The sequence below is a fragment of the Paraurantiacibacter namhicola genome, assembly GCF_001687545.1.
GTDB classification, from domain to species: domain Bacteria; phylum Pseudomonadota; class Alphaproteobacteria; order Sphingomonadales; family Sphingomonadaceae; genus Paraurantiacibacter; species Paraurantiacibacter namhicola.
In genome coordinates this window covers 2475245-2531566 of sequence record NZ_CP016545.1, presented here as the reverse complement: position 1 = coordinate 2531566, position 56322 = coordinate 2475245, and the positions used below count along the sequence as shown (strand labels likewise).

The 56322-nt window shown below is 64.7% G+C and carries 53 protein-coding genes and 2 tRNA genes (2 of these 55 only partly in view); 23 read left to right on the top strand and 32 right to left on the bottom strand.

Features of this window, described 5'->3' with window-relative positions; all coding sequences use genetic code 11:
- Positions 1-231 carry the end of a superoxide dismutase gene (locus A6F65_RS12325; RefSeq protein WP_067789408.1) on the top strand. The gene continues 378 nt to the left of window position 1, outside the view, so the window shows 231 of its 609 coding nt (coding positions 379-609); the start codon falls outside the window, past its left edge; the stop codon is at positions 229-231.
- A gap of 76 nt (positions 232-307) precedes the next feature.
- On the opposite strand, the gene A6F65_RS12320 is transcribed toward A6F65_RS12325, so the two are convergent.
- From A6F65_RS12320 to A6F65_RS13080, 3 genes are all read right to left on the bottom strand, one after another.
- A complete protein-coding gene (locus A6F65_RS12320; RefSeq protein WP_067790659.1) occupies positions 308-1534 on the bottom strand; it encodes an AI-2E family transporter in 1227 nt (408 codons plus the stop codon).
- Positions 1535-1654: 120 nt separating this feature from the next.
- Positions 1655-2287 (bottom strand): sigma-70 family RNA polymerase sigma factor, encoded by a 633-nt coding sequence (locus A6F65_RS12315; RefSeq protein WP_067789401.1) that lies wholly within the window; start codon positions 2285-2287, stop codon positions 1655-1657.
- Complete coding sequence (locus A6F65_RS13080; RefSeq protein ID WP_169817031.1) at positions 2284-2457, bottom strand: NepR family anti-sigma factor; 174 nt, start codon at positions 2455-2457, stop codon at positions 2284-2286. Before A6F65_RS13080 ends, A6F65_RS12315 begins: the two co-directional genes overlap by 4 nt.
- A gap of 206 nt (positions 2458-2663) precedes the next feature.
- Between A6F65_RS13080 and A6F65_RS12310 the strand changes: the two genes are divergently transcribed.
- Positions 2664-4325 carry a CHASE domain-containing protein gene (locus A6F65_RS12310; protein ID WP_237164827.1) on the top strand — a complete coding sequence of 554 codons (1662 nt, stop codon included), beginning with the start codon at positions 2664-2666 and terminating at the stop codon, positions 4323-4325.
- 72 nt (positions 4326-4397) lie between these two features.
- Here A6F65_RS12310 and A6F65_RS12305 read toward each other — a convergent pair whose 3' ends face one another.
- From A6F65_RS12305 to A6F65_RS12295, 3 genes are all read right to left on the bottom strand, one after another.
- Positions 4398-5195: a response regulator gene (locus tag A6F65_RS12305; RefSeq protein WP_067789394.1), complete on the bottom strand. Its 798-nt coding sequence runs from the start codon at positions 5193-5195 to the stop codon at positions 4398-4400.
- A gap of 373 nt (positions 5196-5568) precedes the next feature.
- Positions 5569-5976, bottom strand: coding sequence for a response regulator (locus A6F65_RS12300; RefSeq protein ID WP_067789391.1), 408 nt, complete (start codon positions 5974-5976; stop codon positions 5569-5571).
- A gap of 91 nt (positions 5977-6067) precedes the next feature.
- Positions 6068-7225, bottom strand: coding sequence for a GNAT family N-acetyltransferase (locus A6F65_RS12295; protein WP_067789388.1), 1158 nt, complete (start codon positions 7223-7225; stop codon positions 6068-6070).
- A 129-nt stretch (positions 7226-7354) separates the two neighbouring features.
- Here A6F65_RS12295 and A6F65_RS12290 point away from each other — a divergent pair, with 129 nt between their 5' ends.
- The gene (locus A6F65_RS12290; protein WP_067790655.1) at positions 7355-8449 is read left to right on the top strand and encodes a fatty acid desaturase family protein; all 1095 of its coding nucleotides are present in this window, start codon (positions 7355-7357) and stop codon (positions 8447-8449) included.
- An 89-nt stretch (positions 8450-8538) separates the two neighbouring features.
- On the opposite strand, the gene A6F65_RS12285 is transcribed toward A6F65_RS12290, so the two are convergent.
- From A6F65_RS12285 to A6F65_RS12260, 6 genes are all read right to left on the bottom strand, one after another.
- Entirely contained in the window at positions 8539-8832 is a 294-nt protein-coding gene (locus tag A6F65_RS12285) for a hypothetical protein (RefSeq protein ID WP_067789385.1), read from the bottom strand.
- A 117-nt stretch (positions 8833-8949) separates the two neighbouring features.
- A complete protein-coding gene (lptG, locus tag A6F65_RS12280; RefSeq protein WP_067789382.1) occupies positions 8950-10050 on the bottom strand; it encodes an LPS export ABC transporter permease LptG in 1101 nt (366 codons plus the stop codon).
- Complete coding sequence (locus A6F65_RS12275; protein WP_067789379.1) at positions 10040-11272, bottom strand: LptF/LptG family permease; 1233 nt, start codon at positions 11270-11272, stop codon at positions 10040-10042. Before A6F65_RS12275 ends, lptG begins: the two co-directional genes overlap by 11 nt.
- A gap of 62 nt (positions 11273-11334) precedes the next feature.
- On the bottom strand, positions 11335-11676 hold the full coding sequence (gene clpS / locus A6F65_RS12270; protein WP_157093184.1) for an ATP-dependent Clp protease adapter ClpS: 342 nt from the start codon (positions 11674-11676) through the stop codon (positions 11335-11337).
- Between the two features lie 250 nt (positions 11677-11926).
- The gene (locus A6F65_RS12265; RefSeq protein WP_067789377.1) at positions 11927-12721 is read right to left on the bottom strand and encodes a phasin family protein; all 795 of its coding nucleotides are present in this window, start codon (positions 12719-12721) and stop codon (positions 11927-11929) included.
- Positions 12722-12887: 166 nt separating this feature from the next.
- Positions 12888-14759: a PHA/PHB synthase family protein gene (locus A6F65_RS12260; protein WP_067789375.1), complete on the bottom strand. Its 1872-nt coding sequence runs from the start codon at positions 14757-14759 to the stop codon at positions 12888-12890.
- A gap of 128 nt (positions 14760-14887) precedes the next feature.
- Between A6F65_RS12260 and A6F65_RS12255 the strand changes: the two genes are divergently transcribed.
- The 4 genes from A6F65_RS12255 (at position 14888) to A6F65_RS12240 (ending at position 17275) form a co-directional block, all read left to right on the top strand.
- The gene (locus A6F65_RS12255) at positions 14888-16078 is read left to right on the top strand and encodes an LL-diaminopimelate aminotransferase (protein WP_067789373.1); all 1191 of its coding nucleotides are present in this window, start codon (positions 14888-14890) and stop codon (positions 16076-16078) included.
- 200 nt (positions 16079-16278) lie between these two features.
- Entirely contained in the window at positions 16279-16977 is a 699-nt protein-coding gene (locus A6F65_RS13190) for a winged helix-turn-helix domain-containing protein (protein ID WP_237164826.1), read from the top strand.
- A 90-nt stretch (positions 16978-17067) separates the two neighbouring features.
- A tRNA-Cys gene (locus tag A6F65_RS12245) sits at positions 17068-17141 on the top strand.
- A 58-nt stretch (positions 17142-17199) separates the two neighbouring features.
- Positions 17200-17275 (top strand) — tRNA-Thr (locus A6F65_RS12240).
- Positions 17276-17291: 16 nt separating this feature from the next.
- Here the strand turns inward: A6F65_RS12240 and A6F65_RS12235 are convergent.
- Positions 17292-18803 (bottom strand): tryptophan halogenase family protein, encoded by a 1512-nt coding sequence (locus tag A6F65_RS12235; protein WP_067789369.1) that lies wholly within the window; start codon positions 18801-18803, stop codon positions 17292-17294.
- Positions 18804-18977: 174 nt separating this feature from the next.
- Here A6F65_RS12235 and A6F65_RS12230 point away from each other — a divergent pair, with 174 nt between their 5' ends.
- Complete coding sequence (locus A6F65_RS12230; RefSeq protein ID WP_067789365.1) at positions 18978-22163, top strand: TonB-dependent receptor; 3186 nt, start codon at positions 18978-18980, stop codon at positions 22161-22163.
- Between the two features lie 91 nt (positions 22164-22254).
- Here A6F65_RS12230 and A6F65_RS12225 read toward each other — a convergent pair whose 3' ends face one another.
- From A6F65_RS12225 to A6F65_RS12195, 7 genes are read right to left on the bottom strand one after another with little or no spacing between them, the layout of a single operon-like run.
- Entirely contained in the window at positions 22255-23754 is a 1500-nt protein-coding gene (locus A6F65_RS12225) for a Ppx/GppA family phosphatase (RefSeq protein ID WP_067789362.1), read from the bottom strand.
- Positions 23751-25901, bottom strand: coding sequence for an RNA degradosome polyphosphate kinase (locus A6F65_RS12220; protein WP_067789358.1), 2151 nt, complete (start codon positions 25899-25901; stop codon positions 23751-23753). Before A6F65_RS12220 ends, A6F65_RS12225 begins: the two co-directional genes overlap by 4 nt.
- Before the next feature lie 44 nt (positions 25902-25945).
- Positions 25946-26569: an ATP-binding cassette domain-containing protein gene (locus A6F65_RS12215; protein WP_067789354.1), complete on the bottom strand. Its 624-nt coding sequence runs from the start codon at positions 26567-26569 to the stop codon at positions 25946-25948.
- Positions 26559-27251 (bottom strand): molybdate ABC transporter permease subunit, encoded by a 693-nt coding sequence (gene modB / locus A6F65_RS12210; protein ID WP_067790649.1) that lies wholly within the window; start codon positions 27249-27251, stop codon positions 26559-26561. Before modB ends, A6F65_RS12215 begins: the two co-directional genes overlap by 11 nt.
- On the bottom strand, positions 27251-28000 hold the full coding sequence (modA, locus tag A6F65_RS12205; protein ID WP_067789351.1) for a molybdate ABC transporter substrate-binding protein: 750 nt from the start codon (positions 27998-28000) through the stop codon (positions 27251-27253). The genes modB and modA overlap by 1 nt, the downstream gene beginning before the upstream one ends.
- Positions 28001-28049: 49 nt before the next feature.
- Entirely contained in the window at positions 28050-29510 is a 1461-nt protein-coding gene (locus A6F65_RS12200) for an NAD-dependent succinate-semialdehyde dehydrogenase (RefSeq protein WP_067789348.1), read from the bottom strand.
- Between the two features lie 25 nt (positions 29511-29535).
- Entirely contained in the window at positions 29536-31005 is a 1470-nt protein-coding gene (locus A6F65_RS12195; protein ID WP_335645327.1) for an MATE family efflux transporter, read from the bottom strand.
- Here A6F65_RS12195 and A6F65_RS12190 point away from each other — a divergent pair.
- Positions 30995-31561 (top strand): (2Fe-2S)-binding protein, encoded by a 567-nt coding sequence (locus tag A6F65_RS12190; RefSeq protein WP_067790646.1) that lies wholly within the window; start codon positions 30995-30997, stop codon positions 31559-31561. The two genes, A6F65_RS12195 and A6F65_RS12190, sit on opposite strands and share 11 nt — an antisense overlap.
- A gap of 13 nt (positions 31562-31574) precedes the next feature.
- On the opposite strand, the gene A6F65_RS12185 is transcribed toward A6F65_RS12190, so the two are convergent.
- A complete protein-coding gene (locus A6F65_RS12185; protein WP_067789341.1) occupies positions 31575-33662 on the bottom strand; it encodes a TonB-dependent receptor in 2088 nt (695 codons plus the stop codon).
- 166 nt (positions 33663-33828) lie between these two features.
- On the opposite strand from A6F65_RS12185, the gene arsC reads away from it, so the two are divergent.
- Together arsC and A6F65_RS12175 are read left to right on the top strand one after the other, a co-directional pair.
- The gene (gene arsC, locus A6F65_RS12180; protein WP_067789338.1) at positions 33829-34173 is read left to right on the top strand and encodes an arsenate reductase (glutaredoxin); all 345 of its coding nucleotides are present in this window, start codon (positions 33829-33831) and stop codon (positions 34171-34173) included.
- A 77-nt stretch (positions 34174-34250) separates the two neighbouring features.
- Positions 34251-34886: a class I SAM-dependent methyltransferase gene (locus tag A6F65_RS12175; protein WP_067789335.1), complete on the top strand. Its 636-nt coding sequence runs from the start codon at positions 34251-34253 to the stop codon at positions 34884-34886.
- Between the two features lie 78 nt (positions 34887-34964).
- Here the strand turns inward: A6F65_RS12175 and A6F65_RS12170 are convergent, their stop codons facing one another.
- Positions 34965-35783 carry a glycerophosphoryl diester phosphodiesterase membrane domain-containing protein gene (locus tag A6F65_RS12170; protein WP_067789332.1) on the bottom strand — a complete coding sequence of 273 codons (819 nt, stop codon included), beginning with the start codon at positions 35781-35783 and terminating at the stop codon, positions 34965-34967.
- Positions 35784-35849: 66 nt separating this feature from the next.
- On the opposite strand from A6F65_RS12170, the gene lipB reads away from it, so the two are divergent.
- Positions 35850-36512: a lipoyl(octanoyl) transferase LipB gene (gene lipB / locus A6F65_RS12165; RefSeq protein ID WP_067789329.1), complete on the top strand. Its 663-nt coding sequence runs from the start codon at positions 35850-35852 to the stop codon at positions 36510-36512.
- A gap of 4 nt (positions 36513-36516) precedes the next feature.
- Positions 36517-36768 carry a hypothetical protein gene (locus tag A6F65_RS12160; protein WP_067789327.1) on the top strand — a complete coding sequence of 84 codons (252 nt, stop codon included), beginning with the start codon at positions 36517-36519 and terminating at the stop codon, positions 36766-36768.
- Between the two features lie 3 nt (positions 36769-36771).
- Here the strand turns inward: A6F65_RS12160 and A6F65_RS12155 are convergent, their stop codons facing one another.
- Positions 36772-37656: an HpcH/HpaI aldolase/citrate lyase family protein gene (locus A6F65_RS12155; protein WP_067789323.1), complete on the bottom strand. Its 885-nt coding sequence runs from the start codon at positions 37654-37656 to the stop codon at positions 36772-36774.
- Between the two features lie 71 nt (positions 37657-37727).
- Between A6F65_RS12155 and A6F65_RS12150 the strand changes: the two genes are divergently transcribed.
- Together A6F65_RS12150 and A6F65_RS12145 are read left to right on the top strand one after the other, a co-directional pair.
- Positions 37728-38654 carry a DMT family transporter gene (locus A6F65_RS12150; RefSeq protein WP_067789320.1) on the top strand — a complete coding sequence of 309 codons (927 nt, stop codon included), beginning with the start codon at positions 37728-37730 and terminating at the stop codon, positions 38652-38654.
- Between the two features lie 27 nt (positions 38655-38681).
- Positions 38682-40472, top strand: a complete 1791-nt coding sequence (locus tag A6F65_RS12145; RefSeq protein ID WP_067789317.1) for a DUF885 domain-containing protein — start codon at positions 38682-38684, stop codon at positions 40470-40472.
- 19 nt (positions 40473-40491) lie between these two features.
- Here A6F65_RS12145 and A6F65_RS12140 read toward each other — a convergent pair whose 3' ends face one another.
- Together A6F65_RS12140 and A6F65_RS12135 are read right to left on the bottom strand one after the other, a co-directional pair.
- Positions 40492-41814: a DUF2254 domain-containing protein gene (locus A6F65_RS12140; RefSeq protein WP_067789308.1), complete on the bottom strand. Its 1323-nt coding sequence runs from the start codon at positions 41812-41814 to the stop codon at positions 40492-40494.
- Positions 41811-43127 carry a DUF2254 family protein gene (locus A6F65_RS12135; protein WP_067789306.1) on the bottom strand — a complete coding sequence of 439 codons (1317 nt, stop codon included), beginning with the start codon at positions 43125-43127 and terminating at the stop codon, positions 41811-41813. The genes A6F65_RS12140 and A6F65_RS12135 overlap by 4 nt, the downstream gene beginning before the upstream one ends.
- A 135-nt stretch (positions 43128-43262) precedes the next feature.
- On the opposite strand from A6F65_RS12135, the gene A6F65_RS12130 reads away from it, so the two are divergent.
- Positions 43263-44141: a bacteriorhodopsin gene (locus A6F65_RS12130; RefSeq protein ID WP_067790642.1), complete on the top strand. Its 879-nt coding sequence runs from the start codon at positions 43263-43265 to the stop codon at positions 44139-44141.
- Between the two features lie 3 nt (positions 44142-44144).
- Positions 44145-44960, top strand: coding sequence for a Brp/Blh family beta-carotene 15,15'-dioxygenase (locus A6F65_RS12125; protein WP_157093140.1), 816 nt, complete (start codon positions 44145-44147; stop codon positions 44958-44960).
- Positions 44961-44967: 7 nt separating this feature from the next.
- On the opposite strand, the gene A6F65_RS12120 is transcribed toward A6F65_RS12125, so the two are convergent.
- From A6F65_RS12120 to A6F65_RS12105, 4 genes are read right to left on the bottom strand one after another with little or no spacing between them, the layout of a single operon-like run.
- On the bottom strand, positions 44968-45270 hold the full coding sequence (locus A6F65_RS12120) for a hypothetical protein (RefSeq protein ID WP_083989534.1): 303 nt from the start codon (positions 45268-45270) through the stop codon (positions 44968-44970).
- Positions 45271-45291: 21 nt separating this feature from the next.
- Positions 45292-46278 carry a quinolinate synthase NadA gene (gene nadA, locus A6F65_RS12115; RefSeq protein ID WP_067789303.1) on the bottom strand — a complete coding sequence of 329 codons (987 nt, stop codon included), beginning with the start codon at positions 46276-46278 and terminating at the stop codon, positions 45292-45294.
- Positions 46275-46970 (bottom strand): DUF4230 domain-containing protein, encoded by a 696-nt coding sequence (locus tag A6F65_RS12110; protein WP_067789302.1) that lies wholly within the window; start codon positions 46968-46970, stop codon positions 46275-46277. Before A6F65_RS12110 ends, nadA begins: the two co-directional genes overlap by 4 nt.
- Entirely contained in the window at positions 46952-47836 is an 885-nt protein-coding gene (locus A6F65_RS12105; RefSeq protein WP_067789300.1) for an MBL fold metallo-hydrolase, read from the bottom strand. The genes A6F65_RS12110 and A6F65_RS12105 overlap by 19 nt, the downstream gene beginning before the upstream one ends.
- A 26-nt stretch (positions 47837-47862) precedes the next feature.
- Here A6F65_RS12105 and glpK point away from each other — a divergent pair, with 26 nt between their 5' ends.
- The gene (gene glpK / locus A6F65_RS12100) at positions 47863-49332 is read left to right on the top strand and encodes a glycerol kinase GlpK (protein ID WP_083989532.1); all 1470 of its coding nucleotides are present in this window, start codon (positions 47863-47865) and stop codon (positions 49330-49332) included.
- Between the two features lie 9 nt (positions 49333-49341).
- Here glpK and A6F65_RS12095 read toward each other — a convergent pair whose 3' ends face one another.
- Together A6F65_RS12095 and A6F65_RS12090 are read right to left on the bottom strand one after the other, a co-directional pair.
- Positions 49342-49821 carry a DUF1465 family protein gene (locus tag A6F65_RS12095; protein WP_067789298.1) on the bottom strand — a complete coding sequence of 160 codons (480 nt, stop codon included), beginning with the start codon at positions 49819-49821 and terminating at the stop codon, positions 49342-49344.
- Between the two features lie 129 nt (positions 49822-49950).
- On the bottom strand, positions 49951-50148 hold the full coding sequence (locus A6F65_RS12090; protein WP_067789295.1) for a YdcH family protein: 198 nt from the start codon (positions 50146-50148) through the stop codon (positions 49951-49953).
- A gap of 167 nt (positions 50149-50315) precedes the next feature.
- Here A6F65_RS12090 and A6F65_RS12770 point away from each other — a divergent pair, with 167 nt between their 5' ends.
- The 5 genes from A6F65_RS12770 to tilS all read left to right on the top strand — a co-directional run bounded on the left by A6F65_RS12770 (position 50316) and on the right by tilS (position 55861).
- On the top strand, positions 50316-50471 hold the full coding sequence (locus A6F65_RS12770) for a YdcH family protein (protein ID WP_083989530.1): 156 nt from the start codon (positions 50316-50318) through the stop codon (positions 50469-50471).
- A gap of 98 nt (positions 50472-50569) precedes the next feature.
- The gene (gene ptsP / locus A6F65_RS12085) at positions 50570-52861 is read left to right on the top strand and encodes a phosphoenolpyruvate--protein phosphotransferase (protein ID WP_067789292.1); all 2292 of its coding nucleotides are present in this window, start codon (positions 50570-50572) and stop codon (positions 52859-52861) included.
- A gap of 110 nt (positions 52862-52971) precedes the next feature.
- Positions 52972-53823: a helix-turn-helix domain-containing protein gene (locus A6F65_RS12080; protein WP_067789287.1), complete on the top strand. Its 852-nt coding sequence runs from the start codon at positions 52972-52974 to the stop codon at positions 53821-53823.
- Positions 53824-53970: 147 nt separating this feature from the next.
- Positions 53971-54912: a tetratricopeptide repeat protein gene (locus tag A6F65_RS12075; protein ID WP_237164825.1), complete on the top strand. Its 942-nt coding sequence runs from the start codon at positions 53971-53973 to the stop codon at positions 54910-54912.
- Positions 54905-55861, top strand: coding sequence for a tRNA lysidine(34) synthetase TilS (gene tilS / locus A6F65_RS12070; protein ID WP_083989528.1), 957 nt, complete (start codon positions 54905-54907; stop codon positions 55859-55861). The genes A6F65_RS12075 and tilS overlap by 8 nt, the downstream gene beginning before the upstream one ends.
- A gap of 7 nt (positions 55862-55868) precedes the next feature.
- Here tilS and A6F65_RS12065 read toward each other — a convergent pair whose 3' ends face one another.
- Positions 55869-56322: the 3' portion of a L,D-transpeptidase family protein gene (locus A6F65_RS12065; protein WP_067789283.1), read on the bottom strand. The gene runs 326 nt beyond the window's last position; 454 of the gene's 780 nt are visible here — the last part of the coding sequence; its start codon lies beyond the right edge, outside the window; the stop codon is at positions 55869-55871.

Below are 56322 nucleotides of genomic sequence, written 5' to 3'. Positions count from 1 at the left end.
TGGCTGGCAGAGAAGGACGGCAAGCTGTCGATCGAGGAAACGCATGACGGCGATACGCTGGCGGACAAGGGCTTCAACCCGCTGCTGACGATCGACCTGTGGGAACACGCCTATTACCTGGACCACCAGAACAAGCGTCCGGAATATCTGGAGCAGGTCGTCGAGAACCATTTGAACTGGGATTTCGCAGGCGAGAACCTCGCCCGCGGTTCCGCCTGGTCCTATAGCTGAGGCCAGCAAAGCGCCGGGACTACCGGTTGCAATTGTAATTGAGAAAGGCCCGCCACCGTGCGGGCCTTTTTCATGCCTAGGCTTGGGAAGCGGCGGCGCCTTCCGCTGCGCTTGCCTCTTCCGCCAGTGCCAGAAGGTTGGTCTGGAACAGCGGCTCGCCGAAGACGAAACCGATCAGGTTCGGCTTGCCGAGATGGTCGATCAGCGCGGTGATGGTCAGCAGGATGGGCACGGAAAGCAGCGCGCCTGTCACACCCCAGATCCAGCTGAAATAGCTCAGCGCCAGCAGGATGGCGACTGGGTTCATCGTGAAGCGCGCACCAAGCACGCTGGGCGTGATCACGTTGGATTCCACCGTGTGCAGGCCAAGATAAGCGGCTGCCGGGATCAGGCCGACCAGCCACTGCTCCGACGTGCCGAGCCCGAACAGCGTCAGCAGCGCGACCATCACCAGCGGGCCGATATAGGGCAGGAAGTTCAGCAGCGCGGCAAGGCCGCCCCACATCACGGGCGCTTCCATGCCCATGGCCCAGGCACCCAGGCCCACCACGATGCCCACGCCTGTGTTGATGAAACCGACCGTCAGAATGTAGGCCGCGACACGGTCCTGCACGTCGCGCATCACGCGGGCAGCCTTCAGGCTGGTGCCGAAATGCTGGCGGTCCAGCAGCAGCTTGCGGCGCAGGCGCACGCGCGCCTCGATCATGAAAAATGCCAGCAGGAAGGTCAGCAGCACGGCCAGCACGACGCTTGGCGTGGCGAGCGCCAGTTCTTCCACGATATTCGGCCCGGCCAGTACCACCTGCTGTTCCCCACCATCGCCAACGATGCGGGCGATCTGTTCGTTAAGCTGCGCGATCCATGCGAGCGAGCCCTTCAGCTGGCTGAAGTGCTGGCCGATACGGTCGATCATCTCTGGCGTGCGCTCGAACAGGAAGGTCGCCGGGCGCAGGACGGCGGTGAGCGCCGTGCTCAATATACCCAGAAAGACGATAAGCGATGCCAGGGAGGCGAGGATGTTGGGCACGCCCCACTGCGCCAGCCGGTCCGCCATGGGGGAGAGCAGGATCGTCAGGATGATGGCGGCCACCAGCGGCAAGAACACCACGGCGCCAATCGACAGGACGAAGGGCAAGGCCAGGAACAGGCCGAACGCCATCAACAGGACGACGGAGGATATCAGCCGCAATTCCTGCTTGGCGAAGCCAATGGAGCGTCGGCGCGGTGCGCCCGGCCCGACGGCACCAGCAGCCGCGCTTGCGGTGTCGGCCGCCGGTGGCGCGGTGCCTGCTGTGTCGCTCATTTCCTGTTGCCCGTCCAAGCCATGCGCCTTCATTACGCCGCCAGCCGCGCGGCGCAAGGCGATTGGCGCGCAGGTGCTGCAGGGATCGACGGACTGTAAACGCCCGCGGGCAAGCGGCGCCTATCGGATTGCGGCTGCCTGCCCGTTGCCCGCGGCGACTTCGTCCAGCTCTTCCAGGATGGCGCGGTGCGCGCTGGGATCCTCGATCTTGCGGTCCGGGATATCGCCGTCCTCGATCATGCCGGTCAGGGCAGCGCGCGCGCGGCCCACCCGGCTCTTGATCGTGCCCACGGCGCAGCCGCAGATATTGGCCGCTTCCTCGTAGGAAAAGCCGCCCGCGCCCACCAGCAGCAGCGCCTCGCGGCGTTCCGGCGGAAGGGTCAGCAGGGCGCGGTGCATGTCGGACAGGTGCAATGGCTCTTCCTGTCCGGCAGGCGCCGTCAGGATACGCTCCGCCACGCCTTCGTCATATTCGCCGCGGAAGCGGTTGCGGCGCATGTCCGTGAGATAGGCATTGCGCAGGATCACGAAGGTCCATGCGCGCATGCTTGTGCCCGGCTCGAAACGCTCCTGCGCCGCCCAAGCTTTCAGCAAGGCTTCCTGCACCAGGTCATCGGCCATGTCCGGCCGGCCGCACAGGCCGCGGGCAAAGGCACGAAGGTGCGGGACGACCTCGGTCAGCTCGCGCTTGAAGGCGATCTTGTCGGCTGCGCTGCGCTTGGGCAGCGGCTTTTTCTCTTTCGCGCCACTCATGACTTATCGGCATCCAGCTTTGCGAGAAGGTCCTGGAAACTATCGGGCAGGGGCTCTTCGACGACGGAATTATATAGCTTCTTCAGGCCGTCCGCCCATTGCGGATCATCCTTGTGCTCCTGCGCATCGCGCTTGCCCTTGTCGGGCGAATTCTTTTCGGCGGTTGCCATATTGCACGCATCCAGATCGTGTTTGCGGGCGGGTGTGCAACCTCCGGCGTCCTCCGAATTTTGCTAAACCCCGTCCCGATGTCGCAATTGGAACGAAAAACATTGCTTGCGGTTCCCCGATACAACAAGTGCACCGGACCCGAAGCGCGACCCGATCCTGTCCCGGCGCACAGAAATTCAGACCGGCGCAAGCCGAAGGTGAGCAAGTGAGCAAGACCGAAAGGTCACCAGGGAAGACCCGCCGCTGGCTGGTCAAATACCCACGAGCGATGCCGGTCGCGATTTTCGCGCTGGTTATCCTTGCTACATTGCTGTCCGTCGTGGCCATCCAGCGCAGCACGGCCGAGACCGAGCGGCTGGAGCTGGAAGCGCGCGCGGATGCCATCGCGTCGGCCGTGGAACGCCGGGTCAATGCCAGCACATCGTACCTGCGCGCCGGCGCCGCGCTTGTCGCCTCGCTGGACGAAGTCACGCCGGCGCGTTTCCGGGATTTCGTTTCCGAATTGAGGCTGGATGCCGATTACCGCGGTTCGGAAGGCATTGGCTGGGCGCCGGTTGTTAGCCCTGCCGAGCGCTTCGAATTCAATCGCAAGATCGCCGCGGAATTGCCCGGCGAGCCGCAGATCAGCCCTGAAATGCGATCAGGCGCCGACTTCGCCGTCCCGGTGCTTTATCTTTACCCCGACACCGAACGAAACCGGCGCGCGAGCGGGTATGACATGTATTCCGAAGCGACGCGCCGGGCCGCGATGGACGAAGCTGCGCGCACGGTACGCCCGACCGCCAGCGGCAAGCTCGTTCTGCTGCAGGACGGCCGCCGCCCCGAACCCGGCTTCATCTTCTACATGCCTGTCTTCAGCATCGTCGATGGCAGCCGCGAGCTCGACGGTTTCGTCTACAGCCCGTTCAATGCCGGCGACTTCCTGGAAAGCGTGCTGGAGCTGGAAGCTGCCGGCGTCTCCGAAGTGCGGCTTTATGACGGCAACCCAGACGACAAGGACTTCCTTGCCGGGACAGACCGCGTCGAGGGCGAGGGGCAGTACGTCTCGCGAAATATAGAAGTGGCAGGCCAGAACTGGCTGCTGCAGGTGAGGGCGCCCGATGCAGCGGCTCTGTCGGGCCCGGCCATGCTTACGCTCATATTCGGGATGCTGGTGGCAAGCCTGCTAATGCTGCTCGTGCGGATGCTGACCCAGCAGGCGAGCGAGGACGAGGCGGCGCTGAATTTCTATGCCGAGCAGAACTCGATCCGCAATTCGCTGACCCGCGAGCTGAATCACCGGGTGAAGAACACGCTGGCGAATGTCCTTTCCATCATGACACTGACACGAAGGCGCTCCAGCAATTTGGATGAATATGCCGAGAGCCTGGAAGGGCGGATCCGGGCCCTGTCGGCCACGCATGACCTGCTCACCAAGTCCGACTGGGGATCGACACCGATTGCCAATGTCGTGGCTGCGGAAACGGCACCTTATGCCAAGTCTGAGGAAGGCACGGTCATGGCCAGCGGCCCGCTGACGGAACTGGCACCCAACGACGCGCTTTCGCTGGGTCTTGCGCTGCATGAGTTGGCGACCAACGCTGCCAAATACGGCGCGCTGAGCCAGCATGGCGGGCGCGTGGAGGTAGCTTGGGAGCCGGTTGCGGAAGATCGCGCAAAGCTGGTCTGGCAGGAAAGCAACGGCCCCGCTGTGCCGCAATCGAGGCAGCGCGGCTTCGGGCTGGACCTGATCGAGAAGATCGTAGCGCACGAACTGGGCAGCCCGGTAACGATCGAATTCGATCCTGCCGGGGTGCGCTGCGAGATGGTCATTCCTGTGCGCCAGGGAAGCGACTTCAGATTGCGCTCTGCCCACCGGGACATCTGATTGCGGGCACAACGAAAAAGGGCCGGGGATCGCTCCCCGGCCCTTTTGGCATTCTGACTGTATGGCCGCCGGTCAGTCGATCGGGCGGCTGGAATTGAAGAACAGGGCCTGGCTGATCGCCGCGCGCACCGTTTCTTCCTGGAATGGCTTGGTGACCAGATAGGTCGGCTCAGGACGGTCGCCGGTCAGCAGGCGTTCCGGATAGGCCGTGATGAAGATCACCGGCATGCTGTCGATGGCAAGGATATCGTCGACCGCGTCCAGGCCGGACGAACCGTCGGCCAACTGGATATCGGCCAGCACCAGGCCGGGACGTTCCTTGGCGACGACTTCCTGCGCTTGGGTGCGCGTGGCGGCGGTGCCGCAGATTTCGTGCCCCAGCGAACGCACGAGGTCTTCCAGCTGCATTGAGATCAGCGGCTCGTCCTCGATGATCAGGACGCTGGTGGAATTCTCGCGGTCGATCTCCTCGATCGCCTCGCGGACGAGCTCTCGCACGTCGTCGGCGCCGACGCCCATGATCTGTCCGGCTTCGGCATTGGAGAAATCCTCCACGGTCGTCAGCAGCAGGGCCTGGCGGTTGACCGGGGTGATCCGGCGCAGGTGATCCTGCGCGGCACCTTCGTGGTCGCTGGCGCTTTCGGCGTTGCCGCCGTCCACTTCCATGTAAGCGCTGGACCAGATGGCATTAAAGGCCTTGTACAGCGGCACACGGCCACCCTTCAGGCTTTCGGACAATTCATCGTCCGCCAGCGCGGCTTCCAGCGTCTGGTGGACAAAGGCATCGCCGGTCTGCTGCGAGCCGGTGAGGGCGCGTGCATAGCGACGGAGGAATGGCAGGTGTGTTGCGACTTCGGCCCCGATGGACATAAAACCCCTTCCGTTATTGGCGCGTGATGAACGCATGCGGACGTTGCCGGTTCCCCATGGCAATTCGATTGCGCCTTGGCCAGCGCGGCGGGCAATCGGCGGTAACAGGCTTTGTTCAACAGCCGGTCTTATCTGTCGCAAAAGGGCCGCTGAAAAAAATAATCGGGCAGCGGGAACCCGTTTGCAGGCCGGACATTCTATCACTGTCACCGCCGAGACCCCCCTCCCGTCCAAGCGGCTGGTGATACGATCCCGAAGGGCCTTCGTTCTCCATAAGGAGAGCGGAGGCCCTTTTTTCATGGCGCTTCCAGATGCTTGGACGCGCGCCTGCGCACGCCGGATCGCGCAGCCGGTCGGGACTCTCAGTCTGTGATTACTTGCGGCGCAGCGCGCCAAGCAGGCCGCGCGGCTTCTTTGCGAAGCAGGCTGCCAGGTCATCCGGGTCGTAGGGCTTTTCCATCACGATACCCATGGCCGCGATGTCTTGCGGGATGTCTTCGGGACTGCCGGTGGAGAAAACGATGCGCGGCTTGCGCGTACCCAACACGCTGACCAGCTCGGCCAGCGCCCAGCCGTCGTCACGGTCCGTCAGGTGGACGTCCAGCACGATGCCGTCGATGCGGCCTTTCTCAAGTTCACCCATAGTGCAGGAAAGGCTGGGGCAGACGGCGACTTCGCGCGCGCCATGGTCCATCAGCGCCGCCTCGATCGCGGTCGCGAGGATGGCGTCATCCTCCACAACCAGGATCCGGCCGAGGTCAGGTTTCTTGCTGCGTGCCATGGATGCCCCAAGGGCGGCCCGCCCGATGCTGCCGCCATTGCGTTATAACGGCAGCTGCGCCGCTCCGTTCCCGGTGCGCGCCTAGCGAGTCCTACAGCGACCTTTCGTAGATCACGTATTCGCGATTTACCTGCGTCTGCAGCGTATCGGCGATGGCGATCATCCCCTTGTTGTCGTCCAGGATCCAGCCGATCTCGCCGCGGGTGGCGCCGTAATTGGCGACGGAGTTCTGCCGTATCTGTTCGATCATCATGAAGGCCAGCTGGCTGGCCATGCGCGAGTTCTGCAACCGCTTCTTCACGCCCATCAGCGGCACGCGCATGGTGCGGACCTGCGGCTTGCGCAGCCACCAAAGCAGCTTTGCCCAATTGAAGGGGAACAGCTTGCCGCGCATGCCGATAAGCTTCTCGTTGAGATCGGGGATCGTCATCATGAAGGCGACGGGCTCACCGTCCAGCTCCGCAATCATGTTCAGGTCAGGGCGGATCAGCGGCTTCTGCTTCTTGGCCGCGTAGGCCTTCTCGCGCTCGCTGAAGGGCACGAAGCCCCAGTTCTTCGACCATGCTTCGTTCAAGATATCGATCACGATGGCCGTGTCGCGCTGGTAATTGGCCATGTCGATCGGGCGGATGGTGATCCGCTCGTTTCTCTCGCCCGACGCGATGATGCGCTGCACGATGGGCGGGAATTTCTTCGTGATGTCGAGCTCGTAAGTGAAGAGCGATTTCGCCTTCTCATAGCCGGTGCCCTCGATCCACGGCTGGTACTGGCTGCGGTCATGCCCCATCATCACGGTGGGCGGATGGTCATGGCCCTGCACCAGCAGGCCCGGCTCTTCCCAGACCGACAGGCTGATGGGGGCGAGCACGCGCGTCATGCCGCGTTCGCGCAGCCAGTCCTCGGCCTTGGCGATCAGCGCCTTGGCAATGCCTTCGTCTTCCGCTTCCAGCAGGCCCCAGTTGCCGGTGCCAGGGCCCATGCCCTGTTCGGGCGGCTGGGCCAGGGCGAATTCGTCGATATGGGCGGAGATGCGGCCGACGGCCCGCCCGCCGCGCCGTGCGAGGAAATATTGCAGCCGCGCATGGTCGTGAAACGGGTTCTTGCCCGGGGTCAGCAGCTCCCTGGCTTCGCTGCGAAGGGGGGGCACCCAATTGGGATCGTCTGCGTTCAATCGATAAGAGACATCGATAAACTCATCCAGCGTGGCCTTGCCGGGGACCGCTACGATCTCTATTTCCGTATCCGACACTCAGGTAGTTCCTCGTTCAGCTGCCGTTAGCCCTCAATGCGCTTTCGGCATTTTGTCAAGCGGACCGCGTCCGCCGCGCTGCCATAGAATGGCGGCGGTCACCCGCCCAACCCCTTGGAAAACCACACCATGGCCTCTCAATCCCCTGCCTCCGGCGAAACGGCGAACCCGCTTGGCGGCGCTGCCGTGCGCGCGCGGCTGCAGGACATTGCGGACGACAAGGTGCTGATGCGCAAGGCGGCGGAGCTGACGCGTGACATCACGCAGGCGCGCGCCGATATCTACTGGCCGGACATGATCGGCAGCGCGCTGCTGGGCTATGCCGCGCTGGCAGGTGCGATCCTGCTGGAAAATGGCTGGCTGGCGCTGGGCAGCGCGGTGGTGGCCGTGCTGGCGCTGTACCGTGCGCTGCTGTTCATCCACGAAATCTCGCACCTCCACCGCAATGCGTTGCCCGGCTTCCGGACTGCGTGGAATGCGCTGGTGGGCGTGCCGATGCTGACGCCTAGTTTCATGTACGAGAATGTGCACACCATCCATCACCAGCGCACGCGTTATGGCACTGCGGAAGATCCGGAGTATTTGCCGCTGGCGCTGATGAAGCCGTGGAGCTTGCCGGCCTTCCTGCTGATCTCGCTGCTGGCACCGCCGGCCCTGCTGTTCCGCTTCGCGATATTGACGCCGCTGGGGCTGGTCGTTCCATGGGTGCGCCAGCAGAGCTGGGCGCGCTTTTCCGCGCTCGCCATCAACCCCGCGTTTCGCCGCCGCGCAGAGACGGGTGAAGCCCGCAAACGCTTCATGCTGCAGGAAGCGGCATGCTTTGCCTGGTCATGGGCCCTGATCGGCAGCGTCTTTGCCTTTGGCTGGCGGCCGCTGCTGATCGCGCTGGCCGTGTTCAGCGTGGTGGCGGTGTTCAACCAGCTACGCACGCTCGTCGCGCACCTTTGGGAGAACGAGGGCGAGGCCATGACGGTCACCGCGCAATATCTCGACAGCGTCAACGTGCCGCCGCCGTCACCCTTCGCGGAGCTGTGGGCGCCGGTCGGCCTGCGCTATCACGCGCTGCACCATCTGATGCCGTCCATGCCCTATCACTCGCTGGGTGAGGCGCATCGCCGCCTGCGCGGACACTTCGTGGACGGAGCGGACACATTACACGGTGCAAGCCACAAGGGCATGCTGCCGCTGGTGGCGCGCATCGGCCGGTCAACCATGCGCCGCTGACACGGCCGTTCATTGCAGGCATGAAAAAGCCCCCGGACCGTTATGGCCCGGGGGCTTTTCATTTGGCAGGCGCCGCGGCGCCCCGCTGCTTACTTGTCGGCAGCGATCGTGGCGTTGGCCGTGCCATCGGCATCGACGGAGACCTGCGTGTCGCCGATATTGGCTTCCACGCCGTCTTCACCCACGGTGACACTGTCGGTCTCGCCGTCGGTCGTCACGGCAGGCGCGTCGCCTTCGACCGGCTCGACCGCAGCCGTGCCGTCATCGACGGAGGTGGTGTCGGCGCCATCGGTCACGACGGTGTCGTCAGCAGCGTTGGGGTCGCAAGCGGCCAGGCCGAGTGCGGAGGTGGCGACGAGGGCGGAAATCAGGATCTTTTTCATATCACTCTCCTTGCGGGGATTATCCCCAATGCGACTCGGTAGGGCGAGCCGGCAAGGCAAAATGTGGCAGGAAAATGGCAATAAGGCAAATCTGCCTCAATTGCGCCATATTTTGCCTTATTCCTCCGTACGGATCAGCACGGTCTCGCCGATCAGGAAGAACAGGAAGAAAGGCGCCCAGGCTGCGAGCAGGGGCGGGTATCCGCCGAAGCTACCCATCGCCAGCGCCGCATTGTCGACCACGAAATAGGCAAAGCCGAGCGACATGCCGATCACGGCGCGCGCAAACAGCTGGCCGGACCGCGCTAGGCCGAAGCCTGCAACCGCGCCCAGCAAGGGCATCAGCACGGCGGAGAGCGGGCCGGAGATCTTGTGCCACCATTTGCCTTCCAGTTCCGCCGTACGGCGACCTGTGGCCTTCAGCGCGGCGATGGAGGCTGACAGTTCGCTCAGCGTTTCTGCATCGGGATTGATCTTGCCCAGCGCCACTTCGTCGAGGCCCAGTTCCGGCGCGACCACCACATCGCCCTCCAGCGCGCGTTCGGACGCGCGGGCCACATCGAAGCTGCGCGGGTTTTCCAGCCGCCAGCCGTTGCCGGCATAGCTTGCGCTGTCGGCCTGCATGCGCTGGCGGATCATTCCCGCTTCGTCCCGCTGGTAGAAGGTGACATCGCGCATCAGCGTCTGCGCCCCGCTACCCGATACCGTGCGCGCCATCAGCACGTTCTGGCCGTCCGTCAGGTAGACATTGGTGCGCGTCCCGCTCTCCTTGGGCATCGGTCCGTAATCGACGCCCTGCCATGTCTGCAGGTCCGACGTTACGCGCGTCACCACACGCTCGTTGAACACGAAGGAGAAGCCCGCGACCACCAGCGCCGTCAGCAATAGCGGCGCCAGGATCTGGTGCGCGGAAAGCCCGGCGGCCTTCATCGCCGTCACCTCGCTGTTCTGGTTCAGTGTCGCCAAGGTGATGATTGTGGCGAGCAGCACGGAATAAGGCATGAAGCGCGCGACCAGCTGCGGCATCCGGTACCCGGCATAACGCAGCAGTTCGGCCTGCCCATTGCCCTCATAGGCCAGGATGTCCCCGGTCTTGGAAAGCAGGTCCAGTGCCAGCAGCACCAGCACCAGCATCACCAGCATCGCCAGGATGCGCGTGATGAAGGTCTTCGCCAGGTACCAGGTCAGCTTTCGCGACGGGAAGAAGTCAAACAACACCGGCGGCCTCCTCCTGCGCGGCGCGTGGCCGGCCCCGTTTCAGCAGGCGGCCGAGCCGCTTTGCCGTCTTGCCATAGAAAGCTTCCAGCGCGCCGATGGCCTGTCCGCCCGGCACATGGGCGACCTGGTGGTACATCCACACGATGATGCCCGCGAAGACCACGAACGGCCCCCATAAGGCGAGGTACGGATTCACGCGGCCAAGCTCAGCCACGCCTTCGCCGTACTGGTTGATCTTGTGATAGGCCACGACCATCACGATCGCCACGAACACGCCCAGTGCGCTGGTCGATCGCTTGGGAGGGATGGCCAGCGCCACCGCCAGCAGCGGCAGCAGGAACATCATAACCACCTCCACCAACCGGAAGTTGAGGTTTGCTAGCGTGGCATCGCGTTCGACCTCGGTCGTGCTGTCCGCCCAGCCGACGCGCACCAGTTCCGGCAGGATAAACTCGCGGCGGTCGCCCACCTGTCCGCGCTCGCGGAAGCGTTCGATGGCGGGCAGGTCGATCGGCAGGTCATGCTGGCTGAAGCTCAGCACGCGCGGCACCTGGCCGGGATCGTCATGGATGATCGTGCCATCGGCCAGCCGCAGGATGATGGTGTTGCGATCTTCCCGGTTGGCCAGGAAGCGCCCTTCGCGCGCAGAGATGGACAGCACCTGCCCGTCCGATGCGCCCAGCCGAACGAAGATGCCGCGCAGCTCGCGCCCCTCGTCCTCGCTCGCCTCGATACGCAGGGCGATCTGGTCTTCCAGACTGACGAATTCGCCCACCTTGATGCTGGCCCCCAGCGCGCCGGACTGCAGCTCGTACTCCAGCTCCGAATAGGTGTAGCGCGCCAGCGGCGAGAGGTAGCCGACGATGGCGAAATTCACCGCCACCAGGAACAGGGTGATGAGGTAAGGCACGCGCAGCAGGCGGCCATAGCCCCAGCCAACGGCGCGCATCACGTCGATCTCGCTGCTGGTGGCAAGCTTGCGGAAGGCCAGCAGGATGCCCAGCAGCAGGCCGAGCGGGATGGCCAGCGTGGAATATTCCGGGATCAGGTTCAGCAGCATCTTGAAGACGACGCCGACGGGCCCGCCTTCGCTGGAAACGAATTCGAACAGCCGCAGCATCTTGTCGAGCAGCAGCAGCGAGGCCGCGATAACGAAGACGCTGATCATCGGCACAAGCACCAGCTTGAAGATGTACCGGTCTGTCTTGGTGATGAAAGTCACGAGGTCTCGCGCAGCCGAAGATCGATCAATCCGGCGGCCTTAGCCCGAAGGGACCCGAATTGTCAGGCCTTTTCCAGCGTGCATTGCAGCGGGTGCTGGTTTTCCCGCGCGCAATCCATCACCTGGTTCACCTTGGTTTCGGCGATTTCGTAGGGGAAGATGCCGCACACGCCCACACCGCGCTGGTGTACGTGGAGCATGACGCGCGTGGCCTGTTCCATGTCCATGCGGAAGAACTTCTTCAGCACGACCACCACGAATTCCATCGGCGTGTAATCGTCGTTCAGCAGCAGCACCTTGTACTGGCTAGGCTTCTTCGGCTTGGCGCGGGTCTTGGTGGCGATGCCGGTTTCCGTATCGCCGGCATCGTCATCGCCCTTCTTCACGCCGTCATCGGCCGCCATGGGCGGGAAGGGGCGTGCACGGTGCGGCCGGTTAACTGGAAGGGGCAGGGGAACGCTCATCGAAGGGCGAATATCGTATCGCGCGGGCAGGCTTCAAGGGGCAAAGCGACCATCCGTCATCTTGATGGATGAAAGGCCTGGCCGCCGGGCCGGAAACGATAACGGGCCGGAAGCGCATTCACGCTTCCGGCCCGCATCATTCGCCGGGGAAGAGGAGGAGAGAGGTATCCCCGGCTAAACCGTAGGTCGCTTAGGCAGCGACCTTGGCCAGCTTGTCCGCTGCGACGTTGGCGCGGGCGGAGATCGGCGCGAAGGCATCGTTGGCCAGCTTCATCGCAGCTTCCGTGTTCTTGGAAGAAGCCTGGACCATTGCGTCGAAGTTACGACGCAGGATGGCACCCTGCAGCTGGAAGAGGTCCGTCGGGCTCTTCACGGCGGCCATTTCCTTCATGTCGGCGGTCATGGTTTTGTAAGCCGACTTGGCTTCGGCAACCACGGTAGCGCCCATGTCCTGCATGCCGCCGGACAGGATCTTGCCGCTTTCGACGACGGCTTCGACATTGCCCTTGGCAAATTCGGTGGCTTCGCCGGCGAACTCGGTGCTCTTTTCGTAAGCGGACTTCGCGCGATCCTGCATTTCGGTCATCGCGGTGGTCATCGTCTTGGTGAAATCTTCGGTCTTCTTGGCCATGATCTTTTCCTTCAATTCGTTAAGTGATTTTGCGTCCACCTGGGCGGCGATCGGCTTTGCGGCCGGCTTGCGCCCCGCGACGCGGGCTTTTCTCTTCGCGGCGGATGTGACCCCGACACGCGTGGTTTTCTTTTTCGGCGCCTTGGCGGCGGCCTTCTTCGGCGCGGGCTTCTTGGCCACGGCCTTGGTCTTCGGCGCGGCCTTCTCGGTCGCAGCCTTCGTCTTGGGCTCCGCCTTCTTCGGCTCCGGCGATGCCTTGGCATCGGCCTTCGCCGCAGCGGGCTTCGCTACGGGCTTGGCTTCGGCGGAAGCTTCCGCGTAGGCTTTCTCTGCATTGTCCACGGCATCTGCCATTCTGAACCTCGCTTTCGGCAACCCGTCATCGGGACGGCTTTTGTTGCACTGCACAATTTAGATGTTGCAGCTGCGAAGTCAAGCGTTTTTGTGCAGTGCAACATAATTGGTGCACGGCTCGTCGCGCCAGGACAGATTTCGGCGGTTTTTCAACTGGCTAAGGCGATTATCGGGTGGCTACGTAGCGGCCCGGTGCATCCTCTATCACCTTGTCGCGGCCCGATCCGGGCTTGCGTTTCCCGGTCGCCTTGATGCGCTTGGGGGCTTGCTGCTCGATCCAGGCGATCCAGTCAGTCCACCAGCTTCCGGGGTGTTCGACTGCGCCTTCGCGGAACTCGTCCAGGCTGCCCGGCTCACCATCGTTGATCCAGTACTGGTACTTACCCGAACCCGGCGGATTGACCACGCCGGCGATATGCCCGCTGCCGGCCAGAACGAAGCGCACCGGCCCGTTCAGCACCTGGCCCAGCTTCCACACGCTTTCCGGCGGGGCGATGTGGTCCTCGCGGCCAGCCTGCACATAGGCTGGGGTCTCGATCAGGTTGAGGTCGATGCTGGTGCCATCCGCCACCAGCGCGTCGGGCACGACCAGCCGGTTGTCGCGATACAAATCGCGCAGGTACTGGCTGTGCCACTTGGCGGGCAGGTTGGTGACATCCCCGTTCCAGTGCAGCAGGTCGAAGGCGGGATAATCCTCGCCAAGCAGGTAATGCTGCACCATCGTGTTCCAGATCAGGTCCGACCCGCGCAGCAGGTTGAAGGTGGCGGCCATGTAGCGTCCGTCAAGGTATCCGCCCTGGCTGGCCTGCCGGATCATTTCCAGCTTCGTATCGTCGACAAAGTGCTTCAGCTCGCCCGCCTGCTCGAAATCGACCTGCGCGGTGAAGAAGGTGGCGCTGGCGACCTTGTCCGCCTCGCCGCGCCGCGCCAGGATCGCCAGCGTCGCCGCCAGCGTCGTGCCCGCGACGCAATAGCCGATGGTGTGGACGGCGGGCACTTTCAGGCGCGCGCGGACATGGTCGATCGCATCGATCTGGGCGCGGATGTAATCGTCCCACTCGACATCCGCCATGCTCTCGTCGGCGCTCTTCCAACTGACCATGAAGACGGTCAGCCCCTGCTCGACCGCCCAGCGCACGAAGCTTTTCTTGGGGTTCAGGTCCAGGATGTAGAAGCGGTTGATCCATGGCGGGAAGATCACCAGCGGCGTCTGGTACACCTCGTCCGTCGCCGGCGAATACTGGATCAGCTGGTACATCGGCGTCTCGTGCACAACCTTGCCGGGCGTCACCGCGATGTTCTTGCCAAGCGTGAAGGCGCTGGAATCCGTATGGGTCAGCTGGCCGCGCTCGATGTCGCCCGCCAGCCGCTCCATCCCCGTCACAAGGTTGCGGCCCTGCGTGTCCAGCGTGCGTTCCAGCACCACAGGGTTGGTCAGCGGGAAATTGGCCGGGCTCATCGCCTCCAGCACGGACCGGGTGGCGAAGCGCAGCTGCTCACGCTCTTCCTCTTCCATGCCCTGCAGGCCGTCCACCGCCTGCTGGATGCGCTCTGCCAGCAGCAGGTAAGTCTGGTGCATCAGGGCATAGACAGGCTGCTCGCGCCAGGCGGGATCGGCAAAGCGGCGATCCTTGCGCGGCAGTTCGGAGGGTTCCTCGCCGCCAGCCTTGGGGCCGATGCCGTATCCGCCCAGCACCCGCTCCCAAAGCTCCAGCCCTTCGGCCATCATGGCCTGCTGGCGATCGGGATCGAGCAGCGGATTCGCCTGTGCCAGCTTCTGCATAGTGTCGAACCAGCTGGCGGGGTCCGCCATCAGGGGCAGGGGGCTGTCATCTTCCCGCCCGCCCGCATCGAGCCACATCTTCTGGATGCGCAGCGTGGATTTGCCCCATTCGTCGATCTGCTCCTGGTCGGGGACCAGCCCGTCATAGCCGGGCAGCGCGGTGCCGAAGGCCTGCCGCGCCACTTCCCCCTGGATCCGCAGCATCTCCGTGAAGATATTGGCCACGTCTTGCGAGCTGTCATCCTGCTTTGCCATGGCCGCAGCTTAGCGCATGCGAAGAAATTGTCAGGACCATTTTGTTGCCGCTGCTTCCAGCGCGCATTGCGCGGACCAAAGGAAACCGGCAGTAACGGCCGCGAACCTGCTGTGATTGGCCGAGGGACATGGACGAAGAATTCTACCGCATGAAGCGCCTGCCGCCGTATGTGATCGCGGAAGTGAACGCGATGCGGCATGCTGCACGGCAGGCGGGGCAGGACATCATCGACCTTGGCATGGGCAATCCCGACCTGCCGCCGCCCGATTATGTGATCGACAAATTGTGCGAGGTGGCACGAAAGCCAAATGCGCACGGCTATTCCCAGTCGCGCGGCATACCGGGGCTGCGCAAGGCGCAGGCCGATTATTACGCGCGGCGCTTCGGCGTCGACCTGGACCCGGACGGCGAGGTTGTCGTCACCATGGGTTCGAAGGAAGGCCTGGCCAGCCTGGCCACCGCGATCAGCGCGCCGGGGGATGTGGTGCTGGCGCCGAACCCGTCCTACCCGATCCACACCTTCGGTTTCATCGTGGCGGGCGCGACGATCCGCTCCGTGCCGGTCACCCCGAACGAGGACTACTGGCGCGCGCTGGAAGCGGCCATGGCCTACACCGTGCCGCGCCCCACCGTGCTGATCGTGAATTACCCGTCCAACCCCACGGCCGAAGTGGTGGACCTGGCATTCTACGAACGGCTGGTGGACTGGGCGCGCGACAACAAGGTGATGGTGCTGTCCGACCTCGCCTATTCGGAACTGTATTTCGACGGGAAGCCGACGCCCTCCATCCTGCAGGTGAAGGGCGCGAAGGACGTGGCGGTGGAGTTTACCAGCCTGTCCAAGACCTTCTCCATGGCCGGATGGCGCATGGGTTTCTGTGTCGGCAACCGGCGGATGGTCGCCGCGCTGACGCGGGTGAAGAGCTATCTGGACTACGGCGCCTTTACGCCCATCCAGGCCGCCGCCTGCGCCGCGCTCAACGGGCCGGAGGACGTGGTGCAGCGCAACCGCGACCTCTACCAGAAACGGCGCGACGTGATGGTGGAAAGCTTCACCCGCGCTGGCTGGCCGATCCCGCTGCCCGCCGCATCCATGTTCACCTGGGCCCCGCTGCCCGAACAGATGGCGCATATGGGCAGCCTGGAGTTCTCCAAACGGCTGCTGACCGAAGCGGGCGTTGCCGTTGCTGCGGGCGTCGGCTTTGGCGAGCGCGGCGAGGGACATGTGCGCATTGCCATGGTGGAAAACGAGCAGCGCCTTCGCCAGGCTGCACGTAACATCAAGCGGTTCCTGTCCGGCCCGGGCGGCGCGGAATAGGCAGCATATCCAGCCTGGCTGCGGCTTTGCCCGCGCGAAGGTAAGTCCTTGTAACCGTCCCGCAATCGACCATCAGGGTGATTGCCAGCTTGCATCCCTGCGCCAAGGCTGGTCCTTTGCAGCCTGCAGCGGGGCGGAGTGACGTTTTGAGATGGTTTGGATGGATTGGCCGGCCGGCCGATCCGCCTCCTGAATGGGATTTGCGGTCGCATGGCTGGCAATTGTGCCGCGGCCATCACGGCGCGCGCGCCACCTGCAAGCATGTCCTGCTGTGCGACCTGCGCCCGCTTGCCGCGTCCGAAGGCATCGCCATCGCCGAAGCGGACCAGCCGGCCTGGCGCATGATCATGCTGGGCGCGGAAGAACCGGCAACGCGCGCCGCGCTGATCAAGTTGGGCTGCGCCGAGGCGCTGCCTGCCGCCACCGGATCGAGCGAACTTGCCGTACGCGCCGCGCGCGTGGCGGACATGTTCGACATGCTGCCGCGCTGGCGCGAAATCGGGCCGCTCACGCTGGACCTGTTCCACCGCGACGCGCGATCGGGAGCCAACTGGCTGAGGCTCCACCCCCGCGAATTCGGCGTATTGTGGCGGCTGGCCGATGATCCGGGGGAGCCGGTGACTCGCGAGCAATTGCTGCGCGATGTCTGGCGGCTCAACCACATTCCGGAAACGAACAGCGTGGAAGTCCACGTGGCCCGCCTGCGATCGAAGCTGGCCGCCAATGACTGCAGCGGCATCGTGGTTACAGATCCGCGCGGGGGTTACCGGCTGGAGCCCGGCGCTCACGGTCCCTTCATGCTGCGGGATGCGGCACATGGCAGCAGGTCCGGCGAGGACAGGCTGGATGCCTATCTTCGCACCCAGGGGCTCCAGCCGGCCAGCTCCGACGCGGGCTGATCGCCTGGCCCGCCATGGCGCGGCAAGAATCGCGTTGCCCTCCATTCCCGCATTCGCTAGGGGCGCACTTCCTGTCGTCAGGCAGGGTGAGGCCCGATGGCGGAGTGGTTACGCAGAGGACTGCAAATCCTTGCACGCCGGTTCGATTCCGGCTCGGGCCTCCATTTTTTGAAGTCCGGCAATTGCAAGCGGCCACCGCACGCGATAACGGGCCTCACGGGCGCCGCTTTAGCTCAGTTGGTAGAGCACATCATTCGTAATGATGGGGTCAGAGGTTCGAATCCTCTAAGCGGCACCACTTCCCAAAGATCAGGTCACGCAGCGGCGGATGCCGGGCAGTAACGCGCCAGGAACTCGCCGTGCGCGGGCATGTTCTGCACCAGAAAGCGGATGGACTGCTCGATGCCATCGATCTCGGGCTTCAGTGCGTTGAGGTCCAGCGCGTCTGCGGTGGCGCTGTGGCCCTGCATCTTCAGCCCCTGGCCCAGCATCACCGCGGCCCAGCTGGTCTGCGTGAACAGCTCGTCATCCTCGCGGAAGACCTGACCCATGGATTGGAACAGGCTCATCTTCTCTTTCAGCGTGTCCGGCACATCCATCGTGCGCACGTAATTCCAGAAATCGGAATCGGTCCGGTCCGTGCGGTGGTAATGCAGGATCAGGAAATCGCGGATCCGGTCGTATTCCTTGCCCGTAAGCCGGTTGAAGGCGTCTTCCTGTGCCTGCGTGACGCCGCTGAGTGACAGCAGCGCCATCAGCTTGGTCACCCCGGTGTTGATCAGGTGGATGGAGGTGGACTCCAGCGGCTCCATGAAGCCACCGGCCAGCCCCAGGGCCACGACATTCTTGTTCCAGAACTTCTTGCGCCGCCCGGTGGTGAAGCGGAGGAAATTCGGGTCCGCCGTCGGTTTGCCCGCAAGGTTCGAAGTCAGGATCGCATGCGCTTCGTCATCGCCCATGTGGGTGCTGCAATAGACATGGCCATTGCCGTTGCGGTGCTGCAGCGGGACCTGCCATTGCCAGCCGGCGGAATGGGCCGTGGCGCGGGTGAAGGGGGCAGGCGGGCTGCCATCGTCGCGGTTGCAGGGCAGGGCCACGGCGCGGTCGCAAGGCAGCCAGTGGGACCAGTCCTCGTATCCCGTCTCCAGCGCCTGCTCGATCAGCAGGCCGCGGAAGCCTGAACAGTCGACGAAGAAATCGCCTTCCACGGTCTCGCCATTATCCATGGTGACGGAGGTGACGAAGCCGGTCTCGGCGTCGAGTGCGGTATCCTCGATGCGGCCTTCCAGCCGGACGGCACCGCGCTTCTCGGCATAGCGGCGCAGGAAGCGGGCGTAGGCGCCGGCATCGATGTGATAGGCAAAGTTGACCGGCGGCAGGTCTTCAAGCTGGTTCTCCGGCGTGGGCGCGAACTTGCCGAAGAACGCGGCCATGGTCTCGGCATTGAAGACCTGGATCGGGCGCTTGTCGCCCAGCGCCTGCATCCGGTGCCACAGGTGATGGAAGGGTACGCCGTCGATCTGGTAGCCGTAATCGCCGAAGGGGTGGATGTAGCTGTCACCCACCTGGCCCCAGTTCACGAACTGGATGCCCAGCTTGAACGTGCCGTTGATCATCGACAGCAGCTCGCGCTCGTCGATCTCCAGCTGGCGGTTGAAGTCGACGAAGGGCGGGATTGTGGCCTCTCCCACGCCGACCGTCCCGATCTGTTCGGATTCGATCAGCGTGACGCTGAGCGAACTGCCTTCGATCAGGCGCGAGAGGGCCGCAGCGGCCATCCAGCCGGCCGTGCCACCGCCGACGATTACGATCTTCTCGATTGCCATGGATTGCCCTGTCCGTTCCGATTGAACCGCGCCGCGGCGGAAGTGTTGCACTTTTCCTACGCTGCAAATGCGCAATTGTGAACGCTCATTTTTTGCCTTGTGAGCGTTCACAATGATGGGTAACGGACACTCAGAAGTGTGGGTGAACTGCGCCTGCAATTGGGAGGAAGTTTGATGAATTTCAGGAAAAAGAGCGATTCGCGTTCCGGCCGCGCAGGTGCGCTGGCCACGGTGTCGGGCCTGGCCCTTTCGCTGGCGCTCTCGCCCGCCGCGTTCGCGCAGGACGTCAGTGAAGACCAGGAATTCCCCGCCGGTACGCCGGAAAGCGTGGAAGACGACGACAACGTCATCATCGTCACCGGCTTCCGCGCCTCGCTCAACACGGCGCAGGATGTGAAGCGCGACGCGGACACCGTGGTCGACGTCATCAGCGCGGAAGACATCGGCGCTCTGCCCGACCGCTCCGTCGCAGAAGCCCTGCAGCGCGTTCCCGGCGTCAACATCTCCCGTTTCGAGCAGCGCGACGACCCCGACCGTTTCTCGGTCGAAGGCTCCGGCGTCATCATCCGCGGCCTCGCCTTCGTGCGTTCCGAGCTGAACGGCCGCGATATCTTCTCCGCAAACGGCGGCCGCTCGCTTTCCTTCAACGACGTGTCGCCCGAACTTCTCGGCCGCGTCGAGGTGTACAAGAACACCACGGCCGACATGATCGACGGCGGTATCTCCGGTACGGTCAACCTCGTCACCCGCAAGCCGCTCGATACGGACGGTTTCAAGATTGCCGGTACGTTTGAGTACAATGTCGGCGACCTCGCGGAAGAATGGTCGCCCGGCTTCTCCACGCTCCTGTCCTACAGCGGCGAAACCCCCGTGGGCCGTTTCGGCGTTCAGATCGGTTATGCGCAGCAGGAACTGGTCACGCGGACCGATGCCTCGCAGCTGACTGACCCGTGCTACCGCGACGCATCGCTGACCGCGGGCTGCCTGCGCGTCGTCAATGTCGGTTCGGGCGGTTATTCCGGCAACCCGAACTTCAACGCCAGCAACTTCCCGCCGGCCAATTCCGTCATCGTCCCGAAGGGCGGCGGTGTGCGCACCACGAACCTGGAGCGTGACCGTAAGGCATTCTCCGGCGTGCTGCAGTGGGAAAGCACTGACGGCGCGGCGCTCGTCACGATCGAATATCTGCAGGCCGAAGTCGATGGCAAGCTGAATGAGTTTGCTGCGCTTGCGCTGGTGAACGATGAAGTGTTCTTCGCCGTTCCGGCCGCTGGTTCGAACCTGACCTTCGATTCGAACGGTGTCTTCCAGACCGGTACGCTGACCAACAACATCGGCCCGGGCATCCCGATCGAATTCCTGCGCTTCCAGCGGGAAGACCAAGCCCGCACGGACGATATCTCCATCGATGTCGACCTGGCTGTGACGGACCGCCTGCGGTTCAACTTCGAAGCGCAGCACATTTCGTCCGACCGCCAGGAAAACGGTGTGATTGCCGTGACCAAGAGCTTCGGCGACGTGCGGATCGACAACACCGGCGATACGCCGCAGATCGAATTCCTGCCGTCCAGCAGCGTTGGCACGCCCAACTACTTCAACGATCCGGCGCGTACGCTTTACTGGTTCCTGATCGACAACCAGGTTCGCAATGAAGGCAGCCTCACCAGCCTACGTTTCGATGCCGAATACGATGTCAGCGATGAAGGTTTCTTCCGCAAGGCCCGTTTCGGTGCCCGCTGGGGTGACCGCAACCGCGTAACGCGCAGCCAGAACTTCGCGAACTGGGGTAACCTCAGTGCGGAATGGGGTCGGCGTAATGGCAACTGGAACTGCGGCGATCCGCAGGCCTTCGGTTGCGGCGGCGCGTACATCTTTGATTTCCCGGGCTCGGCGAACCTCTACAACCCGTTCGGCGACAACTTCCAGCGTGGTGCTGCCCCCGTTCCCTATGGCGACGGTTCGGCATACTTCTTTGGCGGCGACAACCTGATCGAGGAATACTTCAACGGCACCGTGGAAGGCCGCGCCAACGCGATCTCCACCTTCGCGCCGGCTGTCGATTCCAACATCTGGGGCCCGGTCTACAATCGTCAGGGCCTGGTCCCCGGCACATCTTACCTGCCCGGCGAAATCTCCGACGTGGATGAGAACACGACTGCGCTCTATGCCCGCATGGACTTCGGCCATTACTTCAACAACGGCTGGGAGCTTACGGGTAACATCGGCGTGCGCTATGTGCAGACCGATATCGATAGCGAAGGCGAAATCACCTTCCCGACGATCGATCCCAACGTGGATGCCAACAGTGACGGACAATATACGGCTGCAGAATTGCAGGCGTACTGCGTGCCCTTCGCGAACCAGCCGAATAACCCGGCTGTCCCGGGCTTCTGCTCGCTGCCGGCCAACAGGCTTCAGGAATATGCGGCGGTCTTTACCGGCGAAAACCTGAACGATGACGAGACGATCGAGTTCTCCAACTGGCTGCCCAGCTTCAACGCCAAACTGGATATCGGCAACGGCATCCTGTTCCGCGTGGCAGTTTCCAAGGGCATCTCGCGGCCGGACCTTTCGTCCTTCCGCACCGGCGGCTCCATCTCGGACAACACGGTCGACCTGGCGCAGGCCGGCGGCCTGGCCGACGGTCCGCTGTTCCAGATCTTCACCGGCAACCGCCTGCTCCGCCCGGTCGAAGCCTGGAATTACGACTTCTCGGCGGAATGGTATTTCGCTGACGTCGGCTCGCTGACCATGGCGTTGTTCCAGAAGGACTTCTCGAACCTGTTCGGTTTCGGTCCTTCGGTGCGGACATTCACCAGCCCCAGCGGTGCGACCACCGAAGTCGAGGTCAACGGCCCGATTAACTTCGGCGAGGCCAAGCTGCGCGGCGTTGAAGTCGCTTACCAGCATGCCTGGGACTTCCTCCCCGGCCCGCTGAGCGGCCTCGGCACGCAGCTGACCTACACCTATGTGGACTCGAAGGACTTCGCCAGTTCCGGCGACGTGTTTGGCGACCTGCCCCAGCCGGGCATCTCCAAGCACACGGTCAACGCCGTGCTGTTCTACGAAAAGTACGGCTTCTCTGCCCGTGCCGCGTATAACTGGCGCAGCGAGTTCCTGCAGACGCCGCGCGACGTGATCTTCCCGTTCTCGCCGATCTACGGTGAAGCCACGGGCCAGCTGGACGCGTCGATCTTCTATGACGTCACCGACAACATCAAGGTCGGCGTCCAGGGCGTGAACCTGCTCGACGAAGTGACGCAGACCAGCTCGGTCATCGATTTCGACGGCACGCGGGTGATCCGCTCCGCTTACCGGAACGATCGCCGCTTCAGCTTCCTCGTCCGCTTTGACTTCTGACGCGGCAGGATACTGCATAAAGAAAGGGCCTCCGCAGCGATGCGGGGGCCCTTTTGCTTTGCGGCGATGCAGAAGTGGTGAGGTTGCCGCCCTATTCGGCTGAGGTTGTCATTTCCCAATCGCGGCCCAGCCATTTCGCCAGCGCCTTCAGTTCGCCCTCGATCTGCGGGGTCGCCAGCATGGCAAGCGCCGGATCGAAGCGAAGGCGGACGATATCGGGTTCGCAGACCAGCTTGGTGCCAAGCAGCGACTGCCGCGTACCCGCGCCGACCTTGCGGCACAGGCGGATGGCAAGGCCCCATGCGGCGGCTTCCTTCAGGTCCTCCTGCGAGGCCAGTGCGTCCAGCTGCTCCGGCCACGAGGTCTCACCGCATGCTGCCAGCAGGGCAGCTGCCAGCTGCGCGCGGCCCGACGGGTCGAGCCCGATCCAGCGCTTGTCGATTGCCCAGTCATAAGCATGCCGGGCGCGCAGGTTCGGCTCCAGCCGCGCGGTCGCCAGCGCAAGCATGGCGGCCGCCAGGCGCAGGCGCTCGCCGCCCGGTATCTTGGCGAAATGTCCCACGGCGTCTGCCGTCCACGCAGCGATCAGCACTGCCTTGCTCGCCCCGACGCCGCGCCGCGCCGAGTACCGGTCGGCGCTCGAGACCAGCGGATCCTGCACCATGTCCGCGCGGCCCAGCCTCTCGTAAAGCAGCCCTTCGCGCAGGCCCCAACTGGAAAAGACCAGCTTGTTCGGTCCGATGGCCTTCAGCAGTCGCCGCAAAAGGATGGCTGCATCCGGCATCGCTTCCGCGCGCGTCGATGTGATCGCGGACAGGCTGGCAAGCTCGCCTGAATCCATGCGCGAGACTTTCTTGGCCAGCACCATCGCCTCTTTTGCCGGCAGGGCAACGCCGTGCGGATCGGTCAGCGGGAAGCGAAAGGTTTTTAGCGCGAAATGGGCCATCGCGCGCCATGTACCGCCGACCAGGTAAAGCGTGCGGTTCTCCTCGCCCGAATAGCCCGCCTCCGCCAGCATGGCGTCGACCGACGCCTTCAGCCCCGCTTCGCTTTCGCGCAGGCGTGCCAGGCGCAGGGTGCCCAGAGGCAGGCTGACTGCTTCGCCCACTTCGCCGTCATCGACACGCACCAGTTCCAGGCTGCCGCCGCCAAGGTCCGCCACCACGCCGGAGGCATGGGGGAAGGCAGACAGCACACCATGGGCGGAGGCGCGGCCTTCTTCCTCGCCAGTCAGCACACGCGGTGCCAGCCCCAGCTCGCGCACCCGGTCCAGGAAATCCTCTCCGTTCTCGGCTTCGCGCGGAGCCGCTGTTGCGACCGTGGTGACATCGGAGATACCCAAATCGTCCAGCAGGCGGACGTATCGGCGCAGCTCCGCAATCGCCATGTCCATCCGGTCTTCCGGCATGCAGCCGGTTTCGGACAGTTCGCTGCCCAGCCGCGCGCTCACCTTTTCGTTCAGCCATTGCTCCGGGCAGCGCTGCGATCCGGTGAACAGCACCATGCGGACGGTGTTGGATCCGATGTCGATGACGGCCCTGTCCGGACGGTCGTCGAAGCGGTCGGTCCGCGAACCGGATCGATTGGTCATACAGCCCCTTTGCGCAGTGAAAGCGTCGGCACGCGGCCTGCTTCCAGCGAACCCCCGCGGCCGGAAAGTGATGGGTTCGTCATGAAATATTGGTGGCAATTGAAAGGCTTGTCGCCCGCTGGCAGGCGGGAATAGGACCCGTCCGGATGCAGCGCCCAGCTCTGTTCGGTGTCCAGGAGGTTGGCCAGCAGAACCTGTTCCAGCATCTGGCGGTGGACCGTGCGGTTGCGGATCGGGACCAGCACTTCCACCCGGCGATTGAGGTTGCGGCTCATCCAGTCCGCGCTGGCGATAAAGACCTTTGCCTTTGCATTCGGCAGGCGCTCGCCATTGGCAAAGGCGAAGACTCGGCTGTGTTCCAGGAAACGGCCGATGATCGACTTGACCTGGATGTTCTCGGACATGCCGGGCACGCCCGGCCGCAGGGAGCAGATGCCGCGGCACACCACCTGCACTTCCACACCGGCATTGCTGGCCTCGTACAGCTTCTCGATCATGCCATCATCGGTCAGCTGGTTCATTTTCAGCCAGATGCCGGACGGCTTCCCTGCCTGCGCATTTGCGATTTCCGTGTCGATCAGGCTCACCAGTTCCTCGCGCAGGTTCAGAGGCGAGATGGCCAGGTGCTTCACCTTGCGCGGTTCGACGTAGCCGGTGATGAAGTTGAACAGGCGCGCGCCGTCGCGGCCCATCTTCGGGTCGGCGGTGAAGAAGCTGAGATCGGTGTAGATCTTGGTTGTGACCGGGTGATAATTGCCGGTGCCGAAGTGGCAATAGGTGCGGTATTCGCTCTCCTCGCGGCGGATCACCAGCGCAACCTTGGCGTGGGTCTTCCAGTCCACGAAGCCGTAGATCACCTGCACGCCGGCGCGTTCCAGCTTGCCGGCCCACATCAGGTTCTGCTCCTCGTCGAAGCGCGCCTTGATCTCGACCACCGCGGTGACGGACTTGCCGGCCTCGGCCGCGGCGATCAGGGCGCTGATGATGGCGGACTGGTTGCCCGCGCGGTACAGCGTCTGCTTGATGGCCACCACGTCCGGATCGGCAGCGGCCTGCCGGATGAAGTCCACCACCACCTCGAAACTTTCGTAGGGGTGGTGGATCACGATGTCCTTTTCGCGGATCGCGGCAAAGCAATCGCCGTCATGCTCCATGATGCGTTCGGGATAGCGCGGTGAATAAGCCTCGAACTTCATTTCGGGCCTGTCTTCCTCCACCACCTGCTCGAGGTCGGACATGCCGATCAGGCCGCCGGTCTTCACCACATTGGCTTCGTGGATTTCCAGCTGGTCGCGCAGCAGCGCCTCCGCCACCGGATCGCAATCGTCCTGGATTTCCAGCTGGATGACCTGCCCGCGGCGCCTCCGCTGGATCGCGCTGCGGAATGTCCGGACTAGGTCCTCGGCCTCTTCCTCGATCTCGATATCGCTGTCGCGCAGGATGCGGAACGCGCCATCGCCCTCCACCTTGAAGCCCGGAAACAGCCGGTCCGCGTGGCGGCACACCAGCGTTTCGATGGGGAGGTAGACCGCAGTCTCACCCGGCATGCGCACGAAGCGCGGCAGGGCAGGTGGGATCAGCACCATCTCGATCACCTGTCCGCCGTCGCGCTCGCGCGTCAGGTTGAATAGCACGCCCAGTCCTTCGTTCTGCACGAAGGGGAAGGGATGGGCCGGATCGATCGCCTGCGGCGTGAGGATCGGCATGATCTCCTCGACGAAATACTCCTTCGCCCAGGCGACGCCCTGCTTGTCCATATAGCTTTCGTCGGCAACATGGATGCCGGCCGCATCCAGCATTTCGTGCAGGCCGCGCCACACGGCCTGTTGGCGTTCGGAAAGCTCGTCCACCGCCTCGCGCACGGCGGCCAGCTGCTGGTTCGGCGTGCGTCCGTCGATGCTGGGCGTGTCGATCCGGCGCTGCACCATGCCGATCAGGCCAGCAACGCGGATCATCATGAACTCATCGAGATTGTTGGCGCTGATCGACAGGAAGCGCAGCCGCTCCAGAAGCGGGTAATGCTCGTTGCAGGCCTCTTCCAGCACCCTGTCGTTGAAGGCCAGCCAGCTCAGTTCGCGGTTGAAATACCGGTCCTGCGGGGCATCCACCGGCGTATCGTCATTCAGGGGTTCGGGCAGCGTGCTCATCGATTCGGGAGGTTAGGCGCGCGGTGCCGGTCGCACAATGCGCGCTAGCTGGCAGTCATATCGCCGCTGGCGGACAGCGTGACACTTTCGCTGGCGAGCCGGGCGACTTCGCTGTCCGAATGGCTGACCAGCAGGATGGGGATGTCCAGCTCGTCTCGCAGCCGCTCGATCAGCCCGGCGATCCTGTCCGCCCGCGCTGCGTCGAGCGATGACATCGGCTCGTCCAGCAGCAGGAAATCGGGGTTCGAGAGGATGGCCCGTGCCAGTGCGACACGCCGTGCCTCGCCGCCCGACAGATTGGCCGGATATCGATCCAGCAGGCCGCCAAGGCCGAGCATATCGGAAATATCGGCAAGGTTGGCGGCGTCTCCAGCTTCGGGCCGCGCGCCGAAAGCGAGGTTTGCGGCCACGCTCATGTGATCGAACAGCCGCAGGTCCTGGAATACCACGCCTGCGCGGCGCTGCTCGGGCGCAAGGCCGTCCAGCGCGCGCCCTCCGATGCGGATATGCCCCCCGAGCGGCTGGCGAAGTCCGGCGATGCAATGCAGCGCCGTCGTCTTGCCCACGCCTGAGGGGCCAGTCAGCGCCACCAGCCGGGCGTCGCTCTTCAGCACGAGGCGGCGCGAGCCTTCACCCACACAGAAGCTGAAATCGCAGTCAAAGCGCATGCGCGCGCTCCCCCGATGCGCGGCGCACGAGGTATTCCGATGCGACGATGGCAATGATTGAAAGCGCCACGCTGACCAGCGCGAGGCGCGTGACCATGGCTTCCCCGCCCGGCGATTGCAGCGCGGTATAGATTGCCAGGGGCAGGGTACGGGTCTGTCCCGGGATATTGGCGGCAAAGGTGATCGTTGCGCCGAATTCCCCCAATGCGCGGGCAAAACCCAGCATGATCCCCGCAAATATTCCCGGAAGGCTGAGCGGTAGGGTGATGCGGCGGAATGCCGCCCACGGGCTGGAGCCGAGCGTGCGCGCGGCATCGACCAGCCGCCGGTCCACCGCCTCTATCGACAGGCGCATGGCGCGGACCATCAGCGGCAGGGCCATGACGCCCGCGGCAAGCGCCGCGCCGGTCCAGCTGAACACCAGCGTCACGCCGAACCAGTCCTCCAGCACGCGCCCGACGGGACCATTGCGGCCGAACGCCACCAGCAGCAGCCAACCCGTGACGACGGGCGGGACGACCAGCGGCAGGTGCACCGCCGCATCCAGCAGCAGCTTGCCCCGAAACTGCCTACGCGCCAGCAGCCACGCGAGGGCATAGGCGATGGGCAGCGTCACCGCGACGGCGGCGATCGCCACCTTCAACGACAGGCCGATGATCGCCCATTCACCGCCGCTCAGCATCATGGCGCGGGCGCAAAACCGTGCTTGGCAAAGATGGCCTGCCCGTCGGCGGACGCAAGGAAGGCCAGGAAACCGCGCGCTGCGGCGTTGTCCGAACCCGCGATCATGGCCGCCGGATAGCGGATGGGGGGATGGGAGCCGGGCGGGAAAGCCATGACCTCGCGCACTTTGCCGCTGGCAAGCATGTCCGTTGTATAGACCACGCCCAGCGGGACCTCGCCGCGCTCCACCAGTGCCAGCACGCTGCGCACATTGTCCGTCACCACCATGCGGCCCTCCGCCACCTGCCACATGCCGGCAGCCTGCAGCGCCGCCTTGGCGTAGCGGCCGGCAGGGACGGTGTCGGGGTCCGCGATGGCGAGGAAGGGGCGCAGGTCCGATGGCGGCGCAAGCTGGCCCTCCTCGTCGGGAGCAGCCACCAGGACCAGGCCGTTGCCGGCAATCACGCTGACATCGCCCGCAGTAACGCGGCCTTCTTCGACCAGCCGGTCCATCCACAGCGTGTCCGCCAGCACCACGGCGTCTGCCGGGCTGCCTTCCAGCACCTGCCGCGCGATGGACGGCGTGCCGGAAAAGGAGAGGACGGGCCGGCGATTGCCCCCGGCGGCATAGGCATCTGCCGCTTCGTCCAGCACTTCCTGCAGACTCGCGGCGGCCAGGATCACGGGCGCGTCGCCGCGTGCATCATTGTCGCTGCATGCCGTCACCAGCAGGCAGGCCAGGAGCAGGAATGCGTAAAGCGCGCGCATGGCGCAGCCCTATCGACTGGCCGCTATGCGGTCCAGCGCGAGAAACGGCTCAGTTATCGAGGCCCGCTTCGCACAGATATTTGACGTGCAGATATTCCTCTATGCCGTGGTGCGATCCTTCGCGGCCAAGACCCGACATCTTTACCCCGCCAAACGGGGCGTGCGGGGTCGAGATCAGCCCGGTGTTCACGCCAACCATGCCATATTCCAGTTCCCGCCCGACGCGCGCGATCGTGGCAGGATTGCGGGAGCAAAAATAGGATGCAAGGCCGAATTCGGTGTCGTTTGCCAGGCGGATACCTTCGTCCACCGTATCGAATTTCATGACGGCGGCGACCGGACCGAAGGTTTCCTCGCACGAAATCTGCATGTCGGGGGATACGTCCGCCAGCAGGGTTGGGTGGACAATGCGCCCGTCGCCGGATCCACCGCCGGCCACTACGCGCGCGCCATTGTCGAGCGCATTCTGGCGATGCTCTTCCACCTTGTCCTTGCCGTCCTTGTCGATCAGCGGGCCGATGTCGGAGCTGTCTTCGAAGCCGTCACCGGCCTGCATGTCGCCCACGACCTTTCCGAAGGCCTCCACGAATTCGTCATGGATCCCGGCCTGCACCAGGAAGCGGTTGGCGGCGATGCAGGTTTGGCCACTGTTGCGGAACTTGGCGGTCTTCGCGGACTCGACCGCGGTTTCCAAATCGGCATCGTCGAATACGATGAAGGGGGCATTGCCGCCCAGCTCCAGGCTCGTCTTCTTCATCGTCGCAGCGCATTGCTCGTAGAGCTTGACGCCCACACCCGTGGAGCCGGTGAAGCTGAGCTTTCGAACCGCGAACGCCTCGGTCATCGCCCCGCCGATCGCCTTCGCGTCGCCAGTCACGATATTGAACACGCCGTCCGGCACACCGGCCTTCTGGCCCAGCTTTGCGAAGGCGAGCGCGGTGATCGGCGTTGCTGCGGCGGGCTTTGCCACCATGGTGCATCCGGCAGCCAGCGCCGGGCCCACCTTGCGGGTCAGCATGGCCAGCGGGAAATTCCACGGCGTGATGGCGGCGCATACGCCCACCGGTTCGCGCGTGGCCAGCAGGCGGCGTCCGGGCGTGTTGGCGGGGATGATCTCGCCCAGCATGCGGGTGGCTTCCTGCGCGAAGAATTTCAGGAAGCCTGCGCCATATTCCACCTCACTTGTGGCGTCGGACCAGGCCTTGCCGTTTTCCAGCACCATGATGCGCGCCAGGTCGTCGCGGTTTTCCATGATCAGGCGGTACCAGTCATGCAGGATTTCGCCGCGCTCGCTGGCGGTACGGTCTGCCCAGCCGGGAAAGGCATCGGAAGCCGCTTCGATCGCGCGCCCGGTCTCCTCCGCGCCGCAATTCGGGACTTCGGCAATCACCTCCAGCGTGAAGGGATCGTCCACCTCAAGCGCATCCCCGGATGCCGAAATCCACTCCCCGCCGATCAGGTTTCCGGTGACCCAGAGGTCCTGGTTGTCGAGCTTGCCGCGGGTCGTCATGGGGTCTCTCCGATTGCGCAGGCGGTCACGTCGCAGCCGCCTGCGACACATTGCTTGGTCGCATCTTGAACAGGAAATACAGGATGGCACAGGCCGCCAGCGCGCCCGCGATGTTGCAGGCCAGTTCCGCCAGGTAGATCGCATCGGCGCCCATGGTGGGCTGCAGCAGTGCGGCGAAGGGGACCATCACCAGCAGCACGCGCCCGCCGCTCAGCAGCAGCGCGGTGGTTGCGCGGTCTATGGCGTTGAGCGCGCCGTTCACGACGATAAGCACGCCGTATCCGGCATAGCCCCACACGGCGAGCTCGAGATAGCGCGCGGTCTGTTCGCGCACGGCCTCGCTCTCGCTGAACATCCCGGCGAAGAAATCGCGGAACATGAACAGCGCAAGGCCGGCCAGCAGGCCGTAGCCGATGCAGAATAATCCCGCCTGCACCAGTGCGGCGCGCGCCCGGTCTTCCTGTCCTGCGCCCCAGTTCTGCCCCACGATTGCGCCGATGGAGCTGGACAGCGCCAGCAGCGGCACGACGGCGAAGGTCTGCAGGCGGCCGCCCGCGCCATAGCCCGCCACCGCGTCCTGCCCCTCTGCGGCAAGGAAGGCGGTCAGGACCGACAGGCCGATGGGATTGATCGAATTGGAGAAGGCCGCTGGCCCCGCAACCCGGGCGAGCGACCAGCTGGCCGTGCCGAGCTTGCAGCTGTTCAGGCGCGATGGCTCGACGGGGATCTGGCTCGATTGCATGCAGCCGAAGGCCACGGCGAGCCCGATGCCCCAGCCAATGACAGTCGCCCAGGCCGCGCCGGCGATCCCCATGCCCTCGATACCGAAGCCGCCATTGATTAACAGGGGATCCAGGATCCAGTTGGCGACGGAGAAACTCAGCAAAATGGCGGTCGCGCGCTTGGCTGCGCCCTGTCCGCGCAGCACGCCGTTCATGCCCATCATGGTCACGAGCAGCGGGAAGCCCAGCGCGTATATGACCATGTAACTATCTATCAGCGGAAGAGTTGCCTCATTCGCCTGCATCAGTTCGAACAGCGGGCCGCGAAGCAGGTAAAGCAGGCCTGCCACGACCAGGCCCACAGCCAGGCCCAGCACAACGCCCAGGTTGCCGCGCCGCTTCGCCTTGTCGGTGTCGCCTTCGCCCAGGGCGCGGCTGACGACGGAGCTGACGCCCGCGATGATGCCCACGCCAAGGCTGGATAGCGCGGTGGTGACGGGGAAGATGAAGCTGATTGCGGCCAGCGGCTCTTCGCCCAGCTGGCCGACAAAATAGGCATCGATGATGCCCACGGACATGATGGCCGCCACGCCCAGTATGATGGGCGCGGTCTGCTTCACCAGATGGCCGCTGATGCTGCCTGTTGTGAGTCTTGCCTCGTCCGCCATCGCCCACCAACGCGCCGCCGTGCCGGAAGGTTTCTCCGCAGCGCAAAAAGCGCGCCCGCTGGAAAAGGCTGCGGCTGCGCGATACAGCCACATCATGACAGCCATGACCGTTAACGGCCGGCCTATCCGGTTCGCGCTCGATCCGCAGACGCCGCTGCTGCATGCGCTGCGCGATGCGGCGAACCTGACGGGCACGAAATATGGCTGCGGCGTGGGCGATTGCGGCGCCTGCATGGTGCTGGTGGATGGCGAGGCGCTGCGCAGCTGCCTGGTCACCATCGCCGAAGCCGAAGGGCGCGAGATCGTGACCATCGAAGGGCTAAGCTACGACCGGTCCCACCCCGTACAGCAGGCGCTGGTGGCGGAGCAGGCGATCCAGTGCGGTTTCTGCACGCCCGGTATCGCCATGGCTGCGGCGGCGCTGATCCGGAAGAGTCCCTCACCCTCGGAAGAGGATATTGCCGAAGCGATCCCCAATCTGTGCCGCTGCGGGGTCTATCCCCGGCTGGTGAAGGCCGTGCAGCGGGCAGGGCGCGTATCCATGCGGCGCGAGCGGATCAGCGCCGCGCCAGCGCCGGGTATCGAGCCCGGCGATGCGGCGCGCGCCGTTCCTGCGCTGAGTGATGGATCGGCGGCGGAAGGCGATCCCGCCGGCGATTGAGCCTGCCAGCCGGTTACAGCTTCATCCGGACGGTCAGCGTGGCGTTCAGTGGATCGCCGGGCTGGATGTTGTTCGGCCCGTGCGCGGCGGGATAGTAATCTTCGTCCAGCAGGTTCTCGACATTCAGCTGGACCGCAATCGTGTCCGTCGCGTCGTAGAACAGGCCGGCGTCGACGCGGGTATAGGCGGGCAGGCGAACCGGGCCGCCGATGGGCACGAGCTGGGAGGACTGGTGAATCACGCCCGTGCCGATCGCCAGCCGGTCGGTCAGCTTATAGCGACCCCAAAGCGAAACCTGGTGTTCGGGCAGCTGTTCCAGCCGCGTTCCCGCGACCGCGCTGGTCGTATCTTCGCGCACCTCGCCGTCGAGATACGTGTAACCGCCGCTGATATCGAAATTGTCGGTCAGGCGTCCCGTCACGCTCAGTTCGATACCCTGCACGCGGCTCGCGCCGGTCAGGACGACTGCGCCGGGATTGAGCGGATCGGTGGCCTGCGTATTGGACCGGTCGAGCCGGAAGGCGGCGCCGGTGATCAGCAGGTTGGGGCGCGGGGCCCACTTCACGCCGATCTCGTAATTGTCGAAGCTCTCCGGCTCCAGCAGTGCGGTCGTGCTGCTCAGGACGGTGAACTGGTCGCCCGATTGCGGCAGAAAGCTCTGCGAATAGCTGGCGTAAAGCGAGACATGCTCCAGCGGCTCGAACACCAGGCCGACGCGCGGGCTCCACTTCTCGTCGGTGCGCGATAGGGCGGTGCTGGAGCCGACATCGAAAGTGTCGAGCTCGAACCGGTCGTAGCGTACGCCCGCAATCAGCTGCAGCGGGCCGAAGTCGAGCTGCTCCTGCGCGTAGAAGGACAGGGTCGTGAGGTCCGAATTGCGCTCTCGCTGGAAGGTGGTGGTGAAGGCGGGCACGCTGATGGTGCGGCCAAGCGGCACGGTTGTGCTGGTGGCCCCGCCTGCAAACAGCACGCGGTTGCGGCCATCGATCGATTCCTGGCCCATCGCCTCCACACCCAGCAGCAAGGTATGGCCGACTTCGCCGGTCTGGAATTCCGCGACAAGGTTCGCCTGCCCGATCAGGTTCTGCCGGTCGGTGGAATTGTCGTATCCTGACAGGGTAACGGTGGTGGCCGTCGCGCCGGTCGGCACGATATTGCCGTAATACTTGTCGTAATCGGCATATTGCAGCGTGCCGTTGATGCTGACCGCGTCGGACAGTTTGTGGTCCACCCGTAGCCGCGCAATGTCCACGTTGGCCGTGGCGCGGTTGTAATCGGGATCGCCAAAGAAGGTCTTGTCATAGCCCTGGATCGGACCGGTGCCGAGCGAGGGCAGGCCGCGGTCGGTGACGCGGTCATCCTCGTCATGCACGTAAAATGCGCTGACCTGCGTGTCGCCGAATTCGGCTGTCAGCGTGGGGGCGATACCGAAGAATTCGCCTTCGAACACGTCGCGCGCCCCGTCGAACTGTTCGTAGGTGGCATTGAGACGCAGGCCGATGCCTTCGGCCAGCGGCGTGCCGACATCGGCCGCAAAGGCGAAGCCGCCGAAGCTGTCCACGCTGGCATTGCCGGCAAGGGTCAGGCCGTAGGGATCCGCGATCTTGGCCACGCGGTTGATGGCGCCGCCGCCCGCTCCGCGCCCGAAGATCAGCGCGTTGGGGCCTTTCAGCACCTCTACCCGTTCGACGTTGTAGAGCGGGCGATAATACTGCGCATCGTCGCGGATGCCGTCGATATAGAAATCGGCGGTGGTTTCCTGCCCACGAATAAACACGGCATCGCGGTGTCCTTCGCCGGTTTCGATGGAAATGCCGGGGACATAGCGGAGCGCCTCGCCCAGCTGGCGCAGGTTCTGGTCCTCGATCTGGTCCTGCCCGATAACGGCGATGGTCTGCGGCACGTCGACCAGCGGGGTCGGCGTCTTGGTCCCGGTGGAACCATCATCTTCGGAATAGCCGTCCAAAGACCCCGTCACGACGATTTCGGTCGGCAGATAATCGCGGTCGGCGTCCACCTCGATATTGGCGAGGGCGACTTGCGGGATGCAGGCTGCGGTAGTGAACGCGGCGACGCGAAGCGACTTGGAGAAGGCTGACACGGACGATCCCAACACTGGTCAAATTCTGGAACGGAATAATTCTGCGAATGACTCGCAAGAGCAGTCTTATTGCGAATGATTTGCAATGACAACAGAGAATGCAGGGTTGCCGCAAAAAAATCTCCGCCTAGTGTCGCGGCCGAGACCATTTCCTACGGAGCAGGGCATGAAGGCCACGATCTGGCACAATCCGAAATGCGGAACCTCGCGCAACACGCTGGCCATCCTGCAGGAGCGTGACGGCGTGGACGTGGAGGTGGTCGAATACCTCAAGAATCCGCCCTCGCGCGGCAAGCTGGCGCAATTGTTCGCGGATGCCGGGATGACCCCTGCCGAGGGCCTGCGCCTGCGAGGCACCGACGCGGAGGAGCGCGGCCTGCCGGATGCCGATGCGGATACGGTGCTGGATGCCATGGCGGCCTCGCCGATCCTGATTAATCGCCCGCTGGTGGAAACCGACAAGGGCGTTCGCCTGTGCCGCCCGAAGGAAACGGTCGAGGAAATCCTCTGACCCCGCGTGACAGGGCCGCCAGAAACCCTCGCCAGTCATATGCGCACTCATGGCGCCAATAAGGATCGCAGCTGCAGATGAACGGACATGACCTGGCAGGAGACAACCCGGCGAAGACCATAAAGGGCCGCATCAAGCGCGCGCTTGGCCCAGCGGGAGTTTTCTTCCGCGGGTTCCTGGAGCATCCCCGAATGGTCGGCTCCGTTATCCCCTCATCGGGCTCCACCATCGACAAGATGCTGGCCCCGGTCGACTGGGACAATTGCCGCGTCTTCGTGGAATACGGGCCGGGCGTGGGCACTTTCTGCCGCCCTGTCCTGGACCGGCTGGGACGCGACGGGATGCTGGTGGTGATCGACACCAACCCGCTGTTCATCGACTACCTCCAGCGCGAGATCCGCGACAGCCGTTTCCACGCCGTGCTTGGCAGTGCGGAGGATGTGGAGGCGATCGTGAAGGCGTTGGGCGAGGATCATGCGGATTACGTGCTGTCGGGCCTGCCGTTCTCGACCCTGCCGGAAGGCGTGGGCGAGAATATCGCTGCCGCCACATACCGTGTCACGCGGCCCGGCGGCGCGTTCCTGACTTACCAGTTCTCCACCACGGCACGCGACCTGACGGCGCAGCATTTCGAGCGGGTGGATACCGGTTTCACCTGGTGGAACATCCCGCCGTGCCTGCTGGCATGGGGCTGGAAGCAGCCCGCAGGCTGACGCCGCGACGATCCTGACATGAAACGGGCGCCGCGACCGCAGTCGCAGCGCCCGTATTCATGTTGCCGGCTTTCCAGCTTATTCGAAGGTTTCGCTGACCGCCCCGGCAGACGGACCTGCCAGCTGGCGGTGGATCGCCGCCAGGACCGACACGAAGATGATCGCGAAGCCGGCGCCGATAAGGCCGGAAAGGATCGCATTGATCGTCAGACCCAGCGTATCGCCAAGCGCGAAGACCAGCAGGCCCACGACCAGCCCCACCACCATCGCCACGATGAAGTAGACGATGAACAGCAGCAGGTAGAACAGGAACAGGCGAAGGGAGTTGCCCTTGCTCAGCTTCCAGCTGCGGGCCAGCGCCTTGATAGGGTTGTAAGTGCCTTCCAGCGCGATGACTGGCGTCAGCAGCGAGAACTTCACATACATGTAGATCGCAATCACCAATGCGAGAATGCTGACGATCACAGTGAGCGCCGTCGAACCGGCCAGCGCAGCCGCGCCGACGAGCAACATCAGCACGAGACCGATGAGGACAGAGGCCAGGATGTACCCGACAAAGGCCGGGATCATGCCTACCAGGCCTGCCTTGATGGCATCGCCCACCGTGGGACGGGACGCGTCACGCAGCAAAGCCAGCAGTGCAATGTAACCGGCGACCTGTGCGAGACCGGCTAGGACGAACAACCAGCCATAGCCCGCATAGAGTGCCAGAAGCTGTTCCTGCATCGCTTCGGGATCGGTCGTGCTGCCCAAAATATCCGTCAGGCTGGGGACCATCAGGCCCACCACCAACGCAGGCAGGAAGAAGAAGATGCCTGCCACGACCAGCAGGACTTCTTTGTTGCCGGCCATCATGGTGGTCGCATCGCGCCAGGCCGCACCCATATCGAATTTCATCGGTTGAACCCCTCTCGTTCGGATGCAGCTTGATAAACCGCCCTTCGCGTTGCAGGCAATCGCCCAATGTCTGGCATCCACTCCTTTGACGGCATCGAATGGCGCGTTTCCGCTGCGCCCGTGCCTTATCGCGAGGCTCTGGCAGAGCAGGAGGCACGCAATGCGGCAATCCGCGAAGGCACTGCGGGTGAGCTGGCATGGATGCTGGAGCACCCGCCGGTCTACACGGCCGGGACGAGCGCGAAGCCGGCCGACCTGAACGATCCGCGCTTCGATGTGGTGGATACGGGCCGCGGCGGCAAATACACCTATCACGGCCCGGGGCAGCGCGTGGGCTACATCCTGCTGGACCTGACGCGGCACGGGCGCGACGTGCGCCGGTTTGTCCACGCGCTGGAAGACTGGGTGATCGAAACGCTCGGCGATTTCGGCGTGGAAAGCTGGTCCGTGTGCGACCGCGTGGGCATCTGGTGCCGCGATGCGGATGGGCGCGAGGCTAAGATCGGGGCCATCGGGGTGCGCGTGCGGCGCTGGGTCACCATGCACGGCTTTTCGGTCAACCTGGACCCGGACCTGACCCATTTCGATGGCATCGTGCCCTGCGGCATATCCGAATTCGGCGTCACCAGCCTCTCGCGGCTGGGTATCACACTTGCGCCGGAGGAGTGGGATAGGGCAATGCAGGCGCGGTTCGGCGCGTTCCTCGCCCGGCTATCCGACGGAGACTGACGTTTTGAATACCGCCCTTCGCCTTGCTGCAATCCCGTCGCTTGCATTCGCGCTGGCTGCCTGCGGCGGCGATGCGCCTGAAGAGGTCGGCGATGCGGCCGCCTCTGCCGAAGTGGTGGAAGGCACGATCAGCGACGAGATGATCGCGCTGGAGAAGCTGAAATCGCAGCCGCCCCTGCTGGGCCGTTCCGGCGGCGGCTCGGACTCGGCTAGCGATGAGGGCGAAGAAGCCGAAGGCGAGGCTGGCGCCGAGTAAGGCCTAGCGTTCGCTTTCCAACAACCGGCGCGCCTGCGCCAGGTGCGGCTGGTCCACCATCTTGCCATCAACCTGCAACGTCCCTGCATCGGGCTGGGCGGAGAAGGCATCGACGATGGCCTGGGCCTGCTCGAGTTGCTTCGCCGTCGGGCTGAAGGCTGCGTTGATGATCGGCACCTGCGCCGGGTGGATGGCCATCATGCCGGCAAAGCCATCGGCATAGGATTCGCGCGCCACGCGCTCCAGCCCTGCTTCGTCGCGGAAGTCGGCATGCAGCGTGTCGATCGGCATGATGTCGCGGGCATGCGCGGCCAGCAGCACCTGCGCGCGGATCATGCGGAAGGCATCGGTCCAGACGCCGCGCTCGTCCCGCTTGCGGCTGGCGCCGATGGCTGCGGACAGGTCTTCGGCGCCCCACGTCAAGCCCGCAAGGCGCGGCAGGGGGCTTTCCAGATAGGCGATGATGCCAAGCGCGGAGCGGGCCGTTTCGCTCACAAGCGGCAGGATGCGGGTGGTGTTAACCTGGATGCCGTTGCGCTGTTCCAGCTCGTAAATCTCGGCGGACAATTGCTGCAATTGCTCCGGTCCGGCGGCCTTGGGGACCATGATGCCATCGGGCGCGCCCGGCATCACGGCAATCAAATCCTCGCGCCAGTACGGCGTATCCAGCGCGTTGATGCGGGCCCAGCGCTCCTTCATCCCGCCCGCAACCACGCGGTGGCGGTGCGCATCCAGCCAGGCCTGCGCCATGGGGCGGGCATCAGCCTTGCGGTGCGGCGCAACCGCATCTTCCAGGTCGACGATGACGACATCGGCCCCGCAGGTCGCAACCTTGCCGAGCTTCGTCTCGCTGTCGCCGGGTACGAATAGCCAGGATCGTAATGCCATCAATCTCGCGCCTTTATCTGTGGCCGCAATGTGTGCACGACACATCGCTACCGGAGCATTAAAGCGCAAGCATGGAGCAAAGAGCAACCCAAAGCGCGGGGCCCGCGCCGCTGCTGCCGCTGCTGGCCCTGCTGGCAGGCAATGCGGCGCTGGCGATGGGCCCTTGGCTGGTGCGGCTGGCAGACACCGGACCGGTGTCCGCGGCATTCTGGCGGCTGTTCTTGGCGATCCCATTCCTCGCCTTGCTGGCGAGGGGCAGCGGGCAGAAGCTTTCGGGGCTGGGCCGCGGTACGATGCTGGCACTGGCGGCGGCCGGTGCCTTCTTCGCTTTCGACCTTGCCAGCTGGCACATTGGCATAGAGATGACGCGGCTGGCCAATGCCACGCTGTTCGGCAATGCGGGCAGCGTGGTGCTGATGGCATGGACCTTCATCGCCCTGAAGACATGGCCGCAGGGCAGGGAGGCGCTGGCCATCCTTGCCGCGCTGGCAGGGGCGGCGATCCTGCTGGGCCGGTCGATGGACATTTCCGCCACCAACCTTGCAGGCGACCTGTTCTGCCTGCTCGCGGGCCTGCTTTACGCTGGATACCTGCTGATCCTGCAGGACAAGCGCGGGACGCTGGGCGGCTGGGCGCTGCTGACCTGGTCCAGCATCGCAGCGGCATGTGTCCTGCTGCCGCTGGCGCTGGTGCGGGGCGAGCCGGTGTGGCCGGGCAACTGGACGCCGGTGGTGATCCTGGCGCTTTCCAGCCAGCTGATCGGCCAGGGGCTGCTGGTCTATTCGCTGCGTCACTTCTCCCCGCTGGCCATCGGCGTCGCGCTGCTGACACAGCCTGCCATCGGGGCGCTGGTGGGCTGGTATGCCTTTGCGGAGCTGCTGGTCCCGCTGGACATAGCGGGCATGGTGCTGCTGGGATCCGCGCTGGCGATTGCCCGGTCCAGCACGCCGCGCGTGCGCGCGCCATCGACAAAACCGGCAAGCGCGGATAGCCCCTGACCGGACATACAGGGGGAGTAAGACCAGATGCGCACCATGTTCCTTGCCACCACCATGGCGCTGGCGGCCTGCGCGCCGCTTGCGGACACGGGCCGCCCCATCGCTGCGACACCGGCGGACAAGGACTGCCAGCCCGCAGGTGAGACGGCGGATGCGCAGTTCGAGGCGCTGGGCTGCACCTATGTGGACCTGCTGGCGCGCTACAACCCGGTCTATGCCACCAGCCTGGGCGACCACCGCTTCGACGGCGAGCTTCCCGACATCTCGGCCGATGGGCGGGCGGAGGCGCGCGCCGCGTTCGACGTGCTGCGCCGCCGCATGACTGCCATCGATTTCGCGCAGCTCAGCCGCCAGAACCAGGTCGATTACCGCCTGCTGGAAAACTCGCTCGCCTATTCCGCCTTCAGCGAGGACGAGCTGCAGGCTTGGGCCTGGAACCCGCAATATTACCATTCCATCGCCTCCTCCTCCATCTACACGCTGGTGGCACGCGACTTCGCGCCCTGGCCGGAGCGGTTCGACAGCATCGTTCAGCGCATGGAGAAGCTGCCCGCATTCCTGGCCGCGGCCCGCCAGCAGATCGACGTAAGCCGCGTGCCGAAGGTCCATGCGGAAACGGTGGCGAAGCAGAATGCCGGCATATCGATGCTGGTGGAAACCGTGCTGCTGCCGGAAGTCGTCGCCACGGGCGTATCGCGCACCCGCTTCGATGATGCGGTGGCCGGGCTGAAGGTGGCGCTGGCCGAGCACCAGGCATGGCTGGACGATGTCGTCGTGCCGGGCGCAGAGGGCGAATTCCGGCTGGGCCCGGATCGTTACGCCACCAAGATGGCCTTTGCCCTGCAGACGGATATGAGCGTGGCCGAACTGCAAGGCCGCGCGCGCGCCGCTTACACCGAGGCGCGGGGCCAGATGGAGGTTATCGCCCGCACCTTCCCCGAATGCGACGTGCCAGGCCAGCAGGAGGCGATCCAGTGCGCGCTCGCCATCAGCTATGCCGACCGGCCGGAGCGCGGAAACCTAGAAGAGGCGGCACGCGGCACGCTGGCGGAGGCCACCGCCTTCACTGAGAAGGAAGGCTTCGTCCGCATGCCGGATGGGCCGGTGGAAATCATCACTATGCCGGTATTCCAGCAGGGCAATTCGGTGGCCTATCTCGACGCGCCGGGCCCGCTGGAGCGCAGCTTGCCTGCCTTCTACGCCATGTCGCCTGTGCCGGATGACTGGACGGAAGAACAGGCGACCAGCTTCCTGTCCGAATACAACATCTCCATGCTCCACCTGCTATCGATCCACGAGGGCGTGCCCGGCCATTATTTGCAGCTGGATCATGCGAACCGCTTCCCCGGGACGCTGCGCGCCGTGCTGTCCAGCGGGCCCTTCATCGAAGGCTGGGCGGTCTATTCCGAGCGCGTGATGGCAGAGCACGATTATCTTGGCGGGATGGAAACGCGCGAGGGGCGGCTGTTCATCCTGAACGGGCTGAAGTTCCGCCTTCGCGCCATTGCCAACACGCTGCTGGATATCGGCATCCACACGCAGGGCATGACGCGCGCTGAGGCGATGGACCTGATGATGGTCGGCGCCTTCCAGCAGGAGCGCGAGGCAGCGGGCAAATGGGTCCGCGCCAACCTCTCATCGGTGCAGCTTCTCAGCTATTTCACCGGCTATGCCGAGCATGTGGCCCTGCGACAGGAAGCGGAACAGCGCTGGGGCGCGGACTTCAACGAGCGGACATATCACGACGCCGTGCTGAGCCATGGCAGCCCGCCGGTAAAATATGCCCGAGCGCTGATCTTCGACCTGCCGGTGGAATAGCCGCCCGCGAAGGTCTGGCTCAGGCGTCCATCGCCTGCAGGAAGGACTGGTGGCGTGCCTCAACCCCATGCAGGTCCGGCCCGGACAGGTGTTCGCGTGCCTGCGCGACCAATTGCTCGCCTTCCTTGATCAGAAGCGCGTGGCGCGTCTCGTCATTCAGCGTGGTCGAAGCGTTGGATAGCACGTCGAACATCACCATCGTCGCGGGCGGACTGGTCGCGACCGCGCTGCGCATCGTGCCAAGGCCGCGGTTTAGGAAGTGGGCGTAATCGTCCGACAGCAGCGAGATCCGGTCTTCCTCGGGATCGTCATTGTCGCCAAACGCCCGGTCGAGGTTGCGGCGGCCAAGCTCCGCCGTGGCGGCGCCCAGCCAATGCAGCACGGTGATCGCGGTGAAGGGGTCGTTGATGCCTGGGGAGAGCGCGCGAAGGCCTATCTCCACCAGCTCGTCTATCAGGAAGTGAAGGTCCTGCGCGGGCGTGCGCATTCCGCCCAGCGTCATGCACTTACGCACCTCCGTATCGTGCAGATCGTCGAGGCCGTCATCGTCTGACCATTGCACCAGCGGCATGCGCGGATGCACGAAATCACCGGTGCGGACCGCCAGCTTGATGTGGCCGCCAGCCTTTTCCGCAATGCGGTGCAGGCGCTCGTAGTCGATGCCTTGGATATATCCCGTCTCGGTCGCCGTGACGGCGCGGCCTTCCGGCACTTCCATCATGACTTCGCCGCGTGCTGGCCTATCGAACAGCACCTTGATGTCAGCAATCAGCCGCCGCCCGATCCCTTCCAGCACCGAGTTGATGCGGATGGAGCTGGGCACGTGATTGAGGAAATACACCAGCACCATGATGGAAATGCCCATCAGGACATAAGCCGTCAGCAGGCTCAGCTGCGGCACGAAGCCGGGCAGCGCATTGCTTTGCGTTTCAAGGAAGCCCGCCTCGTCCTCCGCGCGTACGGAGCGCAGCACGGTGATGGCGAAGACGAATGTGGCGATGAAGACGCCGAGCGACAGCTGGTTGCCGCGGTTCTCCATGAAATTGGTCAGCAGGCGCGGGCCGTAATTGCCGCTGGCATAAGCGACGGCAGCGATGGTGATGGAGAACACCGTCGAGGCGACCCCGATCATCGATCCTGCGATCACGGTCAGCATGTTGCTGGCACCATCGGGCCGCGCAGGTTGCAGCCATTCCACATCGTTCAGAAATGCAGCCTGCCCGGTCCGGTCCAGCCAGACGGTGGTCAGGGCCAGCCCCAGCGCAAGCAGTGAGAACAGGGCAGGCCAGAACCAGTAACTGGCGCGCGCCTTGAACCAGAAATTGCGCAGGGATGCGATCATGCGGCGTTGGCCCTTCTGCGGCCTTCCGGCCCGGCGATCTTCTTGAAGGCGGCCGTAATATCCGCCCTGTCGCAGTCATAACCCGCAGAGGCCTCGCCATGTTCCGCAAGGTCCTGCGCCATCTGCACAAGGAACCGTCTCAGGCCCGCCGGGCGGCCTTCGCCTTCGCAGCGGTCGATCAGGCGGTGGTAATTGTCCACCATGCGGATGGTGACGGAGGGATACTGGCAGGCAGCCTGCCGAAACGCGTTGAGCGGATCCTCGAACAAGCCGCGAAAATCCTGTCCGGGAAGCTCTATGCGATGGTCGTCAGCGAAGGCCGGCATCATGTCTTCATCGACCCAGCTGCCGAACTGGCCCGCCATGGCAGAGGCGATGCGGTCCGCCGCAGCGATCGCGGTGTAGAAGTCGTTTACTGCCGGGGAGAGTGCGCGGGCAGCAATTTCCACCAGCAGCCGGATCCGGAAGACCGCGCCCTGGCCGTCGCTGCGGAAGTCTCCGATGGGCAGGACTTTCAGCAACTGGCGCTCATCGTCGCGGCGCTGCTCCAGCAGCATGATCGGCTCGCCTTCCATCACATGCTGGCCGGGCGCAGCGCAGATCCGCACGCGTCCGCCATCCTCGCCCAGCAGGCGGCTGAGATGATGCAGGTTGTTACCTTCCACATACCCTTCGCGCGGGGCGGCAATTCCCAGCGACCAGTCGCCGTGGAATGGATCTGTCGCCGCGATGGCCACCGGCCCTTGCGCCGCTTCGCGCCCAAGATGGTGGATCGACCGGTCGATGAACACGGTGCGGCCCAGATCGTGGAGCGCCACGGTCAGCATCACGACGTTGAGCGCCTGCAGGGCTATCACCGCGCTGATCGTGCCCAGTGGCTGGCTGGACAGCGGCGCGTCCGCATCGATTGCCGCCATCGCGCCCAGCGAGAAGACGAGCGTGAAACTGAGGCCGGCGAGCGATACGCGCACCAGCCCTTTGTCCAGCCAGCGATCGACCAGCCGCACACCCAGATTGCTGCTGGCCACGGTCAGCACCAGCAGTGTCAGCGAGAAATACAGCGTGATGAAGGCCGCGTTCACACCGATGGCGACGCCGACAAGGTCCTTGGCCGTATCCGCCGTCGAGACCGGGCTAAGCCCGTTCGACAAGAGCCAGTCCGTCCCGGCATGCCGGTCCAGCGTCACTGCGAGGATCGCCAGCGGTAAGGCCAGCAGCACGCCGGCCGCGGGAAGCAGCCAATAGCTGGCGAAGATCCTGTGCGCCAGCCAACCCAGCCGCCCAAGGTAAGGCCCTGAAATATCGTCCTTCACTGGCCTGTTCCCTGCTTCAAATCATGGTCGGATCGGGAACCTAAACGTGCATGCGCATCTTTAGTTGCCATCAAACGGCGGATGCAGGCGACCATGCACCAGGCCGATCAACACGGTCGCGCTTGGGAAAATGCCATGCAGTTACCTGTCAGTCCGGAGGTCGCAGCAAATGCGGTCGGCAATATCGAAAATCTCGTGACCCTCACCAGCGGCCAGTACACCATGGGATCGCTGATCCTGATGGTCAGCTACGGCGCGCACTTCGCCTTCATCCTGTATTTCTTGATGACCAGCATGCAGCTGGCTCCGCGCTATCGCATCGTGCCGATCATGTCCGCCATCGTCATGGCGAGTGCCGGCCTCAGCCTGCTGCGCGAATTTACCACCTGGCAGGATGCCTACACTCTGGTGGGCGCGAGCTACGTGCCGATGCAGGGTGAAAGCATATTCACCAACGCCTTCCGCTACGGCAACTGGACCATCACCGTCCCGATCCTGCTGACACAGCTGCCGATCGCTTTCGCGATTTCGCGACCGGATTTGCACAAGCGCGCGATCCGCATGTCCATCCCGGCCGTGCTGATGATCTGGACCGGCCTTTACGGACAGTTCGGCGAGACGGGTGACTTCAGCCGCCTGAATATCTGGGGCGTCATCTCCACGATCTTCTTCGTCTGGCTGATCATCGAAGTGCGCGGCGTGATCACCGCAGCCATCGCCAATTCCCCGCCGCAGCTGGTCAACTGGCCCAAGAACCTGTGGTATTACTTCCTGGCGACCTGGGGCCTCTATCCCATCGCTTACGCCCTGCCGCAGCTGGGCTTCACCGGCGATATCGTGGTGGTGCGCCAGCTGCTCTTCAGCATCGCGGATATTTCCACGAAGCTGATCTACGGCATCATCCTGTCGCGTTACCTGCTGCGTCGCAGCGCGCTGGAAGGCTACGTCCCGGCAGCAGAGGCGCTGGAGACCAGCCCGCTTGGTGCCAAGGTCGCTTCGCAGCGCGGGGACTGATCCTTGGCCTCGGCTCCGGCCGATCATGACAGGCGGCTCCGTGCTTTCGGGCGCGGGGCCGCCTTGTCGTTCGGCCTGCTGTCACTGGCCGCACTGGCGCAATTGGCCGGGACAGGCGCTGCTATCGCGCTTGGCATCGGCTTCTTCCTCGCCGGTTTCGCGCATGGCGCGGCGGAGCACCAGTCCGGCACGCTGCGCGCCTTTCGCCTGCTCGATGCGGCCGCTTATGTGCTGGCGGGTCTGGCCGTGGCAGCGCTGTTCCTGGCAATGCCGCTGGCGGGACTGACGCTGTTCCTGCTGTTGTCTGCCTGGCACTTCCAGCACTCGGCTGGCGGCGACAGGCTTGCCCGCTGGGCCTACGCGCTCACCGCCGTGGGCGGCAGCGCGCTTTGGCAAGGTGAAGCCACGGCAGAGATTTTCGCGGCCCTGCTGGGCCAGCCGATCCCGCAGCCGTGGATGCTGGTGCTGGCAGTGGCAGGCGGCGCGGGACTGGTGCTGGCTATCGCCGCGCTGGGCAGGCGCCCGCATGGCTGGTCGCTTATCGCCTGCGTCGCCGCCACCGCGCTGCTGCACCCGGTCCTCGCCACGGGCCTCGCCTTCTTCTTGGGCCATGCCTGGCCCATGCAGCACGCGCAGGCCCGCCGTTTTGGCTGGAGCGAAGTCATCCGGGCAGCCGCGCCGACCGCGATCCCTGCCATGCTGGGCGCGCTCGCTATTGCAGCGTTCGTGCTTGTCGGCATTCTGCCGCTGGTGTGGGCCGCCGCGCTCGCCTTCGGCATGGCGACGCCGCACATCCTGACCGAAAGGCTGGAGCGATAACCCGCGCCTAAGCTGGCAGGAAAAATCCCCACACGCCGTTCGACAATTCGTCCGCCGCAAAGCCGTGGCGCACGCCGTCCGCTTCCACGAACCACACGCGCACCATGCGCCGATGCCCATGGATAGGATCGCGCAGTTCGGTGCTGGTCCCGGTCTCGACCCATTTGTACAGCCAGAAATCGACTGGCCAGGTGGGATGATCCTGCCGCTCCGCCACGGCGCCCGCGAATTTCCATCCGCGCTTGCGGTTGAAGCCCTTGGCCCGCAACCGCTTGATCGGGTTGGCCTTCTTCATGATCATGTCGGTCATGTTCGTCGCTCGAAAGGCGGCTTACGCCCGCCCCAGGTCACCCTTGCCGATGGTGCCGCTGGCCATTTCCAGCATCTTGTCGAGGCTATGCTTGGCCTTCAGGCGCAGGCCTTCCTCGATCTCGATGCGCGGTTCCAGGTCGCGCAGGCAGGTGTAGAGCTTCTCCATGGTGTTGAGCGCCATGTAAGGGCAGATGTTGCAGTTGCAGTTGCCGTCCGCACCCGGCGCGCCGAGGAAGGTCTTTTCCGGCAGCGCCTTTTCCATCTGGTGGATGATATGCGGTTCGGTCGCCACGATCAGCGTATCGCCGGTGAAGGTCTTGGCGAATTGCAGGATCGAGCTGGTGGAGCCCACGTGGTCCGCATGGTCGATGATGTGCGGCGGGCATTCCGGGTGCGCGGCGATGGGCGCCTCGGGATGCTCGGCCTTCAGCTTCAGCAGCTCGCGCTCGCTGAAGGCTTCGTGCACGATGCACACGCCTGGCCATAGCAGCATCTCGCGGTCGAACTTGCGGTTGAGATAGCCGCCAAGGTGGCGATCCGGGCCGAAGATGATCGGCTGGTCCTTGGGGATCTGCGAAAGGATCGTCTCCGCGCTGGAGCTGGTGACGATCACGTCGGACAGCGCCTTCACCTCGGTCGAGCAGTTGATGTAGGTCAGCGCGATATGGTCCGGGTGCTTCTCGCGGAAGGCGCGGAACTTGTCAGGCGGGCAGCTGTCTTCCAGGCTGCACCCTGCATCCATGTCCGGCAGCACCACGATCTTTTCGGGGCTGAGGATCTTGGCCGTATCCGCCATGAACTTCACGCCGCAGAAGGCGATCACCTCGGCGTCCGTCTCGGCGGCTTTCTTGCTCAGTTCCAGGCTGTCACCCACGAAATCGGCCAGGTCCTGCAATTCGGGCTTCTGGTAGTAATGCGCCAGGATCACCGCATTGCGCTCCTTGCGCAGGCGGTCGATCTCTTCGCGCAGGTCCGCGCCGGTCGGAAGTTTGGTCTCAACACTCATTCTAGCACGCGTTCCCCATCGAAGCGGACGTTGACTGTGACATCGCCATACCCGGCGACCGAGAGCGGTATAGCCAGGTTCTGGCGGATTGCATCCTTTGCCGCTGCGCGCGCCATGTCCAGCATTTCCGGATTGCGGGCGAAGTTGCTGGCCTTTTTCTCGGCCACGGCGGAATTGTTCTTGATCAGCGCCTCGGCAGCGCCGCCGGTCACGAAATTGCCTTCGGTGAACAGCCGCGCATTCTTCTCGTCGAGATTGGGCACGGTGGTCTTGATGGACGGGAGGACGACGTTGAGCGTCTCGCTATCGGCGTCCCATTGCATCCGGTCGCGCCCGACATTGGACAGGTCGAGGCGGTATTCCACCGTGGCGGGCACGATCATGGCCTGCCGCGCCTTCAGGAAGTTCACGCCCAGCACGCCGCGTTCATTGGTGCTTTCGGCCACCACTTCGAAGCGGCTGGAGAAGACCGTGAGCTGGTTCTGCTTTTCGAAGGCCAGCATGGCGCTTGCCACTGGATCGCCCTCTTCCTGTTCGAAGAAAGCCTTCCACGTAACGAAAGCCAGCGCCGCCAGCAGCAGTATGACGATCAGCCACGGCACGCCCTGCACGCGGGCGAGCGAGCGATCGTCATGCGGTGCGGGATCGGTGCGGAGCGAGCGATCTTCCCGCTCTATCGTATTGTCTGCCATATATCCTCCGAACGCTGCACGCGGCCCTGCCGTTCCAGATCGATCAGGTGCGCCAGCACGCTTTGCGCGGCGGCGGGCCACAGCCGTTCGTCCACGCCCTTGTACATTTCCGGCACCAGCGCGCGGATCGGCCGCGCCTCGGCATCCAGCAGCTTCAGGATCTGCCGCTCGCGCTGGCGCCGGTGTCCGGCCATGCCGCGCACCAGCTGGCGCGGTTTTTCCACCGCCGGGCCGTGGGCCGGGTAATAGACGCGGTCCTCGCGCGCATACAGCTTGTCCAGGCTGGCCATGTAATCGGCCATGTCGCCATCGGGCGGCACGACGACGCTGGTGGACCAGCCCATCACATGATCCCCGGTGAACAGCGCGCCGCTCTCCTCCAACGCGAAGCAGAGGTGGTTCGATGTGTGGCCAGGCGTGGCCACGGCCGTCAGCGTCCAGCCCGGCCCGCTCACCTGCTCGCCATCCGCCAGCACGCGGCCGGGCGCATAATCCCGGTCGAACGGGGCATCGAGGCGCGGCTCCCCGCTGGTGTCGAGCGCAAGTTGGCCGCAGCCGACGATGGGCGCGCCTGTCCGCTCTGCCAGAGGCGCGGCGGCGGGCGAATGGTCGCGGTGGGTGTGGGTGCAGCAGATTGCGGTCACCACGGCCTCGCCGATGGCGCTAAGCAGAGCCTCGATATGCCGCCCGTCGTTCGGCCCAGGGTCGATTACCGCCATGCCTTCCGACCCGCCGACGAGGTATGTCTGCGTGCCGGTATAGGTGAAGGGCGATGGGTTTGGCGCCAGCACGCGCGCGACCAGCGGCTCCAGCTGTTCCACGAGGCCGGTCGGCCAGGGTTGCGGCGGCGCTTGCATGGTGGCCATATGGCGCGACAAGGGAGAGAATGTAAGTGACACCGCCAGCAATCCTCGTCCTGGACGAAGGCACAACCTCCACCCGCGCAATGCTGTTCGCGGCAGACGGCAGCCTGCTGGGCACAGAGCAGCGAGAGCTGACGCAGCATTACCCGCAGCCCGGCTGGGTGGAACACGACGCGGCCGAGATCTGGGAGCGCACGCTCGCCTGCGCGCAGGCCATGGTGGAAACGGCAGGCGGCGCGCAGGCCGTTGCGGCCATCGGCATCACCAACCAGCGCGAGACTGTGGTGGCGTGGGACGCCGGGACGGGGGAGCCGCTCAGCCGCGCCATCGTCTGGCAGGACCGCCGGACGGAACCGTTCTGCAGGCAATTGCGCGATGCAGGGCATGAGGCGCTGGTGCGGGAGAAGACCGGCCTGCTGCTCGATCCCTACTTCAGCGGCACGAAGATGCGCTGGATGCTGGACAATGACGAGGCCGTGCGCGGGGCGGCGGATGCTGGCACCTTGCGCTTCGGCACGGTCGAAAGCTGGCTGGTCTTCAAGCTGACCGCGGGCGCGGCGCACATCACCGATGCCAGCAATGCCAGCCGCACGATGCTTTATTCGCTGGAAACGGGCGATTGGGACGAGGAGCTGCTGGCGCTGCTGGGCGTACCGCGCGCGGCGCTGCCGCAGGTGGTCGATTGCGCGGGACAACTGGCCACGGCCAGCGTGCTGGGATCAGGCATTCCGATCTGCGGCATGGCTGGCGACCAGCAGGCCGCCACCATTGGGCAGGCATGCCTCTCACCGGGCGAGACCAAGGCCACTTACGGCACGGGCGCATTCGTGCTGACGAACAAGGGTGGCGAGGTGCCGATGTCTCGCCACCGCCTGCTAGGCACGGTGCTGTGCCAGCTGGATGGGACGCGGACCTATGCGCTGGAAGGCAGCGTCTTCGTGGCCGGCAGCCTGGTGCAATGGCTGCGCGACAGCCTGGGCCTGATCGCTAGCGCGAAGGAAACCGAGGCCCTTGCGCGCAGCGTGGATGACAGCGGCGGCGTGGTGATTGTGCCTGCGCTGTCGGGCCTCGGCGCGCCGCACTGGCTGGCCGATGCGCGCGCCAGCATCACGGGCCTCAGCTTTGCAACCGGCAAGGCGCAGATCGTGCGCGCCGCGCTGGAGGCAATGGCCCACCAGACGCAGGATTTGCGCACCGCTTTTGCCGCCGATGGCGCGGACTGGGCGCTGCTGAAGGTCGATGGCGGGATGATCGCCAATGACTGGCTGGCGCAGGACATCGCGGACATCACCGGCCTGCAGGTAGAGCGCCCCGGTTTCGTGGAGACGACGGCGCTGGGTGCGGCGATGCTGGCGGCTGTCGGCGCGGGCCTCCACGCCACGCTTGGGGATGCGGCATCGGCCATGATCGGGGACCGGCAGGTGTTCAGCCCGGCCATGGACGATGCGGTCCGGTCCGCTCGGATCGAAAACTGGGATGCCGCGCTGGCGAAGCTTTAACTGCCTGCGTCAGCCCGCCATTGCCAGGCCGACGCGTTCGCGCAGGCGCTGGATTGCGGCGGGGTGCATGGCGAAATGGTCGCGCCATGCCTGGTCCAGCCGGGCGATGCGGGCGTGGAAGCGGCGGGTGCGTTCCACCACGTCGCGCAGATGCGCGGGCAGCAGGGCCAGCTGGGCCGGGTCGCTATCCGGCTGGTGGCGGGGAAGGCGGCCGTGGCGGCGCAGCTGGAACTCGGTGAGTTCGCCGCAGAAATGCGCGCGCTGGTTCAGCAGCCATGACAGGGCGTGCATCATGCGCGTGGTGGTCCGCAGCGCCTCGCAGCTCAGAGCGATGCGCTCCAGGTCCTCGTCCTCATGCAGCGGGGTGCCTGTCCGGCGGCGTTCCTGCGCGGCGTCGCGAAACGTGTCGCGGGCCTCGTCGGCCAGCAGCATCGCCTCTTCGTAAAGCATGTCCACGATCGTGCGGTTGAGGTTTGCTGTCTGGTTCATCGCGTTGATGCGACAGGCGCTACATCAGGGCTTTAACGTATTGAATAGGTGGGCTGCAGCGTTTCCCCTATTTTAACCATGTTGTCCCGATTGGGCACGAAAGACCCCGCCGCGGCCCGCGCGTTTGCGTCAGGCGATGATGTCCGGCGTCAAAAGATCTTCCAGCGCGCTGATGCGGTCGCGCAGCTGCAGCTTGCGCTTCTTCAGGCGCGCAATGCGCAGCTGGTCGGAATTGTCATTGGCGCCCAGCGCCGCGATGGCAGCGTCCAGATCCCGGTGTTCGGTTTTCAGCACTGCCAGCTTCCGGCGGATTTCGTCTTCCGTCATCGCATTTGTCGCTCGATTCCCACGCCCCGGCTCCTGCCTGTTTGCCGAACTACGCCATCCATGATTTGATGACAATTGTGTGGTCATGATGCGACTCGGCGAGTCGCGGATTGCCGCGCCGCCAACTCTACGGGACGCATGTCCCCACAGGCACAGGAGATGACTTCATGGGAATGTCGCACACGCAAGCATTGCAGGAAAAGCACACGAAGCTGGATGCCAGGCTGCATGACGAAATGAGCCGGCCCGTACCGGACAGCGCGACGATCCAGACCCTGAAGAAGCAGAAGCTGATGCTGAAACAGGAAATATCCCAAGGCTGACGAAAGCCCCCTGATTGCAACGCATTCCGCTGCCCGCGCAGGGGCGGCGGATGCGCGGCAACATTTCCAAAAGCATTTCCATGCGATAGGCAGTTCGCATGCCGGATAAAGTACCCCCGACATCGGCCGCCACTGCGGCCCGGTCCATCCTCACGCGCCTGCATGAGGTTATGGCTGCGCGCACCCATGCGCAGGGCAAGCTCAACCAAGTGGTGCAGATCATCGGCGACTCGCTGGATAGCGAGGTGTGCTCAATCTACCTGCTGCGCGAAGGTATGCTGGAGCTCTACGCCACCCGCGGCCTGAACCAGAGCGCGATCCACGTCACGCGGCTTGGCGTGGGCGAGGGACTTACCGGGACCATCGCCGCCAATATCGAGACGCTGAACCTGGATGAGGCGGCAGCTCACCCCGAATTCCAGTACGTGCCCGAAACGGGCGAGGAAAAATTCCACTCTTTCGCAGGTGTGCCGATCGTCCGGCGCGAGCGGGCGATAGGGGTCCTGACCGTCCAGCATGTCGAGCCGCGCAAGTATGAAGAGGTGGAGGTCGAGGCCCTACAGACCGTCGCCATGGTGTTGGCGGAACTGATCCACAATGCCGGGCTGGTGGACGAGGAAGATTCTGCGGGACAAACAGTCAACCACACCGGGCAGGACGTCATGGACGGGCTGCAGCTGGTGAAGGGGCTGGGTCTGGGCAAGGCGGTCTTCCACCAACCGCGCGTGCAGATCGACCAGACCGTTGCGGAGGATACCGAAGCAGAGCGCCAGCGCGTCTACCTCGCCTTCGACAAGATGCGCGAGCAGATCGACCACATGGCGAACCAGGCCGAATTCGGCACGGGCGGCGAGCATGAGGAAGTCCTGCAGACCTACAAGATGTTCGCTTACGACGAGGGCTGGGGCCGCCGCATCAACGAGGCGATCGACAGCGGCCTGACCGCCGAGGCCGCCATCGAGCGCGTGCAGCAGCGCACCCGCATGCGCATGCGCGAGATCGACGATCCGCTGCTGGCGGACCGGATGCACGACTTGGAAGACCTGGCGAACCGCCTGCTGCGCATCGTGTCCGGCCAGCTGGGCACGGCGGCATCGAGCGGACTGCGCGAGGATTCCATCCTTATCGCCAAGAATTTGGGCCCGGCAGAGCTGCTGGAATATGACAAGCGCCGCCTGAAGGGCGTGGTGCTGGAACAGGGCAGCCTGACCGCGCATGTCGTGATCGTGGCGCGGGCCATGGGCGTGCCGGTGATCGGCCGCGTGCGCAATGTGCGCGGACTTGTGCGCGAAGGTGACGAGCTGCTGGTCGATGGCGACAAGGCGCAGCTGACGATCCGCCCCACGCAGGGCGTGCTCGATGCGTTCGAGGCGCGCTTCGCCCGGCGGCGCGAGAAGCAGGCCGCCTACGCCCGCCTGCGCGAGGTGGAGCCCTTCACCCGCGACGGGCAGCGCGTTCAGGTGATGATGAATGCCGGCCTGCGCGACGATGTGCCCATGCTGCCGCTGACCGGCGCGGACGGCATCGGCTTGTTCCGCACCGAATTCCAGTTCCTGATTTCCAGCGTCCTGCCGCAGCGGGAGCGGCAGACCCGGCTGTACAAGGACGTGCTGGATGCCGCCGGGGACAAGCCGGTGATCTTCCGCACCGTGGACATCGGCGGCGACAAGTCGCTGCCTTACATCAACAGCGAAAATGCGCGCGAGGACGAGAACCCGGCCATGGGCTGGCGCGCGCTGCGCCTGGCGCTGGAGCGCGAAGGCCTGATGAAGGTTCAGGCCCGCGCCCTGCTGGACGGGGCGGCGGGCAAGACACTGAACGTCATGTTCCCCATGGTGTCGGAAATCTGGGAATTCGATGCGGCGAAGGCCGTGTTCGAGGAGCAGCTGGCCTTCCTTAAGGATCGCAAGCACAAGCTCCCCCAGGCCATCAATTACGGCGTCATGCTGGAGGTCCCTTCGCTCGCCGAGATGATGGACCTGCTGGTGGACAAGGTGTCCTTCATATCCGTCGGCACGAACGACCTGACGCAGTTCCTGTTTGCCGCCGACCGCTCCAACCCGGTGCTGGCCGAGCGGTACGACTGGCTGAGCCCATCCATCCTGCGCTTCCTTGATAGGATCGCGAAGGGCGTTGTGGGGACGCGTGTGGACCTTGGTGTGTGCGGCGAAATGGGCGGAAGGCGGCTGGAAGCGCTGGCCCTGATCGGGCTGGGCTATCGCCGCCTGTCGATCACGCCTGCGGCCGTGGGCCAGATCAAGGAACTGGTCCGGCAGGTGGACACCAAGGCGATCTCGCAGGCCATGACCGGCTGGCTTTCCTCGCCGCCACCCAGCATGCGCGAGGCATTGACAGCATGGGCTGCCGATAACGGGATCGAGCTGGACTGATCCGGCCACCGGGCCGCAAACCGGTGAAAATCCTTGACTTGCCACGCCTGCGCCCGCTCTTGTGTCCCTGCACGGGACGCGGGGGCGCAGCAGCGCCAAACGGGACATTTATGAGCGACGAGACTTCGGAAGAATTCGCAGGCGATGCACCGGTCGGCGTTGGCGCGCAGCTTGCCGCCGCGCGCGAGGCGAAGGGCCTTTCGGTCGAGCAGGTGGCTGCCCAGACCCGCATTCCGATCCGTCACCTGGAGACCATCGAAGCTGGCCGTTTTTCGGACATGCCGGGCAAGACATACGCCACCGGCTTTGCCCGGACCTATGCAAAACTCGTGGATCTCGACCAGGACGATGTGACCGCCATGGTCCGCGCCGAACTGGACGAGGATGAGCGCGAAGTCTCCGACCGCCGCGCCGCGACCTTCGAGCCCGGCGATCCGAGCCGCGCACCCTCGCGCGGACTGGTGTGGTTTTCGCTCTTCGCCCTAGTGCTGGTTGTCGTGGGCCTGATCTTTGCCGCCCGCGCCTTCTTCACGCCGGCAGGGGAGCTGCCCAGCATACTCGAGCCCGAAGCCGAGCAGACCGCCTCGCCCGAGGCTGCTGCCAGCCCTACGGCAAGCGCGCCGACCTCCGGCCCGGTGGTCTTCACTGCGCAGGGCGATGCCTGGGTCAGCGTCAAGGACGGGAACGGCCAGACGCTGTATGAAAGCCTGATGACGGATGGCGACAGTTTCACCGTGCCGGCCGATGCGGTCGATCCGGTGCTTGTGACCGGGCGGCCCGATATCCTTGCGATCACCATAGGCGGGCAGAGCGTGCCCAAGATCAGCGAGGAGCTGGAAACCGTGGTCGACGTGCCTGTCAGCGCAGCGGCGCTGCTGGCGCGCGGTGACGCTGCGCCTGCCGCAGCGCCCGGTACGGCTCCGACCTCGGCGCCTGCCGCCGGGGCACCAGCCGGGCAATAAGCGGGACAATCGCCCACAGTTTAAGGGCAATCCCTCCTCGACAAGCGAATCCCGCATTGGCACAAATGCCCGTGTGTTCAGCCTGCGTTGTCGCCCGGCGGCGATGGTGCGGGAATTGCTAGACCCTACCGGACGGAGAATTGTTTCATGACGCTTTGGCAAGCATCGCGAATGGCACTGGCGGGCGGCGTTTTCGCGCTCAGCGCCTTTTCCGTAACCCCTGCGGCAGCGCAGGATACTGAGGCGCGGCTGCGCAAGCTGGAAGCCGAAGTGCGCGCCCTGCAACGCGAAGTCTTCCCCAATGGCGATGGCCGCTTCTTCACGCCCGAAGTCATCACGCCGGACGGGCAGGCCCGCGGCCAGGTGCAGCCCGGCACGCCCTCCACCACCGCGTTGACCGATGTCCTGACGCGGCTGGACTCGCTGGAAACGCAGGTCGCCCGGCTGACTTCGCGGGTGGAGCAGCAGGAAAACGCGATGGCTGGTATGGAAACGCGCATCGCTTATCTCGAACGCCAGCTGGCCGCGCAGCAGCCCGGTGCGCTGGTCCCTCCGCAGGGCACGGCCGAGACGCCTGCGCCAAGTGCCAGCACCGCCACCCCCGCGCCCACACCGGCACCGACGCCCGCGCCCGCTGCGGCCGGTCCGTCGCCCGAACGCGTCGCCGCCGTGCAGGCCATCGCCAAACCGCAGAGCGACGATGCGGGCGACGATGAATATTCCTACGGCTTCCGCCTGTGGGACGCAGGCTTCTATCCCGAAGCGCAGCAGCAGCTGGCGCTGTTCATGGAGAAGTATCCCAACCACTGGCGCACGACCTATGGCCGCAACCTGCTGGGCCGCGCCTATCTCGATGACGGGCAGGCCCGCACGGCAGCCACCTTCTTCTTCGAGAATTACCAGGCGGACCCCAATGCGGCCCGCGCGCCGGACAGCCTCCTGTATCTTTCCGAAGCGATGATCGCGCTGGATGATACGACCCGCGCCTGCCTGGCGCTCGCCGAGTTCGGCGACAAATATCCGGCGCTGGCCACCGGCCGCCTGCAGTCCATGTACGAACGGAACACCGGCCGCGTCACCTGTGAGTGACAAGATCGATCCGGAACTGGTCGAGCGGTTCCGGCGCGATTTGGAGCGATTATGGGGCGGTGAAGGGCCAATTGGCCTGGCCGTCAGCGGCGGGCCGGATTCCATGGCCATGCTGATGCTGGCTCATGCCGCCATCCCGGGCCGGTTCGAAGTCGCTACCGTCGATCACGGCCTGAGGCCCGAGGCGCGCGAGGAGTGTGCGCTAGTGCAGCGGGCTTGCGATGAGCGCGGGATCGCCTGCGCAGTGCTGAGCGTCGACGTGGGCAAGGGGAATGTGCAGGCGAGGGCTCGCGAGGCGCGGTACGAGGCGCTTGCCGACTGGGCCGCAGATCGCGGGCTTGAAGCAGTGTCCACCGCGCATCATGCGGATGACCAGGCCGAAACCGTCGTCATGCGCATGAACCGCGGAGCGGGCGTGACCGGCCTCGGCGGTATCGCGGAGCGGCGCCTAATGCGTCCTTCGGCCGATACAATACTACTGCGGCCCGTGCTGGGCTTCACGAGGGCGGAATTGTCACGCGTTCTTGAGGCTGCGGGGGTTGCTGCCTGCGCCGACCCCTCGAATGAAAACACAGACTTTCAACGGGTCCGCGTGCGCCGGGCCTTGGCCGAGGAAGGCTGGCTGGACCCGCAGATGGTGACCCGCTCCGCCTCTCACCTGCGTGACGCGGACAAAGCTGTCTCTTGGGCAAGCGAACAGGTCTGGGAAGATCGGGTCCGCCGGGATGGCGACACGCTTCGATTTGCCGTGCTCGGACCTAAGGCCGTCCGGCTGCGCATCATCGGGTTTGCCATGCGCCATTTCGGCGCCACTCCCGATGGCGGTGATGAAGCACGTTTGCTGGAGCGCCTCGAGCGAGGCGAAAACGCCAATCTCGCCGGCGTGCTCGTAAAGGTCGATGGCGAGGACTGGGTGTTCGGGCGCGAGCCGCTGCGCGGCGCGCGCTAGGCCTGCCTCAATCGTATTTCAGGCTGGACCCGATGCCGGCGCGCTTGCCGTCGGTGATGATCACTACGTCGCCCTTCTTCGCGATATCGAACAGGCGGCTGGCGAATTCGTCGGGCACGGCGACGCAGCCGTGGCTGGCATAGCCGCGCTCCACCGTGGAGCCGCCGTGGATGGCCACGCCGTCCCAGGTCAGTCGCAGCGTCCAGGGCATGGGCGCATTGTCGTATTTCTCCGACACGTTGTGCCGTTCCTTGGTCAGGATCGGGAAAGTGCCAACGGGCGTGGGGTGCTGGGGCGTGCCGAGCAGGGCGGCAGCGGCGCCGATTTCATGGCCGTCGCGGAAGACGGAGATTACGCGGGCCTGGATGTCCACGGTCATCACCAGCTTGCCAGTCTTGGGCGCGCGGCTCTCGTCCCAGTGCCATTCGCCGTACTTGATCGCGCCTTCGATCGGCAGGATC

What these genes read in the sequence shown, in the direction of transcription:
- A6F65_RS12320 (WP_067790659.1), bottom strand. Translation starts at nt 1,534, where the DNA reads ATGAGCGACACAGCAGGCACCGCGCCACCGGCGGCCGACACCGCAAGC.
- A6F65_RS12315 (WP_067789401.1), bottom strand. Translation starts at nt 2,287, where the DNA reads ATGAGTGGCGCGAAAGAGAAAAAGCCGCTGCCCAAGCGCAGCGCAGCC.
- A6F65_RS13080 (WP_169817031.1), bottom strand. Translation starts at nt 2,457, where the DNA reads ATGGCAACCGCCGAAAAGAATTCGCCCGACAAGGGCAAGCGCGATGCG.
- A6F65_RS12305 (WP_067789394.1), bottom strand. Translation starts at nt 5,195, where the DNA reads ATGTCCATCGGGGCCGAAGTCGCAACACACCTGCCATTCCTCCGTCGC.
- A6F65_RS12300 (WP_067789391.1), bottom strand. Translation starts at nt 5,976, where the DNA reads ATGGCACGCAGCAAGAAACCTGACCTCGGCCGGATCCTGGTTGTGGAG.
- A6F65_RS12290 (WP_067790655.1), top strand. Translation starts at nt 7,355, where the DNA reads ATGGCCTCTCAATCCCCTGCCTCCGGCGAAACGGCGAACCCGCTTGGC.
- A6F65_RS12285 (WP_067789385.1), bottom strand. Translation starts at nt 8,832, where the DNA reads ATGAAAAAGATCCTGATTTCCGCCCTCGTCGCCACCTCCGCACTCGGC.
- clpS (WP_157093184.1), bottom strand. Translation starts at nt 11,676, where the DNA reads ATGGCGGCCGATGACGGCGTGAAGAAGGGCGATGACGATGCCGGCGAT.
- A6F65_RS12265 (WP_067789377.1), bottom strand. Translation starts at nt 12,721, where the DNA reads ATGGCAGATGCCGTGGACAATGCAGAGAAAGCCTACGCGGAAGCTTCC.
- A6F65_RS12260 (WP_067789375.1), bottom strand. Translation starts at nt 14,759, where the DNA reads ATGGCAAAGCAGGATGACAGCTCGCAAGACGTGGCCAATATCTTCACG.
- A6F65_RS12255 (WP_067789373.1), top strand. Translation starts at nt 14,888, where the DNA reads ATGGACGAAGAATTCTACCGCATGAAGCGCCTGCCGCCGTATGTGATC.
- A6F65_RS12235 (WP_067789369.1), bottom strand. Translation starts at nt 18,803, where the DNA reads ATGGCAATCGAGAAGATCGTAATCGTCGGCGGTGGCACGGCCGGCTGG.
- A6F65_RS12230 (WP_067789365.1), top strand. Translation starts at nt 18,978, where the DNA reads ATGAATTTCAGGAAAAAGAGCGATTCGCGTTCCGGCCGCGCAGGTGCG.
- A6F65_RS12225 (WP_067789362.1), bottom strand. Translation starts at nt 23,754, where the DNA reads ATGACCAATCGATCCGGTTCGCGGACCGACCGCTTCGACGACCGTCCG.
- A6F65_RS12220 (WP_067789358.1), bottom strand. Translation starts at nt 25,901, where the DNA reads ATGAGCACGCTGCCCGAACCCCTGAATGACGATACGCCGGTGGATGCC.
- A6F65_RS12215 (WP_067789354.1), bottom strand. Translation starts at nt 26,569, where the DNA reads ATGCGCTTTGACTGCGATTTCAGCTTCTGTGTGGGTGAAGGCTCGCGC.
- modB (WP_067790649.1), bottom strand. Translation starts at nt 27,251, where the DNA reads ATGCTGAGCGGCGGTGAATGGGCGATCATCGGCCTGTCGTTGAAGGTG.
- modA (WP_067789351.1), bottom strand. Translation starts at nt 28,000, where the DNA reads ATGCGCGCGCTTTACGCATTCCTGCTCCTGGCCTGCCTGCTGGTGACG.
- A6F65_RS12200 (WP_067789348.1), bottom strand. Translation starts at nt 29,510, where the DNA reads ATGACGACCCGCGGCAAGCTCGACAACCAGGACCTCTGGGTCACCGGA.
- A6F65_RS12190 (WP_067790646.1), top strand. Translation starts at nt 30,995, where the DNA reads ATGACAGCCATGACCGTTAACGGCCGGCCTATCCGGTTCGCGCTCGAT.
- A6F65_RS12195 (WP_335645327.1), bottom strand. Translation starts at nt 31,005, where the DNA reads ATGGCTGTCATGATGTGGCTGTATCGCGCAGCCGCAGCCTTTTCCAGC.
- arsC (WP_067789338.1), top strand. Translation starts at nt 33,829, where the DNA reads ATGAAGGCCACGATCTGGCACAATCCGAAATGCGGAACCTCGCGCAAC.
- A6F65_RS12175 (WP_067789335.1), top strand. Translation starts at nt 34,251, where the DNA reads ATGAACGGACATGACCTGGCAGGAGACAACCCGGCGAAGACCATAAAG.
- A6F65_RS12170 (WP_067789332.1), bottom strand. Translation starts at nt 35,783, where the DNA reads ATGAAATTCGATATGGGTGCGGCCTGGCGCGATGCGACCACCATGATG.
- lipB (WP_067789329.1), top strand. Translation starts at nt 35,850, where the DNA reads ATGTCTGGCATCCACTCCTTTGACGGCATCGAATGGCGCGTTTCCGCT.
- A6F65_RS12155 (WP_067789323.1), bottom strand. Translation starts at nt 37,656, where the DNA reads ATGGCATTACGATCCTGGCTATTCGTACCCGGCGACAGCGAGACGAAG.
- A6F65_RS12150 (WP_067789320.1), top strand. Translation starts at nt 37,728, where the DNA reads ATGGAGCAAAGAGCAACCCAAAGCGCGGGGCCCGCGCCGCTGCTGCCG.
- A6F65_RS12145 (WP_067789317.1), top strand. Translation starts at nt 38,682, where the DNA reads ATGCGCACCATGTTCCTTGCCACCACCATGGCGCTGGCGGCCTGCGCG.
- A6F65_RS12140 (WP_067789308.1), bottom strand. Translation starts at nt 41,814, where the DNA reads ATGATCGCATCCCTGCGCAATTTCTGGTTCAAGGCGCGCGCCAGTTAC.
- A6F65_RS12130 (WP_067790642.1), top strand. Translation starts at nt 43,263, where the DNA reads ATGCAGTTACCTGTCAGTCCGGAGGTCGCAGCAAATGCGGTCGGCAAT.
- A6F65_RS12120 (WP_083989534.1), bottom strand. Translation starts at nt 45,270, where the DNA reads ATGACCGACATGATCATGAAGAAGGCCAACCCGATCAAGCGGTTGCGG.
- nadA (WP_067789303.1), bottom strand. Translation starts at nt 46,278, where the DNA reads ATGAGTGTTGAGACCAAACTTCCGACCGGCGCGGACCTGCGCGAAGAG.
- A6F65_RS12110 (WP_067789302.1), bottom strand. Translation starts at nt 46,970, where the DNA reads ATGGCAGACAATACGATAGAGCGGGAAGATCGCTCGCTCCGCACCGAT.
- A6F65_RS12105 (WP_067789300.1), bottom strand. Translation starts at nt 47,836, where the DNA reads ATGGCCACCATGCAAGCGCCGCCGCAACCCTGGCCGACCGGCCTCGTG.
- A6F65_RS12095 (WP_067789298.1), bottom strand. Translation starts at nt 49,821, where the DNA reads ATGAACCAGACAGCAAACCTCAACCGCACGATCGTGGACATGCTTTAC.
- A6F65_RS12090 (WP_067789295.1), bottom strand. Translation starts at nt 50,148, where the DNA reads ATGACGGAAGACGAAATCCGCCGGAAGCTGGCAGTGCTGAAAACCGAA.
- A6F65_RS12770 (WP_083989530.1), top strand. Translation starts at nt 50,316, where the DNA reads ATGGGAATGTCGCACACGCAAGCATTGCAGGAAAAGCACACGAAGCTG.
- ptsP (WP_067789292.1), top strand. Translation starts at nt 50,570, where the DNA reads ATGCCGGATAAAGTACCCCCGACATCGGCCGCCACTGCGGCCCGGTCC.
- A6F65_RS12080 (WP_067789287.1), top strand. Translation starts at nt 52,972, where the DNA reads ATGAGCGACGAGACTTCGGAAGAATTCGCAGGCGATGCACCGGTCGGC.
- A6F65_RS12075 (WP_237164825.1), top strand. Translation starts at nt 53,971, where the DNA reads ATGACGCTTTGGCAAGCATCGCGAATGGCACTGGCGGGCGGCGTTTTC.